The sequence below is a fragment of the Streptomyces sp. NPDC006339 genome, assembly GCF_040612775.1.
Lineage (GTDB): Bacteria > Actinomycetota > Actinomycetes > Streptomycetales > Streptomycetaceae > Streptomyces.
Genome location: NZ_JBEXQW010000002.1, coordinates 55,425 through 111,364 on the forward strand (window position 1 = coordinate 55,425; position 55,940 = coordinate 111,364).

Consider the following 55,940-nt stretch of genomic DNA (forward strand, 5'->3'; position numbering starts at 1 on the left):
ATGAACCACGCGTTCATCCGCCCCGGCGGCCTCGCCCAGGACCTCCCGCCCGGCGCCGTCGACGCCGTGCGCGAGTTCGTGAAGACCATGAAGAAGAACCTGCCGGAGTACGACAAGCTCGCCACCGGCAACCCCATCTTCAAGGCCCGCATGCAGGACGTCGGCTACCTCGACCTCACCGGCTGCATGGCGCTGGGCGCCACCGGCCCCATCCTGCGCTCGGCCGGGCTCCCGCACGACCTGCGCAAGACCGACCCGTACTGCGGCTACGAGACCTACGACTTCGAGGTCCCCACCGCCGACACCTGCGACGCCTACGGCCGCTTCCTCGTCCGCCTGGAGGAGATGCGCCAGTCGCTGCGGATCGTCGAGCAGTGCCTCGACCGCCTGGAGCCCGGCCCGGTCATGGTCGGCGACAAGAAGATCGCCTGGCCCGCCCAGCTCGCCCTCGGCCCCGACGGCCTCGGCAACTCCCTCGACCACATCAAGAAGATCATGGGCACCTCCATGGAGGCCCTGATCCACCACTTCAAGCTGGTCACCGAGGGCTTCCGGGTCCCCGCCGGACAGGCGTACACGGCCGTCGAGTCGCCCAAGGGCGAGCTCGGCGTCCACGTCGTCTCCGACGGCGGCACCCGCCCCTACCGGGTCCACTTCCGCGACCCGTCCTTCACCAACCTCCAGGCCATGGCCGCGATGTGCGAAGGCGGCCAGGTCGCCGACGTCATCGTCGCCGTCGCCTCCATCGACCCCGTGATGGGAGGTGTCGACCGATGACGGACATCCAGCTCGGGATGCCGGAGCTGCCGGCCCCCGACTACCCGGCCGAGGTCCGCGCCCGGCTCGAAGCCGACGCGCGGGCGATCATCGACCGCTACCCGGGGTCCCGCTCCGCGCTCCTGCCGATGCTGCACCTCGTGCAGGCGGAGGAGGGGTACGTCACCCGTACCGGCATGCGGTTCTGCGCCGACATGCTCGGCCTGACCACCGCCGAGGTCACCGCCGTCGCCACCTTCTACAGCATGTACCGCCGCCGGCCCTCCGGTGACTACCAGGTCGGCGTCTGCACCAACACCCTGTGCGCGGTCATGGGCGGCGACGCCATCTTCGAGGAGCTCAAGGAGCACCTCGGCGTCGGCAACAACGAGACCACCCCGGACGGCAAGGTCACCCTGGAGCACATCGAGTGCAACGCGGCCTGCGACTTCGCCCCGGTCGTGATGGTCAACTGGGAGTTCTTCGACAACCAGACGCCCGAGTCGGCCAAGCAGATCGTCGACGACCTGCGGGCCGGCCGTCCCGTGGCACCCACCCGCGGCGCGCCGCTGTGCACCTTCAAGGAGACCGCCCGCATCCTGGCGGGCTTCCCCGACGAGCGCGAGGGGGCCGTCGAGGCCACCGGAGGGGCCGGCCCGGCCTCGCTCGTCGGGCTGCGGCTGGCCAAGGGCGAGACCCCGCACCACAAGATCGTCCACCCGCGCGGCGAATCGGCCAGTGGGGAGGGGGAGTGATGACCTTGGCAGCCGAGATCAACAACAGCAGCCCCGAGAAGCTGCTCGCACCCGTTCTGTCCGCCTTCTGGGACCAGCCGGACTCCTGGACCCTGGAGACCTACCGGCGGCACGAGGGCTACGAGGGCCTGCGCAAGGCCCTCGCGATGTCACCCGACGAACTCATCGCGTACGTCAAGGACTCCGGTCTGCGCGGCCGCGGCGGCGCCGGCTTCCCCACCGGAATGAAGTGGCAGTTCATTCCGCAGGGCGACGGCAAGCCGCACTACCTCGTCGTCAACGCCGACGAGTCCGAGCCCGGCACCTGCAAGGACATCCCGCTCCTCTTCGCCAACCCGCACTCGCTCATCGAGGGCATCGTGATCGCCTGCTACGCGATCCGCTCCAGCCACGCCTTCATCTACCTGCGCGGCGAGGTCGTCCCCGTCCTGCGCCGCCTGCACCACGCGGTGAAGGAGGCGTACGACGCCGGATACCTGGGCCGGAACGTCCTCGGCAGCGGGCTCGACGTCGAACTCACCGTGCACGCCGGCGCCGGCGCGTACATCTGCGGCGAGGAGACCGCCCTGCTCGACTCGCTCGAAGGACGGCGCGGCCAGCCCCGGCTGCGACCCCCCTTCCCCGCGGTCGCCGGTCTGTACGCCTGCCCCACCGTCGTGAACAACGTCGAGTCCATCGCCTCCGTTCCCGCGATCCTCAACAAGGGCAAGGACTGGTTCACGTCCATGGGCAGCGAGAAGTCCCCGGGCTTCACGCTCTACTCGCTCAGCGGCCACGTCGCCTCGCCCGGCCAGTACGAGGCCCCGCTCGGCATCACCCTGCGCCAGCTCCTCGACATGAGCGGCGGGATGCGGCCCGGCCACCGGCTCAAGTTCTGGACCCCCGGCGGCTCCTCCACCCCGATGTTCACCGAGGAGCACCTCGACGTCCCGCTCGACTACGAGGGCGTCGGCGCCGCCGGGTCCATGCTCGGCACCAAGGCGCTGCAGTGCTTCGACGAGACCACCTGCGTGGTCCGGGCCGTCACCCGCTGGACCGAGTTCTACGCCCACGAGTCCTGCGGCAAGTGCACGCCCTGCCGCGAGGGCACCTACTGGCTCGTCCAGTTGCTCCGCGACATCGAGGCCGGCAAGGGCGTGATGTCCGACCTCGACAAGCTGAACGACATCGCCGACAACATCAACGGCAAGTCCTTCTGCGCCCTCGGCGACGGCGCCGCCTCGCCGATCTTCTCCTCGCTGAAGTACTTCCGCGACGAGTACGAGCAGCACATCACGGGCAAGGGCTGCCCCTTCGACCCCGCCAAGTCGACGGCCTGGGCGGACAAGCACCGGGAGGTGAACGCATGACCGTCACCACGTCGACCCCCGCCGGCGGCGGCAGCCCGGCGGTTCCGCCGGAGGACCTCGTCACCCTGACGATCGACGGCATCGAGGTCTCCGTCCCCAAGGGGACCCTGGTGATCCGCGCCGCCGAACAGCTCGGCATCGAGATCCCCCGCTTCTGCGACCACCCGCTGCTCGACCCCGCCGGCGCCTGCCGCCAGTGCATCGTCGAGGTCGAGGGCCAGCGCAAGCCGATGGCCTCCTGCACCATCACCTGCACCGACGGCATGGTGGTGAAGTCGCAGCTCACCAGCCCCGTGGCCGAGAAGGCCCAGCACGGCGTGATGGAGCTGCTGCTCATCAACCACCCGCTGGACTGCCCGGTCTGCGACAAGGGCGGCGAGTGCCCGCTGCAGAACCAGGCGATGTCCCACGGGCAGGCCGAGTCCCGCTTCGAGGGCGTGAAGCGGACGTACGAGAAGCCGGTCGCCATCTCCACCCAGGTGCTGCTCGACCGCGAGCGGTGCGTGCTGTGCGCGCGCTGCACCCGCTTCTCCAACCAGGTCGCCGGCGACCCGATGATCGAGCTGATCGAGCGCGGCGCGCTCCAGCAGGTCGGCACCGGCGAGGGCGACCCCTTCGAGTCGTACTTCTCCGGCAACACCATCCAGATCTGCCCGGTCGGCGCGCTCACCTCGGCCGCCTACCGCTTCCGCTCCCGGCCCTTCGACCTGGTGTCCTCGCCGAGCGTCTGCGAGCACTGCGCGGGCGGCTGCGCGACCCGCACCGACCACCGGCGCGGCAAGGTCATGCGGCGGCTCGCCGCCGAGGACCCCGAGGTCAACGAGGAGTGGATCTGCGACAAGGGGCGGTTCGCGTTCCGGTACGCGCAGCAGCGTGACCGGCTCACGACCCCGCTCGTCCGCAACGAGCTCGGCGTGCTCGAACCGGCCTCGTGGCCCGAGGCCCTGGAGGCCGCGGCCCGCGGCCTGGTCCGCGGGCGCACCGGCGTCCTGGCCGGCGGCCGGCTGACCGTCGAGGACTCCTACGCGTACGCCAAGTTCGCGCGGGTCGCCCTCGACACCAACGACGTCGACTTCCGGGCCCGCGTCCACTCCGGCGAGGAGGCCGACTTCCTGGCCTCCGTCGTCGCCGGGCGGGGACGCGACCTGGACGGGGCCGGGGTCACGTACACGGCACTGGAGGCGGCCCCCGCCGTGCTCCTCGTCGGCCTGGAGGCCGAGGAGGAGGCGCCCGGCGTCTTCCTGCGGCTGCGCAAGGCGTGGCGCAAGAAGGGCCAGAAGACCTTCGCCGTCGCCGCCTACGCCACCCGCGGCCTGGAGAAGGCCGGCGGCACCCTGCTCGCCGCCGCTCCCGGCACCGAGACCGAGTGGCTGGACGCCCTCACCTCCCGAGTCGGCCTCTCCGAGGACGGTCTCGCCGCCGCCGAGGCGCTGCGCCAGGAGGGCGCGGTGATCGTCGTCGGCGAGCGGCTCGCCGGGGTGCCGGGCGCGCTGACCGCCGCCGTGCGGGCCGCGACCGCCACCGGCGCGCGACTGGTGTGGATCCCGCGCCGGGCCGGTGAGCGCGGCGCCGTCGAGGCGGGCGCCATCCCGTCGCTGCTGCCCGGCGGGCGGCCCGCGACCGACCCGCGGGCCCGCGAGGAGGTCGCCGCCGTCTGGGGCGTGCGCGAACTCCCGCACGGTTACGGCCGCGACACCGGCCAGATCGTCGAGGCGGCCGCCATCGGCGAGCTGGCCGCGCTGCTCGTCGGCGGCGTCGACGTCGACGACCTGCCGGACCCGGCACGCGCGCGTGAGGCACTCGACCGGGCCTTCGTCGTCTCCCTGGAGCTGCGCCCCGGCGCGGTCACGGAGCGGGCCGACGTGGTCCTGCCGGTCGCCGCCGTCGCGGAGAAGCCCGGCACCTTCCTCAACTGGGAGGGCAGGGCCCGGATGTTCGAGGCCGCGCTGAAGCCGGAGCAGATGACCCGGCCGCTCGCCCCGACCGACGCCCGCGTCCTGCACATGCTGGCCGACGCCCTCGACGCCCATCTCGCGCTGCCCGACCTGCGGTCCGTGCGGCGCGAGCTGGACCGGCTCGGCGGCTGGACCGGCGAGCGGGCCGGCGAGCCGGCCGAACCCGGCCAGCCCGCGCCCCGCGCGGCCGACGGCGAGGCCGTCCTCGCCGGACACCGGCTGCTGCTCGACCTGGGCCGCCTCCAGGAGGGCGACGAGGCCCTGGCCGGCACCCGGCACGCCGCCGTCGCCCGGCTGTCGGCCGCCACCGCCGCCGCCACCGGCGTCAAGGACGGCGACCTCCTCGCCGTCACCGGCCCGTCCGGCAGCACCGAACTCCCCCTGGCGATCACCGAGATGCCCGACCGCGTGGTCTGGCTCCCGCTGAACTCCACGGGCCACGGCGTCCTCACCGACACCGGCGCCCACCCCGGCGACCTGGTCCGCATCGGCCCGGCCACCTCGAAGGAGGTGGCGACATGACCGGCATCGCGCCCCGCCGCGCCTCCCTGCCGGCGGAGGGCCGCATGGCGTGCGGGCCTCTGGCCGCGCAGCCCGTCGGCTCCGGCGTCCGCCTGCTCGCCGCGGTTTCGCCGCGCGTGGCCGGCGGTCCCCGGCCGGGTGCCGCCCCGGCCGTCGCGCACCGCGCGACGGGCTCGCGCGGCTCCGGCGCCCACGTCGTCCGGCCGGCCGCAGGTCCGGCCCTCCCCGTACCGGAGGTGCGTGCATGACCGCCCTCGCTGCACTCGACGCCGCACAGCGCAGCGTCCTCGCCGCCGAGGACCTGTCGATGTTCGGCACGGACCCCTGGTGGCTCGTCGCGATCAAGGCGGTCTTCTGCTTCGCCTTCCTGATGGTGACCGTGCTCTTCTCCATCGTGTGGGAGCGCAAGGTCGTCGCCTGGATGCAGCTCCGCGTCGGACCCAACCGGCACGGCCCCTGGGGCATGCTCCAGTCGCTCGCCGACGGCATCAAGCTGATGCTGAAGGAGGACGTCATCGTCCGCCGGGCCGACAAGGTCGTCTACGTGCTGGCCCCGATCGTTGCCGCCATCCCCGCCTTCATGGCGATCGCGGTGATCCCGTTCGGCCCGGCCGGCAACGAGGTGTCGATCTTCGGGCACCGCACGGCGATGCAGCTCACCGACCTGCCGATCGCGATGCTGTACGTCCTCGCGGTCGCCTCCGTCGGCATCTACGGCATCGTCCTCGCCGGCTGGTCCTCCGGATCGACGTACCCGCTGCTCGGCGGACTGCGCTCCTGCGCGCAGATGATCTCCTACGAGATCGCGATGGGCGCCGCCTTCGCCTCGGTCTTCCTCTACTCCGGGTCGATGTCGACCTCGGCGATCGTGGAGGCGCAGGCCGACCGCTGGTACATCGTGCTGCTGCCGGTCTCCTTCATCATCTACGTCGTCACCATGGTGGGCGAGACCAACCGCGCCCCCTTCGACATGCCGGAGTCCGAGGGCGACCTCGTCGGCGGCTTCAACACCGAGTACTCGTCCATCAAGTTCGCGATGTTCATGCTCGCCGAGTACGTGAACATGGTGACCGTCTCGGCCGTGTCCGTGACCCTCTTCCTGGGCGGCTGGCGGGCCCCGTACCCGATCTCCACCTTCTGGGAGGGCGCGAACCACGGCTGGTGGCCGATGCTCTGGTTCGTCCTCAAGGTCCAACTGCTGCTGTTCTTCTTCATCTGGCTGCGCGGCACCCTGCCCCGGGTCCGCTACGACCAGCTCATGAAGCTCGGCTGGAAGGTCCTCATCCCGGTCTCCGTGGTCTGGCTGATGCTGGTCGCCACCGTCCGGGCGCTGCGCAACGAGAACTACGACTTCCAGACGATCGTGCTGTACGTCGCCGGCGCGGTCCTCGCGATCCTGCTGCTCTCCTTCGTCGCCGACGTCTTCCGCGACCGGAAGGCGAAGGGGGCGGAGGCCGAGGCCGAGTCCGAGACCTCGTTCGACCCGATGGCCGGCGGCTTCCCCGTACCGCCCAAGCCCGGACAGTCCCTGCCGCCCGTACCGCGGCGTCGGCCCCGCCACGAGCGGGAGCTGATTGTCAGTGGTGGCCCCGATACTGCTACTGCGAGTGATGGAAAGGAGACGGACGGTGTCTGATTTCCAGAATCCGGTGGCCGGCTTCGGCGTGACCTTCAAGGCCATGTTCAAGAAGCGGCTGACCGAGCAGTACCCGGAGCAGCAGAAGACCACGGCGCCCCGCTTCCACGGCCGGCACCAGCTCAACCGTCACCCCGACGGCCTGGAGAAGTGCGTCGGCTGCGAACTGTGCGCCTGGGCCTGCCCCGCCGACGCCATCTACGTGGAGGGCGCCGACAACACCGACGAGGAGCGCTACTCCCCGGGCGAGCGGTACGGCCGCGTCTACCAGATCAACTACGCCCGCTGCATCCTGTGCGGGCTGTGCATCGAGGCGTGCCCCACGCGCGCGCTGACGATGACCAACGAGTTCGAGCTGGCCGACTCCTCCCGCGAGAACCTGATCTACACCAAGGAGCAGTTGCTCGCGGGCCTGGAGGAGGGCATGGTCGACACCCCGCACGCCCTCTACCCGGGCACCGACGAGCAGGACTACTACCGGGGCGTGGTCACCGGGGCGGCGCCCGACACCGTCCGTCAGGTCGCCGTCTCCAAGGGCGAGGTGGTGCAGGAGGGCGACTCCACCTTCGGCGAGACCGAACCGGCGTCGGGGAAGGTGATCGGCCGATGAGCGCGCTCGCCGCCTCCCTCACCTCCACCGGCGAGGCCGTCCAGTTCTGGATCCTCGGCACGGTGGCCGTCGTCGGCGCGCTGTGCACGATCCTCATGAGGAAGGCCGTCCACTCGGCGCTCTGCCTCGCCGGCACCATGATCGTCCTGGCGGTCTTCTACCTCGCCAACGGCGCGTACTTCCTCGGCATCGTCCAGATCGTCGTCTACACCGGCGCGATCATGATGCTGTTCCTCTTCGTGGTCATGCTGGTCGGCGTCACCGCCGCCGACTCGCTCAAGGAGACCCTCAAGGGACAGCGCTGGTGGGCGGCGGCCTGCGGGCTCGGCTTCGGCGTCCTGCTGATCGCCGGCATCGGCCAGGCCGCGCTGACCGAGTTCAACGGCCTCGGGGCGGCCAACACCGCCCACGGCGGGAACGTCGAGGGCATCGCCGCCCTCGTCTTCACCACATACGTCTTCGCCTTCGAGATCACCGGCGCCCTCCTGATCACGGCGGCCGTCGGCGCCATGGTCCTCACCCACCGCGAGCGCACCGAACGCGCCCGCACCCAGCGCGAGCTGTCCGAGCAGCGCGTCCGCGAAGGCAAGCACCTGCCGCCGCTCCCCGCGCCCGGCGTCTACGCCCGGCACAACGCGGTGGACATCGCCGGTCTGCTGCCCGACGGCACCCCGTCCGAGCTCACCGTCATCTCCACCCTGCGCAAGCGCGGCCAGATCCGCGACGTCTCCACGGAGGCGCTCGCCGACCTCAAGGCCCTGGAGCAGCGCGCCGAGGAGCGCCTCGGCCGCGAGCGGGAGGACGTCCGCGACCTCCGGGACCAGGTCCGGGACCGCGGCCGGGACACGGCCCGGGACGAGGCTCGGGACGAAGAGGAGGCCACCCGGTGAATCCCGTCAACTACCTGTATCTCGCCGCCCTGCTGTTCACCATCGGCGCGGCCGGGGTGCTGATCCGGCGGAACGCGATCGTCGTCTTCATGTGCGTCGAGCTGATGCTCAACGCCTGCAACCTCGCGTTCGTCGCCTTCTCCCGCATGCACGGCAACCTCGACGGCCAGATCATCGCCTTCTTCACGATGGTCGTGGCCGCCGCGGAGGTCGTCGTCGGACTCGCGATCATCGTGTCCGTCTTCCGTGCCCGTCACTCGGCCTCGGTCGACGACGCCAGCCTGATGAAGCTGTGAGGGGCTGACCGTGGACAACCTCATTGCGCTGCTCGTCGCGGCGCCCCTGCTCGGAGCCGCCGTCCTGCTGTGCGGCGGGCGGCGGCTCGACAAGGCCGGGCACTGGCTCGGCACCCTGCTCGCCGCCGTCTCCTTCGGCATCGGCCTGGTCCTGTTCGCCGACATGCTCTCCAGGAGCGCCGACGAGCGGGCCCTGCACCAGCGGCTGTTCAGTTGGATCCCCGTCGAGGGCTTCCAGGCCGACATCGCCTTCCAGCTCGACCAGCTCTCGATGACCTTCGTGCTGCTGATCACCGGTGTCGGCACGCTCATCCACGTGTACTCGATCGGGTACATGGCGCACGACGAGCGCCGCCGCCGCTTCTTCGGCTATCTCAACCTGTTCGTCGCGGCGATGCTGCTGCTCGTCCTCGCCGACAACTACCTGCTGCTGTACTTCGGCTGGGAGGGCGTCGGCCTCGCCTCCTACCTCCTGATCGGCTTCTGGCAGCACAAGCCCACCGCCGCCACCGCCGCCAAGAAGGCGTTCCTGGTCAACCGGGTCGGCGACATGGGCCTGTCCATCGCGATCATGCTGATGTTCACCACCTTCGGGACCTTCGCCTTCGGGCCGGTCCTGGAGTCGGCGGGGGAGACCTCCGAGGGCATGCTGACCGCGATCGGACTGATGCTGCTCCTCGCGGCCTGCGGCAAGTCCGCGCAGGTCCCGCTGCAGTCCTGGCTCGGCGACGCGATGGAGGGCCCGACCCCGGTCTCCGCCCTCATCCACGCCGCCACGATGGTGACCGCCGGTGTCTATCTGATCGTCCGCTCCGCCGACATCTTCAACGCGGCGCCGAACGCCCAGCTCGTCGTCACCGTCGTCGGCGCCGTCACGCTCCTCTTCGGTGCGATCGTCGGTTGCGCCAAGGACGACATCAAGAAGGCGCTGGCCGGCTCGACGATGTCGCAGATCGGCTACATGGTCCTCGCGGCCGGCCTCGGCCCCATCGGCTACGCCTTCGCGATCATGCACCTGGTGACCCACGGCTTCTTCAAGGCCGGGCTCTTCCTCGGTGCCGGCTCCGTCATGCACGGCATGAACGACGAGGTCGACATGCGCAAGTACGGCGGCCTGCGGAAGTACATGCCGGTCACCTTCGCGACCTTCGGCCTCGGCTACCTCGCGATCATCGGCTTCCCCGGCCTGTCCGGCTTCTTCTCCAAGGACAAGATCATCGAGGCGGCCTTCGCCAAGGGCGGCACCGAGGGCTGGATCCTCGGCGGCTGCGCCCTCCTCGGCGCCGCCATCACCGCGTACTACATGACCCGCGTGATGATCCTGACCTTCTTCGGCGAGAAGCGCTGGCAGCCCGCCCCGGACGCCGACAAGGTGCCCGGCGCCGAACCGGCCGCCGAGCACGCGGCCGGGGCGATGCCCCACCCGCACGAGTCCCCGAAGTCCATGACGATCCCGATGATCCTGCTGGCCTTCGGCTCCGTCTTCGCCGGCGGATTCTTCGGCATCGGCGACCGCTTCGTGACCTGGCTGGAGCCGGTCACCGGCTTCGAGCACGGCCACCCGCCGATCGGCGCCGGGGCGATCACCGCCTCCACCGTCGCCGTCATGCTCCTCGGCGTCGGCATCGCGTACCTCCAGTACGGGCGCCGCCCGGTGCCGGTGGTCGCCCCGCGCGGCTCGCTGCTCACCCGGGCCGCCCGCCGCGACCTGCTCCAGGACGACTTCAACCACGTCGTCTTCGTCCGCGGCGGCACCCACCTGACCCGCTCCCTCGTCTACGTCGACCACAGCCTCGTCGACGGGGTGGTCAACGGAACCGCGGCCTCGGTCGGCGGACTCTCCGGCCGGCTGCGCCTGTTCCAGAACGGCTACGCCCGGTCGTACGCGGTCTCCATGTTCGGAGGTACGGCGGTGCTCATCGCCGCGACCCTGCTGATGAGGGCGGTGTAACGCTCATGTCCTTCCCGCTCCTTACGGTGACGGCAGCGGTGCCGGCGGTCGGTGCGATCCTGACCGCCGCCGTGCCCGCCGCCCGCCGCACCGCCGCCAAGTGGCTCGCGCTGCTCGTCTCGCTCGCCACCCTCGCGCTCGCCGCCGTCGTCTTCGTCCGGTTCGAGCCCGGCGGCGAGCGCTACCAGCTCACCGAATCGCACGCCTGGATCAAGGACTTCGGGGTCCGCTACGAGCTGGGCGTGGACGGCATCGGCGTGGCGCTGATCGCGCTCACGGCGCTGCTCATCCCGTTCATCATCCTGGCCGGCTGGCACGACGCCGACCCCCTGGAGACCTCCTCCAAGCGGTGGCGGCCGACCCAGGGCTTCTTCGCCCTGATCCTGATGGTCGAGGCGATGGTGATCCTCTCCTTCGAGGCCACCGACGTCTTCCTCTTCTACATCCTGTTCGAAGCCATGCTCATCCCGATGTACTTCCTCATCGGCGGCTTCGGCGACCGCGCGCACGCGGGCTCCGACGAGAACGCGGCGGCCCAGCGCTCGTACGCGGCGGTCAAGTTCCTGCTGTACAACCTGGTCGGCGGCCTGATCATGCTGGCCGCGGTCATCGGTCTCTACGTCGTCGCCGGCAACTTCTCGCTCACCGAGATCGCCGAGGCACGGGCCAACGGCTCGCTGGAGATGGCGACCAGCACCGAGCGGTGGCTGTTCCTCGGCTTCTTCTTCGCCTTCGCGGTGAAGGCGCCGCTGTGGCCGCTGCACACCTGGCTGCCCAACGCGATGGGGGAGGCCACCGCCCCGGTCGCCGTCCTCATCACCGCCGTCGTCGACAAGGTCGGCACCTTCGCGATGCTCCGCTTCTGCCTCGGGCTCTTCCCCGAGGCGTCGCAGTGGGCCACCCCGGTCGTCATCGCCCTCGCGCTGATCAGCATCGTCTACGGGGCGCTGCTGGCCGTCGGCCAGCGCGACATCAAGCGCCTGGTGGCCTACGCGTCGATCTCCCACTTCGGCTTCATCATCATGGGCATCTTCGCGATGACCAGCCAGGGCCAGTCCGGCGCCACGCTCTACATGGTCAACCACGGCATCTCGACGGCCGCGCTGATGCTGGTCGCCGGCTTCCTGATCTCCCGGCGCGGCTCGCGGCTCATCGCCGACTACGGCGGTGTGCAGAAGGTCGCCCCGGTGCTCGCCGGCACCTTCCTGATCGGCGGCCTGGCCACCCTGTCGCTGCCCGGACTCGCCCCGTTCGTCAGCGAGTTCCTGGTCCTCGTCGGCACCTTCGCCCGCTACCCGGTGGCCGGGATCATCGCCACCACTGGCATCGTCCTCGCCGCGCTCTACGTCCTCGTCCTCTACCAGCGGACGATGACCGGCCCGGTGAAGGAGGAGAACCGGTCCATGCCGGACCTGCGGGCCCGGGAGCTCGCGGTGGTCGCCCCGCTGATCGCGGTGCTGATCTTCCTCGGGGTCTTCCCGAAGCCGCTGACGGACGTCGTCAACCCGGCGGTGCGGCACACCATGTCCGATGTCCAGCAGAAGGACCCGACCCCCGAAGTGGAGGCGGCCAAGTGAGCGCATCCGCCGTCGCGCCCGCTGTCCACACCCTGTGGACGACGGCCGCCGAGCCGATCCAGAAGATCCCGGCGCCCCACATCGAGTACGTCCAGCTCTCGCCCGTGCTCATCGTGGTCGGCGCGGCCGTCCTCAGCGTCCTCGCCGAGGCGTTCGTGCCGCGCAAGGGACGCCACTACACCCAGGTGTTCCTCAGCGTCCTGGCCCTCGCCGCCGCCTTCGCGGCGGTCGTCGGCCTCGCCGCCGGCGGCTACGGCTCCACCAAGGCCCACATCGCGGCCATGGGCGCCATCGCCGTCGACGGGCCCGCGCTGTTCCTCCAGGGCACCATCCTGCTCGCCTCGATCGTCGCGATCCTCACCTTCGCCGAGCGCAGGCTCGACCCGGCCCACCACGGCCACAAGGTCGACTCCTTCGCCGCCGAGGCCGCCGCCGTCCCCGGCAGCGACCACGAGAAGGCGGCCGTCAAGGCGGGCTTCACCACCACCGAGGTCTTCCCGCTGGCCCTGTTCGCGGTCGCCGGCATGCTGGTCTTTCCGGCCGCCAACGACCTGCTGACCCTCTTCATCGCCCTGGAAGTCTTCTCGCTCCCGCTCTACCTGCTGTGCGCCGTCGCCCGCCGCAAGCGGCTCATGTCGCAGGAGGCCGCGGTCAAGTACTTCCTGCTCGGCGCCTTCTCCTCGGCGTTCCTGCTCTTCGGCATCGCCCTGCTCTACGGCTACGCGGGCTCCGTCTCGTACGCCGCCATCGCCGACGTCGTCAGCGGCGACGTCACCGCGACCGACCCGGCGCTCGCCGACACCATGGGCAACGACGTGCTGCTGCTCATCGGCTTCGCCATGGTGCTGATGGGCCTGCTGTTCAAGGTCGGCGCCGTCCCGTTCCACATGTGGACCCCGGACGTCTACCAGGGCGCCCCGACCCCCGTCACCGGCTTCATGGCCGCCGCGACGAAGGTCGCCGCCTTCGGCGCGATGCTGCGTCTGCTGTACGTGGTGCTGCCGGGCCTCACCTGGGACTGGCGGCCCGTCATGTGGGCCGTCGCCATCGTCACCATGCTGGGCGGCGCGATCGTCGCGATCACCCAGACCGACATCAAGCGGCTGCTCGCCTACTCGTCGATCGCGCACGCCGGGTTCATCCTGGCCGGTGTCATCGCGGCCACACCGAGCGGCGTCTCGTCGGTGCTGTTCTACCTGGGCGCCTACTCCTTCGTGACGATCGGCGCCTTCGCCGTGGTCACGCTGGTGCGGGACGCGGGCGGCGAGGCCACCCACCTGTCCAAGTGGGCCGGTCTCGGGCGCCGTTCGCCGCTCGTCGCGGCGGTCTTCGCGGTGTTCCTGCTCGCCTTCGCCGGCATTCCGCTGACCTCCGGCTTCTCCGGGAAGTTCGCGGTCTTCAAGGCGGCCGCGGACGGCGGCGCGGGCGCGCTCGTCGTCGTCGGTGTCATCTCCTCGGCGATCGCCGCGTTCTTCTACATCCGGGTGATCGTGCTCATGTTCTTCAGCGAGCCGAAGGCGGACGGCCCCACGGTCGCCGTGCCCTCGGGCCTCACCTCGGTCGCCATCACCGCCGGTGTGGTGGTCACCTTGGTGCTCGGCTTCGCGCCGCAGTACTTCCTGGACCTGGCGAACCACGCGAGCGTGTTCGTGCGCTAGCCGGCACGAGTGAGGGCCCGGTCTCCGCGTGCGGGGGCCGGGCCCTTCGTCGTACGCCTACGGGTGCGGGTGGTCCTCAGGGCACGGGGTGCAGTGCACGCGCGGGTTGAAGGGCGCGAAGACGCCCCTCGGGTTCTTCTTGAAGATCCAGGCGTGCAGCGAGTAGTGCGGCCCCACGGGCTCGAAGTCGAACGGGCCGTCGAAGGGCCGGTCGAAGAGATACGGGCGGGGCTGGCCCGTGTTGGGGACGACCCACTCGACCGCGACGAGCTCGCGCTTGCCGGTCTTGTGGTCCTCCTCGTACAGGATCGCGGCGGGCTTCGTCGGGTCCGTCGAGCCGACGTGCGCGGGCTTCACGTAGTGGTAGCCCATGCCACCGAGCTCCGGGTCCTCCACGCACTCGTCGGTGCGCAGGTAGCCGTCGGCGATGGCCGCCTGCTCGGACCGGTACTTCACCGTGGCGTCGTAGGTCCTCTTCAGGTCCGGATGCGGGAAGCCGTCGCCCTTCTCGGCCGTGGTGGCCGGGGCGGCGGGCACGGCCGTGGCGGCCGGCGCGGCCCCCAGGGCCAGCGAGGTGGCGGCGGCCAGCGCCAGGGCGGCTATGAACGGGCGGGGTCGTGCGGACATGTGTGTCTGCTCCTTGGGAGGGTGCGCGCCCTCGGTGCGGGGCGCCTGTCGTCGGCGGGCTCTCCCCGTGCCCGCCACCTCCAGCAGCGTCACCCTGCGTGCGATCCCGCGCACGCCGAGTGACCCATTGGGGGGGTGTCCCGGCGGCCCGGCCCATGCCATGGTGAAGGGCAATGGTCTGTACCAGTAGAGGAGAAGGGAGCGGCGCGATGCGCGGCACCACCGTCTTACCGGGGACCCCGTGCGTCACCCCCAGGAAGGGCCAACCACCCCTGCACCGCCTGGAGGTCCGGCTGCCGGACGACGTGCCGTTCGCCGTCGGGACCTTCGACACCATCGGCCCTTTGTCCCGGGCCGACTTCCCGCACCGGCACACCTTCTACGAGATCGTCCACGTCACCCGGGGCAGCGGCACCCATGTCGTCGACCTGTCCCGCTGGGAACTCCGCCCGCCGCACCTCGGTCTGATCCTGCCCGGTCAGCTCCACCACTGGGAGGACGTCCGGGAACTCGACGGCTCCGTGGTGCTGTTCACCCCCGAGTTCCTCGTCGACCACCCCGGCGACCAGGAGTTGCTGCGCCGTATCGCCGGACAGCCCTGGCTCCGGCTCGACGCGGCCGCGCACGCCCGCACCGCACGGCTGATCGCCGAGCTCTCCGAGGAGTACGGCCACGGGGACCCCGGGTTCGCCACGGTGCTCCGCTCGCTGCTGCACGTCCTCCTCGTCCGTACGGCACGGCTCGGCGACGCGCCGGAGGTCCCGGCAGCGGGGCAGGGGGCCAAGCCCGGGCGGTACGCGGCCGTCGCGGACGCCTTCGCCCGGCTGCTCGCCCGTACGGCGGCGGACGGCGAGGCCACGGGGCCCCGGTCCGTACGGGAGTGCGCCGAGCGGATCGGGGTCACCCCCGGCTATCTCACCGAGGCGGTACGGGCCGCCCTCGGCCGCACCCCCGGCAGCCTGCTCCGCGAGGCCCGCACACGGGAGGCCCAACGACTCCTCGCCGCAACGTACTTGTCCGTCCGGCAGGTGGCGGTGCGGACCGGCTTCGACGACCCCGCGTACTTCTGCCGGTTCTTCCGCCGCGAGACCGGGATGAGCCCCGGGCACTTCCGAGAACACCACGGGAAACACCACGGGAAGCACCACGACCGCCGTGTCGCGTCCATCGAAGGGGACGCCGGACCGGCCTAGGTTGCTGCTCGCACCCGTCCCCCCCCCCCACACGAGGAGCAGGCATGGACAGCGAGACCGGCACGAGCACGAGCAGCGGCGGCACCGGCACCGGCAGCGGCGCAGGCGCAAGCACCGGCACCGGGCACGTGACCCGCAAGGCGGTCCTGCGCGCCGCGCTCGCGGCCGGCATGGCCGCACCGGCCGTACTCATGGGCGTCCCCGCGCTCGCCCGTACCCTCACCGACGGCACCGGCGCGCCCGCGCTCACCCCCGCGTGCGACGACGGCGACGACCCGACGCCGCCGCAGATGGAGGGCCCGTACTTCAAGCCCCACTCGCCGCGCCGGACCAGCCTGGTGGAGCCGGGCACGCCCGGGACGCGGCTCTCGGTCAGCGGCTGGGTCTTCGGCCGGGCCTGCCGGCCGATCGCCGGGGTGCTGCTCGACTTCTGGCAGGCCGACGTGAACGGCGCGTACGACAACACCGGCTTCCGCTTCCGGGGCCACCAGTTCACCGGCGCGGACGGCGCCTTCCGCCTGGACACGATCGTGCCGGGCCTCTATCCGGGGCGTACCCGGCACCTCCACGTCAAGGTGCAGGCACCGGGCCGGCCGGTCCTCACCACCCAGCTCTACTTCCCGGGCGAGCCCCGGAACAACACCGACCCGATCTTCGACGCGCGGCTGCTGATGAGCGTGCGGGACGCGGGCGGGGCGAAGGAGGCGGCCTTCGACTTCGTCCTCGACGTGCCCCAGGACCCGGGACCGACTCCGACCCCTACCCCTACCCCGACCTCGACCCCGACCTCGACGGCGCCCGGCGGCACGTGGGCCGCCGGTACCGCGTACCGGGCGGGGGACGCGGTCACCTACGCCGGGCGGGGCTATGTGTGCCTCCAGGCGCACACGGCCCAGCCCGGTTGGACGCCGCCGTCGGTGCCCGCGCTGTGGCGGGCGGTCTGACCCTCAGCCCTCGTTGGGCGCGATCCGGCCGGTGACCTCGCCGAGGGCGACCCGGGTGCCGTCCGGGCCCGGGGCCCAGGCGGTCAGGGTGACCTCGTCGCCGTCCTCCAGGAACGTCCGCTTGCCGTCGGCCAGCTCCAGCGCGTCACGGCCGTTCCAGGTGAGCTCGAGCAGCGAGCCGCGCTGGCCGACCTCGGGCCCGGAGACCGTGCCGGAGCCGTACAGGTCGCCGGTGCGCAGGGAGGCGCCGTTGACGGTCATGTGGGCGAGCTGCTGGGCGGCCGTCCAGTACATGGTGGAGAACGGCGGCTCGGCCACCACCTCGCCGTTGAGGGTGACGGTGATCCGCAGGTCGAAGCCGCCGGGCTCCTCCTCGCCGGAGTCGTCCAGGTACGGCAGCAGTGGGAAGTCACGGGCGGGCGGCGCGACCCGGGCCGCGTCCAGGGCCTCCAGCGGGGTCACCCAGGCCGACACCGAGGTCTGGAAGGACTTGCCGAGGAACGGGCCGAGCGGCACGTACTCCCATGCCTGGATGTCCCGCGCCGACCAGTCGTTGAGCAGGGTCAGTCCGAAGACGTGCTCGCGGAAGTCGGCGAGCGGGACCGGCCGGCCGAGCTCGGACGGGGTGCCGACCAGGAAGCCGACCTCGGCCTCGATGTCCAGCTTGACCGAGGGCCCGAAGACCGGCGCCGGGTCGGTGGGCGCCTTGCGCTGACCGGCCGGGCGGACGACGTCGGTGCCGGAGACCACGACGGTGCCGGAGCGGCCGTGGTAGCCGATCGGCAGGTGCTTCCAGTTCGGGGTGAGCGGCTCCCCGTCCGGACGGAACATGCGGCCCACGTTGGTGGCGTGGTGCTCGCTCGCGTAGAAGTCGACGTAGTCCGCGACCTCGTACGGCAGGTGCAGGGTGACCGCGTCCAGCGGGTGCAGCAGCGGCTCCACGACCGGCCGGTGCGCGGGGACCGTGACCCAGGCCGTCAGCGCCCGCCGGACGTCGCGCCAGGCGGTGCGGCCGGCCGCGAGCAGCGGGTTGAGGCTGGGCTGCGCGAGCAGCGCCGCGTACGGCGATCCGAGCGCGTGCGCCGCGGCCCCCGCGTCGAGCACGTGCCCGCCGATCCGGACGCCGAGCCGGCGCCGGCCGGGCTCGTCGGCGGTGGAGAAGACGCCGTACGGAAGGTTGTGCGGGCCGAAGGGGTCGCCCTCGGGCAGGTCGAGCGGGCTGCTCTGCTCGGGCATCGGTGCTTGCCTCGCTTTCCAGGTGTGTGGGGGACACGTTACGGGGCGCCCGCCGAGGCGCGGATGACATGTGTCACACAGAAAGTGCGGCCTCCGTGGGCAACTGTCCGGGTTCACGGGTTTTGCGACGGCTGTGAAGGCGTTGTGGGGACGGATACGGGCGGTGGACTCGTCAAAGCCGCTATTCCGGGCCCTTATTCCGGTCATACGATCGCGTGGACGCCGCGCCGCGTGAGGTATCCGCAGGCGTGGCCCCCACAACTGTCTTTCCGTTTTCATCTTCGTTCCGACCAGAAAAGGTCCACCTTGAAGATCCGTCGTATTCTCGCGACCGCCGTGGCCGCCGCCGTGACCACGCCGGTCGTCCTCCTTTCCGCCGCGCCGGCGTTCGCCGACACGAAGCCGGCCGCGCCCGCGCAGACGCAGGACCAGAACCAGTCCATCGAGGACCTGCGCCGCGCGCTCACCAAGGCGCAGGCGGCGTACGACGCGGCCGTCGTCGCCGAGGCGAAGGCCGTGGAGGCCGTCGAGGCGCTCGACAAGGCCGACCACCCGCTGAAGAAGGCCGCCGCCGACGCCAAGAAGGCGTCCGAGGACGCCGCCGCGGCGAAGGTCGCCGCCGACACGAAGCTGGCCGACGCGCAGAAGGCCCTGGCGGAGCTGCCCGCCGACGCCGCGCCGGAGAAGAAGGCCGAGGCCGAGAAGGCCGTCGCCGACGCCCAGACCGCCGCCGACACCGCGAAGGCCACCGCCGAGACGAAGGCCACCGAGGCGCAGACGGCGCAGAAGGCGTACGACGACGCCTCCGTCGCCGCCTTCACCGCGCTCGCCACCGCCCAGAAGACCAAGAAGGAAGCCGCCGCGGCCGTCGACGCCGCGAAGAAGGCCCTCGACGAGGCCCTGGAGGAGCAGCCGGGCGAGGACGAGTGCAAGGTCGACGAGAGCCTCGTCACCTCCGTCACCGGCCCGAAGAAGATCACCGCCGGTACCAGCGGTGTCTTCACCTTCAAGGTGACCAACAAGGGCACGAAGGAGTTCGGCAACGTCGTCGGCTGGGCCGACGCGTTCGACCTCAGCGAGGACTCCGGCAAGCACATCAAGCTGTCCTGGTCCTCCGTGACCAGCCCGAAGTGGCAGGCGCTCGGCGAGGACGACTACTTCTCCAGCCTCTCCGCCGTCAAGCCGGGCAAGTCCTTCGACTTCAAGCTGAAGGTCACCGTCGACGCCAAGACCCCCGCGGGTGACGGCTTCGTGTTCGGCGGCGCCGCCTACGTCAACAAGGACGGCTCCTGCAGCGAGCCGAACGGCTCCGACGCGGAGTTCGGCATCGTCAAGGCCGCCAAGCCCGGCAAGCCCGGCACCGGCTCCACCGGTGGCAACGGCAACACCTCCCAGCAGGGCGGCCAGTCCACCACCCCGGTGAACGGTGGCACCACCGGCTCGACCACCGGCGGCAACCTGGCCAACACCGGTGCGGGCTCCGCCACGACGTCGATCGCCCTCGCGGCCGGCGCGGCCGTGGTCCTGGGCGCCGGTGCGATGGTCGTCGTGCGTCGCCGTAAGGCCGGCGCGGACGCCTGATAACGCAGCGCACTAAAGGGCCCGCATTCCGTCACGGAATGCGGGCCCGTTCGCTTTGCGTCCACCCGCCCGACCAGGGGGAATTCACCCCTCCGTGCGCGGGATGTGTTTCTCCCAGGTCCGGTGGAAAACGATCTCCTCACCCTCCGTGCAGATCACCTCGTCCGACAGGTGGAACGCCTCCGCGTCGCACGAGATCTCCGATCTCGTGTCGATCTTCACGTCCCAGGCCGATTCCGGCCGGTGCAGCCGGATCGCCCATTCCGTACGCGTACGGGCGGACAGCGGGCCCGACTCGTCGATCACGTACGTCTCCAGGGCGTCCTCGGTGTACTCCAGGCCGTCGGGGAACACGCGCGTGCCACCGGGGCACGGGTCCACCTCCAGGCGCCACTCGCCCTTCGCCACGTCCCGCACCACCAGCCGCTCCGGGCGCGGCTCCTCCAGGGTGCGCGGAATGCCGACGACGAGCGGCTCGGACTGCTCGGGTTCCTCGAAGGCGACGGCTGCCGCGTCGTCGGTGGCGGCCCGGACCGGGAGGGTGAGGGAGGAGCCGGCCGGGTCGAGGGTGAAGCCGGCGCCGTCCGGGGTGGGCCAGATCCAGGGCCAGTACGCGGAGGAGACGGCGAGCCGGACGCGGTGGCCGGGCGGGAAGGCGTGGCCGATGCCGCTCAGCTCGACGTCGTACGCCTCGGTCCGACCGGTCCGCGCCCCGACGGCGGCCCGGGAGAGGTCGAGCACGCCCCGGGTGACGAGGGTGGAGGCGCCGTCCGGCGCGATGTCGCAGAGGCGGGCGATCACCTGGCCGCTCGGGGCGTGCGGCGTCAGGCGGAGGCGGACGGAGGGGCGGCCCAGGATCTCGATCGCCGGGCCGTCCTCCGGGACGGTGAAGTCGAAGCAGGCCGCGTGGGCGTCCTCGGCCCGCTGATCCGGGGGCAGGTCGGCGTCGTTCCCGCGCGGGACGGGGGCGCCCGCGTCCAGGCCGGTCCGCTGGGGCGAGGCGACGACCACCGCGCCGCCCCCGAGGCCGTACGTGACGGGGGTGACGTGCGGGGACGGCCAGGACGGGTCGGCCACCCAGCGGCCCGGCAGCTCCTCGTACACCGTGGCCGGCGGGTGCGACGCGCTGATCCAGGAGCGCAGCAGCGGTTCGGCCATGACGTCGTTCTCGATGCCCTTCAGGTGGTGGTCCCACCAGCGCAGGGTCTCCTGGAGGAAGCCGATCGCCGGGCCGGGCGGCAGGTCGCGGTCCGGGTACTGGTGCGCCCAGGGGCCGATGACGCCCCGCACCCGGTCCCGGGGGAGGTGCTCGACGAGCCGGAGCACGGTGTCCCGGTACGGGTCGTGCCAGCCGCCCACGGCGAGCACGGCGGCCTGGAGTCCGGCGGCCTGGAGCTCGGCGGGGTCGAGGGAAGCGGGGTCGATGGCGGTGGGATGTTCGTGGGCGCTGTCGCCGGCCTGGTGTGTGAGCCAGGTGGGGAGGAACGGCTCCACGGCCTCCAGGCGCTCCAGCCACATCTCGCGCCACGCCTCGCCCGCGTACCGGGGGTCCGGCGGCCGGCACACGGAGGCGAGGGGCGGCCGGTCGGCGGCCGCGCAGACGGTGACGACCGCCTTCAGCGGCTCGGGCGCGAGGGCGGCGATCCGGAGCGCGTGCGCGCCGCCCCGGCCGATGCCGACCATGCCGACCCGGCCCGTGCACCAGGGCTGCTCGGCCAGCCAGTGCACGACGGCATCACCGTCGGCGAGCTCGGTCGCGTCGTGCGCGTCGCCCGGCAGGCCCTCGCTGTTGCCGTGGCCGCGCACGTCGACCCGTACGGAGGCGTAGCCGTGGCCCGCGTACCAGGGGTGGCGCTGCGCGTCGCGGGCCGCGGTCGCGTCGGTGAGGCGGTGGGGGTCGTACTCCAGGAGGGCGGGCACGGGCTCGTCGGTCAGCGGCCGCCACGCGCGCGCGTAGAGCAGGATTCCGTCGGGCATGGGGATACGGAGGTCCTCGTGGCGGGTCTCGTACGGGAAGTCGGTACGGATCCTCGGCATCGGGGTCACCTCGCTGGCCGCCACGTCGATCACTGTTCGGGCAAAAACGCCCGCAACCGGTCATATGAGCTGATCACGAACATACCGGGGGTGACGGGAAGGCGCCCACGGTGATCGAAACGTGACCGGATACGCTGGCTTGAGTGAATGGACCGACACATCGACAATCCGAGTGATCGGCGGCGTGCGGTCCGGATCACGACAGGCAGCGTCAGACAGCGACAGGCAGCGTCAGCAGGCGTCAGCAGACAGGAGATCCCCTCGTGACCGTCGTCGGGCCGTTCGGTCTTAGCGTGCGGGACCAGGCTCTCGAAGCCGATGTCCAGACCGGTTTGGCCGCCGTGGAGGCCGGCCTCCTCGACGCCACCAAGAGCGACGTGCCGTTCATCACCGAGGCCGCCCAGCACCTGGTGCTCGCCGGCGGCAAGCGGTTCCGGCCGCTGCTCGTGATGCTCGCCGCCCAGTTCGGCGACCCCTACGCGCCGGGCGTCGTGCCCTCGGCCGTGGTCGTCGAGCTCACCCACCTGGCCACGCTCTACCACGACGACGTCATGGACGAGGCGACCGTACGGCGCGGGGTGCCCAGCGCCAACACCCGCTGGGGCAACTCGCTCGCCGTCCTCACGGGTGACTTCCTCTTCGCCCGCGCCTCGCACACGCTCGCGGACCTCGGACCGGAGGCCGTACGCATCCAGTCGGAGGCGTTCGAACGGCTCGTGACCGGCCAGATCCTGGAGACCGCCGGCCCGCAGGAGGGCCGCGACCCGGTCGCGCACTACCTCGACGTCCTCGCCGGCAAGACCGGCTCGCTCGTCGCCGTCTCCTGCCGCTTCGGCGCGATGATGGCCGGCGCCGACGAGAGCGTCGTCGACATCCTCACGCAGTACGGCGAGCGGCTCGGCGTCGCCTTCCAGCTCGCCGACGACGTCCTCGACATCGCCTCCGACTCCCACGAGTCCGGCAAGACCCCGGGCACCGACCTCCGCGAGGGCGTCCCCACCCTGCCCGTGCTCTACCTGCGGGCCGCCGCGGCCGCCCACGGCCGCCCCGAGGACCTGGAGCTCCTCGCCCTGATCGACGGCGACCTCACCGACGACGACCGCCACGCCGAGGCCCTCCGCCGCCTGCGCGCCCACCCGGCCCTGGACCAGGCCCGCCGCGACACCCTCCGCTACGCGGAGGAGGCCCGCGCCATGCTGGCCCCCCTGCCCGAGGGCTACGCGAAGGCGGCCCTGGAGGAGCTGTGCGACGCGGTGGTCCACCGCGCGGGCTGATCCCCGGCTTCGCCGTGCGGCTACGCGCCCTAGGGGCGGGTCATCCCGTAGGCGTACGACAGGTTGATCCCGGGGACTGACGATTCCGCGGCGCCGCCTTGGTGAGATGGGGACATCGACCACGGAGGTAGCGCAGACCATGGCAACGAACGAAACCCGTCGCAAGGCGAGCCGTTACGTCGTCCCCGTCGCGGTGGCGGGTGTCGCCGCGGCCACCATCGGCCTCGTGCCGGCGCTGGCGGCGTCCGGTGACCCGGACCTGCCGGAGATCACCGCGCAGCAGCTCATCGAGAAGATCGCCGCCTCGGAGACGCAGACGCTGTCCGGCACGTTCAAGATCAGCACCGACCTCGGCCTGCCGTCCTTCGCGGGCCTGATCCCGTCGGGCTCCCCGTCCGCTTCCGCCGACCCCTCGGCCAAGCTGGCCGAGCTCGCCTCGGGCACGCACACGCTGCGGGTGGCGGCCGACGGACCGGACCGGCAGAAGCTGACGCTGCTCGACGGCTCGGACGAGTACAGCCTGATCCACAACGGCGCCGACGTCTGGGCGTACGACAGCAAGTCGAACGAGGTCTTCCACGAGAAGGCGGACGGCCCGGACGGTACGCCCGAGAAGGAGCTTCCCGGCACCCCGAAGGAGCTCGCGGACGAGGTCCTGAAGGCGGCGGGCGACACCACCTCGATCACCGTCGGCAGTACGGCGAAGGTGGCCGGCCGGGACGCGTACCAGCTCGTCATCAAGCCGAAGCAGTCCGGCTCGACGGTCGAGTCGGTCACGATCGCGGTGGACGCGGCGAACGGCACCCCGCTGAAGTTCACCCTCGACTCGACCAGCGGCGGCAAGCCGGTCGTCGACGCGGGCTTCACCAAGGTGGACTTCGCCAAGCCGGACGCCTCGACCTTCGCCTTCAAGGCGCCCAAGGGCGCGAAGGTGACGGAGGGCGCGGCGGAGAAGGCGGCCGGCGAGGCGGAGGCCGGGAAGCACGACGAGCTGCCCGAGGGCCTGGAGGGCCTGTTCGGCGGCATGGGTGCCGAGGGCGGCAAGGGCGGCCAGGGCCTGAACGTCATCGGTGAGGGCTGGACGGCCGTCGCCAAGCTGGACACCGGCGCCCCGGCCCCGAAGACGGACGAGGCGCCGAAGGAGGTCCAGGGCTTCCTGGACTCCTTCGGCGACAAGGTCAGCGGGAAGTTCGGCACCGGCACCGTCTTCAAGACGAAGCTGGTCAACGCGCTGATGACGGACGACGGCAAGGTCTACGTCGGCGCGGTGACGCCGGACGCGCTCGTGAAGGCCGCCGACTCCGGCAAGTGACCTTCCGCTGAGGCACGTTGGGACCCCGGGCGGGTCGGGGCGATCGTCACCGACCCGCCCGGGAGTTCTTACGGGAGTTGCTGACGGGCTTACGGCCTACGGGAAGGTCAGCTTGAAGCCGTTGATGTAGCCGACGTCGGCCGAGGCCCGGTCCTGGGCGCGGAGCTGCCAGGTGCCGTTGGCGACCTCGCTGGAGGCGTTGACGGTGAAGGTCTGGACGATGTTGTCCGCGCTGCCGCCGGAGCGGTTGTGCAGGTTGTAGACCGAGCCGTCGGGGGCGATCAGGTCGACGATCAGGTCACCCTTGTAGGGGTGGACGATGTCCACGCCGACGGAGAGGCTGCTCGGGGCGTTGCCGGCGATGCCGGAGACGGTGACAGAGGACGAGACCGCGGCGCCGTTGTCCGGGATCGCGACGTCCGCGGTGTTCTCGAAGACCTTGCCGGGCGGCGGGGTCGTCGTACCGGCCGACAGGCTCCAGATCGCGTGGGCGATGGCGTCGCTGTTGCGGTCGAGGGCGGTGTCGTTGATGTTCGAGGTGGTGTCGCAGGAGGAGTGGTAGCAGCGGTCGAAGGCCGTGGTGGTGCCGCCCCACTTCTGCACCTGCGCGGAGGTCTTCGTCCGGCTGGCGCCGGTGAACAGACCGCCGACCGGGATGCCCACGTTCTTGAACGAGGCGTGGTCCGAGCGGCCGTCGCCCTCGGTCTCGATCTCGGTCGGCACGCCGAGACCGGCGAAGTAGTCCTTGAAGGTCTTCTCGATCACCGGGTCGTCGTCGTAGACGAAGTAGCCCGGGTTGGGCGAGCCGATCATGTCGAAGTTCAGATAGCCCTTGAGCTTCGAACGCTCGGTGGTCGGCAGGTTGTTGACGTAGTACTTCGAGCCGACGAGACCGAGCTCCTCCGCGCCCCACCAGCCGAAGCGCAGGTGCTTGGTGGGCTGGTACCCGGCGCGGGAGACGGCGAGGGCCGTCTCGAGGATCCCGGCGGAGCCGGAGCCGTTGTCGTTGATGCCGGGGCCCGAGCTGACGGAGTCGAGGTGCGCGCCGGCCATGATCACCTGGTTCGGGTCGCCGCCCGGCCAGTCGGCGATCAGGTTGTAGCCCGTGGTGCCGTTGTACGTGAACTGCTGGACCGTGGTGGTGTATCCGGCGGCGTCCAGCTTGGCCTTCACGAAGTCGATGGACGCCTTGTAGCCGGGCCGGCCGTGGGCGCGGTTGCCGCCGTTGTTCGTGGCGATCGACTGGAAGTCGGTCAGGTGCTGCTTGACGTTGGCCAGGGCGATGTCGGGCGCGGCGGTGGCCGTGGCCGGCGTGGCGGTGGCGGTGGCCGGTGCGGCGGTGGCCGGTGTGGCGCCGGCGAAGGCGCCGAGCACGAGGGCCGAGGCGCCCGCCAGGGCGGACAGTCTCGCGGAGAGTTTCATGTGGGGGCTCCGGATTCCGAACTGGGGATGGGACGGAACGTGCGAGCGCCTCGCGTCGTGGGTGGCGCGAGGCGTTGGAGCTGTGCGAACGCGGCCGAATGGCTGCGCTTTGTGTGACGAATGTTCAATGAGAGTTTGACTCGACGTCAAGAGCAGAATTCGGTCAGGAATGTTCGCTCAGCGAACGTTCCTGACCGAAGCCGCGGTCGGGATCAGTCGTCGATCGCCTGGTAGACCGTGGTCCAGAAGTCGTGGAAGAGGCGCGCCGGATCCGGGACGGACGTCCCGACCTGGGTGAGCAGGATGCCGGTGAGACCGTTCTCGGGGTCGGCGTAGGTCGAGGTGCCGCTGCCGCCGTCCCAGCCGAACTGGCCGAGCGGCGCGTAGTCGCCGAGGTGGGTGCGCACCGCCATCCCGAAGCCCCAACCGCCGTGCTGTCCCTGCCCGAAGGAGATGTGGACGTTGTCGACGGCCATGGCGTGCCGGGCCGCCTGCTGGGCGGGGGAGAGGCGGTTGGTGGTCATCAGCCGGACGGCGGGCCGGGACAGGATGCGCTCGGTGCCGTGCACGCCCTCGTTCAGGAGCATCCGGAAGTAGGCGTGGTAGTCGTCGGCGGTGGAGACCAGCCCGCCGCCCCCGCCCTGGAACGCCGGCGGCGCGCTGTGGCGGCCGCCCTTCGCCTCGTCCCAGACGTGGAACTCGCCTGTGGCCGGGTCGGGCGCGTAGAGCGGGGGCAACCGGTCGATCTTGTCCTCCGGCACGTGGAAGCCGGTGTCCTTCATGCCCAGGGGCTCGAAGAGACGCTCGCGCAGGAAGGACTCGTACGACTGCCCGGAGACCCGGGCGACGAGCACGCCGAGCAGGTCACTGGCGATGTGGTACTGCCAGCGCTCGCCGGGCTGGTGCATCAGCGGCAGCGTGCCGAGGCGGCGCATCCACTCGTCCGGCTCGGGCATCGGCTCGGGCAGGTTGGGCGTGAGGCCCTGCTCGAAGACCGCGTTCATGATCGGGGTGCCGAGCGAGGTCAGGTCCATGCCGAGCCCGAACGTGGAGGTCAGCGCGTCCCGTACGGTGATGGGCCGCCGCGCCGGCACGGTGTCGTCCAGCGGTCCGTCGATCCGCTTCAGGACCCGCCGGTCGGCGAGTTCGGGCAGCCACGGGTCCACCGGGTCGTCGAGGCGCAGCCGGCACTCGTCGAGCAGCACCATCGCCGCCGCGACGCCGACCGGCTTGGACGTCGAGGCCATCCGGAAGATCGTGTCCCGCCGCATCGGCGGTCCGCCGTCGTGGCGCATCGTCCCGATCGCCTCGACGTGCGTCGCGTCCCCCCGGCCGATCAGGGCGACGACGCCCGGGATCTTCCCGGACTCGACGTGCCGCGTGAGCACGTCGCGGATCCTGCGCAGTCCGGCCGCGGAGAAGCCGTCGGTGCGGTTGTTCATGAGGGTCTCCCTGGGTGATGAGCGGTGTGTGTGTTGGGGGGCGGGTCTGTGGGGCGCGCGAGGGTGACGGTCGGTCAGATGGTGCGGGCCGTGACGTCGCCGTACGCCGTGGTGGCCTGGACGGTCAGGGCGGCGGCGGTGCCGTCGGTGTTCCGCAGGGCGTTGTGGATCCGGCCGTAGGCGGTGCCGGCGTCGAGGGCGGCGGAGGTCCCGCGGGCGGCGCCGACCGTGATGTCGCCGTGCTCGGTGCGCAGGACGACGGTGCCGCGCGTGGCCTCGGCGACGGTCAGGTCTCCCTTGCGGGTGGTGATCCGGGCCGGTCCGCCGAGGCGGCCGAGGGTGATGTCGCCTTCCTGGAGGGCGAGTCGGGCGCTGCCGGTCTCCTCCAGTTCGACGGTGGCCCGGGCGGCCTCGAAGACGACGTCACCGAGGCGGCCGGTGCCCCGGAGGTCGGCGGCGGCCGCCCTGCCCTCGACGGTCGACCCGGCGGGCAGGTGGACGACGACCTCGACGGAGCCCGAGTCGCCGAAGAGCCGGTTCCCGGCCTCCGGGGCCTCGACCCGCAGCACGCCGTCGCCGTAGCCGACCTGGATCCGCTCGGCCGCGGCGATGTCGCGGCGCTCGGCGGCGTTCGCGGGAAGGACCTTGACGGAGGTGGTGTCGGTGCGGTCGCCGGCGACGAGGCGGATACGGCCGGCGGGGATGTCGAGGTGGGCGGCGATGGGGGCGGTGGTGACGAACGTCCGCATGACTGTCTCCTGAGCACTCGTTGTCGTTTCGCGTGATGGAAACGCTACGTTGCATTCGCGGGCCTGGCAACGTACTGGATGGATCAAATCCGCGTTAGCACAGGTCAGATCGGCTATTTCATTGCAACGACCTGCGCGGCAATGCAACGCCCGTGTACCGGTGCGTAGCAATGGACTGGAGGTGAACGCTCTGCCGGCCGCGCGCCCGTGACCGAGGCTCTCGCTTCGGGGCCGCTCGCTTCGGGGCCGTCCTCAGGAGCCCGGCTGCCGCCCGGCTGCCGCCCGCCCGGCCGCCGCCCGACGCCCCGTCCGAGCAGCGCCGGTGATCGCCGGCCCCCTCATCTACGCTGCTCCGCGTGGAAATAGACCTCGGCAACGGCATCGTCGGCGCGATCCTGGGAGTGGTGTTCGCGACCCTGTTCCAGCAGTGGACCCAGGACGTCTGGTTCCGCATCCGGCGCCGTTCGGCCGGGGTGGTGCGCAGCATCACCTACCGGCGTGACCAGGGCGCCGGGCCGGTCGCCTGGTCGACCTTCTCGCTCGGGCCGCTGCACACCACCGCGCTGATCGTCGAGGGCGACGGCGACCGGGCCATCGCCCCCGACTCCGTGCACGTCCAGGTGCTGGAGGACGAGGTGCGGCTGCCCGAGGACATGGCGCCCTGGCGCGCCGAGATCGAGGCGGAGGAGAGCCGCGCCGCCGCGTCCGGCGAGCGGGCGCCCGTGTGGAACGGGCCGCGCTACGCCGTCGAGTCCGTGGAGGTCTCCCGCACCGCCCTCGACGAGCGGCCCGAGGTGCACCTGCGGCTGCGCCCCACCGACTACTTCACCTTCCTCGCCGCCCAGCAGCTCGACCGCCGCTTCCCCGACGGCTCCACACCCCGCAGCCGCTACCTCGACCCGGCCGACCCGCTGGCCGCCCCCGCCTTCCTCCAGTGCAGCTTCGGCGCCAACGTCGCCGTCGTCACCGCCGACCACCTCCTGGTCGTCACCCGCCGCAGCGACCGGGTGCGGACCGGCTCCGGCGTCTGGAACTCCTCCGTGAACGAGGGCCTGTCCCGGCACATCGACTCGGCCGGCCGCAACGCCCCCGACCTGCATGCCGTCGCCCGGCGCGGCATGCGCGAGGAACTGTCGCTCGAACCCCACGAGTACACCCTGGAGTTGCTCGCCTTCGCGCTGGACGTCGAACGGCGCCAGTGGTGCGCCCACTTCTACGCCCGGCTGAAGGAGCTGACCGGCGACGGCCTGCGCGAGCGGATGAGCCGGGGCGTCGCGGACCGCTGGGAGCACCAGCAGATCGCGTACGTGCCCTTCCGCACCGCCGACGTCACCCGCTTCCTCCTCGACCCCGAGCGCCTGCACCACTGGGCCCCGGTCGCTCCCTCCCTCTTCCACCTGGCCCTCGTCCACGTGCACGGCCGTGCCTCGGTGGAGCGGGCGGAGGCGCAGGTCGTCCGCAGGCTGTGAGGGGCGCCTGCGGGGAGGGCGCGGGAACGCGGTGTCCGAATGGCGCCAGCGCGCGCCCCGCGCACGCGTGAGGCTGGCCCCATGACCACCACCTACACCGCACGCCCCATCCCGCCCGCCGCCCTCGCCGAGCTGCGCCGGACCGACGACGCCGGGCGGCCCTGCGTCCCGTACACCGCGACGGAGGAGGACGGCGCCGGCAACCCCCTGCGCTGCTGCCTGCGGCTCGTCGAGGCGGGCGAGCGGATCGCGCTCGTCTCGTACGCGCCGCTGCGGCGCTGGGCGGCACAGACGGGGGCCGAGCCCGGCGCGTACGACGAGCAGGGCCCGGTCTTCATCCACGCCGACGCGTGCGAGGGCCCGGAGACCACCCCCGGCCCCCACCCGTACCCCTTCGCCCGACCGGGCGCCCTGCGCACCCTCCGCCGCTACGACGCGCAGGGCCGCATCGTCGGCGGCCGCCTCCTGGAGATCCCCGACCCGCCGACCGAGGGCTTCGACCGGGCGTTCGCCGCGGCCTTCGCCGACCCGGCGGTCGCCCTGGTGCACGTACGGGCCGTGGAGTACGGCTGCTTCCACTACGAGGTCCACCGCCCCGGGTGAGGGCGCCGTACGCGAGCCGGGCAAGATCCGAAAGACACGGCCTAGTCGCGCAGCAGGGTGACCGCCTCGCGCACGTCCGGGTCCGGGTCGGACGCCAACCGGTCGAGCAGGGCCGCGGTTTCGGGTGTGTCGCGGTGGACGAGGCCCTCGACGACGGCCTCGCGGACGGCCGGGGCGGGGTCGGCGGCCAGGTCGGTCAGGAGGGCGGTCGCCTCGGGGGTCGGGCGGTAGGCGAGGTGTTCGGCCACGGAGCGGCGTACGTCGGGCTCGGAGGCGGCCGCCAACTCCCGTAGCAGGCCGTCCACTCCGGGCGTCGACCACCGCGCCACCGCCGCCGCGAGCGCGGCCCGGACGGCGGGGTCGGGGTGGCCGGCCAGGGCGGCGAGGCGGGGGAGCGGGCCGCGACGGCGCAAGGCGTACCAGGACAGGGTCTCGCGCAGGGCGGCCGTGTCGTCGCGCGCCGCCGCACGCTCCAGTCGGTCGAGCAGGACACGCGGCGCGGGCGGCGGGCCGTCCAGGGGATGCGGCCTGCGCTCCCGCAGCCGGCGCGAGCCGTACTCGCCGCGCACCCGGCAGCCCGCACAGGTGCAGGGCACGACCCCGTGCGCGCCGGGGAAGTACCGCCAGCCGCTGACCTGACGGACCGCCCTGACCTGCCGCACCTCGGCCCGCGCGACCGCCCGCGGCAGGAACACCTCCCAGCCGCGCGGGTCCTCGAGCGCCCCGATCCGCCGGACCGCCTCGGCGGCCGTCGTCCGGGCCGGTTCCCGCTCGCTGTAGCGCCCGACGGTCACGGGCTCGTCGTCCGGCAGCCGGACGTGCACGGCGACCAGGCCGCGCGGCCCGGGCCGCCGCGCGAGCTCACGCAGCCACTGGTGGGTGAGCGTGTACGAGGGGAGCACCGGGAACAGGTACACGCCGCGCCCGGCCCGGCCACCGCCGGCCCGCACGCCACCACGGCGTATCCGGGCGGCGTGGGCGGCGGGGGTGAGGTGCACGAAGGTGGCCATGCGGCCCGATGCTACGGCCCCTCCCGCTCCCGCTCGCGCACCCGCACCCGGGTCCGTGCGCGGCCATGCGGCCCGAGGCCACGGCCGCCCCCGCCCCCGCCCGCGGGCCCGTGCGCGGCCATGCGGCCCGAGGCCACGGCCGCTCCCCCCGCCCCGGCCCCCGCCCGCGGGCCCGTGCGCCTCTACGCCTCATGCGCTCATTGCACGCAGAACTCGTTCCCCTCCGGGTCCGCCATCACCGTCCACGACCCGCCCTGCTCCGCGACCTCGCGCAGGACCCTCGCGCCCAGCCCCTCCAGGCGGGCGACCTCGGCGTCCCGGGTGCCGGGGGCCGCGTGGACGTCGAGGTGGACGCGGTTCTTGACGGTCTTCGGCTCGGGGACGCGCTGGAAGAGGATGCGGTGGCCGAGGCCGGCGTCGCTGTGCGGGTCGTGCGGCTCGTCCGGGTGCCGGACGGCGGCCAGGTCGCGCCAGGCGAGCCGGCCGTCGACGGTGAGGGTCGCCTCGGGCGGGGCGGCGCCCGCGTCGAGGAGGCGGCCGATGAAGGCGCTGTGGTCCTCCTGCCGGTAGCCGAGGGCGGCGGCCCAGAAGGCGGCCTGGGCGTGCGGGTCGGCGGCGTCGATGACGAGCTTCCAGTGCAGTGGAGTCATGTAACTCTTTATACTGGTTACGTGACCGGTAAGCCCATGACCCTGCGTCATCTCGACGGCCATGTCTTCTCGTTCGACGCCGGCGCCCTGTGCCTCGAGCTGCTGCTGACCGGCGGGCCGGGGCCCGTCGCCGCGCGGTACGAGGTGCTCGACCGGGTCGAGGGCCTGCTCGACTGGGTGCGGGACTGCCGGCTCGCCCCGGCCGGCCTGGCGCGCGAGCTGGCCGTCACGCCGGACGAGCTCGCGGCCGTACGGGAGACCCGTGACGCGCTGTGGCGGCTCGGGCTCGCACGGGCCGCGGGCGGGGCGCTCGCGCCCGAGGACCTCGCCGTCGTCAACGCGGCCGCCGCGCTGCCCCCGTTGGTGACCCGGATCGCCCCGGACGGCACCCGCGCGTGGGCGCCGGGCGCCACCGGGACCGGGCTGCTCGGGACGGTCGCCCGGGACGCCGTGGAGCTGTTCACCGGCCCGTACGCCGGCCGGATCCGCGTCTGCGGCGCGGAGAACTGCGCCCTGCTCTTCGCCGACACCTCACGCCCCGGCCGCCGCCGCTGGTGCTCCATGGAGCGGTGCGGCAACCGCCACAAGGTGCGGGCGCACCGGGCCCGTACGACACGGCCGCCGGAGCCCGGCGCCTGAGAGGCCGTCAGTCCCCGGCGGGTGCCGCGGGCTTCGTGTGGAGGACCTCGCGGGCCTGTTCGGCGGCGCGGGCGGAGCTCTCGGAGACGAAGTCGAGGAAGCGGGCGATGTTCTCCATGCGGACGGCGGCCGGGGTGCCGGCGGAGAGGACGGCGACGCCCTGGCGGGCGGTCTCCGCGATGTGGGCGGTGGCCCGGGCGCTGGCCATCATCGACTGGTACCAGATGTCGTCGTCGACGCTGTAGCGCTCGCGGCGGCGCTCGTCGCGCTCCCGGCGGATCATTCCCTGGCCGTCGAGGAAGGCGACCGCCTTGGAGACGGATGCCGGGCTGACCTGGAGGCGCCGGACGAGTTCGGCCGCGGTCAGGCTGCCCGAGTCGGTGAGGATGAGGCAGGTCATCACGCGGGCCATCATCTTCGGCATGCCGGACGCCATCATGACGGTGGTGAACGACTCCTCGTACTCGCGCACCGCTTCGGGGTCGCGCCCGTGGACCTGCGGCGGGGCCTCCGCCCCCCGGGGCGCGGCCTGCCTGCGCCGCTGGGCGCGGCGTTCGGTGGCGCGGTGGGCGAGGTCGGCGCGGTAGGCGGTCGGGCCTCCGTTGCGCATCACCTCGCGCGTGACGGTCGAGGTGGGGCGGTCGAGACGGCGGGCGATCTCCGCGTAGGCGAGGCCGTCGGCCAGTCCCAGCGCGATCTGCTGGCGCTCGGCCTGGGTGAGTCTGCCTCCCGGCATCGCGGTCTCCTTCGCCCTCGTCGTTCCTCCGGTGCGTCCGCAGCATAGCGTTCACCCTCAGTTCATTGCAATTCGATCGGCCCAGGCTGTTGCGTTATCTCCATGAGCATTGCAACGATTTCCTGGCGTTGAGCTGCGGAGATGCCGTTTCTCTGCAACGAAGTCGTTGCCTCACCCTTGAATGCAACGTAGCGTTTCCATTGTTCGAAACGACACGCATTCGACTCGCAGGAGAGCAGCGTCATGCAGACCTTCCAGACCCTCGCCCCGATCGCCGCCGTCGTCGCCGTCCCCGCGGGACGCGTCCGGTTCATCGCCGCCGACCGGGTCGACACCACGGTCGAGATCCTTCCCGCCGACGCCTCGAAGGGCCGCGACGTGAAGGCGGCCGAGCAGGCCGAGGTCGGCTACGCCGACGGCGTCCTGCGGATCGCCGTCCCGGAGCCGAAGAACCGCCTCGTCGGCAACTCCGGCGCCGTCGAGGTCACCGTCCTCCTGCCCGCCGGGTCGAGCGTCGAGGGCCGGGCGGCCGCCGCCGAGCTCCGCTGCGTCGGACGGCTCGGTGACGTCGACTTCGACGGCGCCTACCACCGGATCAAGATCGACGAGGCCGCGAGCCTCCGTCTGACCGCCCTCGACGGCGACGTCGTGATCGGCCGCCTGGGCGGCCCGGGCGAGATCACCACCGCGCGCGGCGACATCCGCGTCGCCGAGGCCGTGCGCGGCGCCGTCTCCCTGCGCACCGCCCAGGGCGACATCACCGTCGGCGCCGCCGCCGGCGTCTCCGCCGCCCTGGACGCCGGCACCGACCACGGCCGCGTCAGCAACGCCCTGAAGAACGACGGCGCCGCCGGCCTGGAGCTCCGTGCGACCACCTCGTACGGCGACATCACCGCCCGCAGCCTCTGAGTACGGCCCCGCCCACTCCACCGGACGCGACCGCGTCACCCACCGACGTCAAGGAGCACCCCTCATGTCCCGCACCGTCGCCCAGCACGACCGTCCGGACCGTTCAGACCGTCAGGACCGTCCGGACCGTGCGGACCGGCAGGACCGTCCGGGGCTGCGGAAGGCTCTTCAGGAGATCGTCGATTCCGGTTTCACCGGAGTGACGCTGCGCGTGCACGACCGGCACGGCGCGTGGGCCGGCAGCGCCGGAGTCGGCGCGCTCGGCGCGAGCGCCCCGCCACCGATCGACGGACGGCACCGCATCGGCAGCAACACCAAGACCTTCATCGCCGCGCTGGTGCTGCGGCTGGTGGCCGACGGCGCGCTCGGCAGCCTCGACGACCCGGTGGCCGGCCACCTGCCCGCGTTCGGCCTGGACCGGCGGATCACCGTGCGGATGCTGCTCCAGCACACCAGCGGGATCTTCAACTTCACGGGGGAGTACCACGAGGACGGGACGATCACCCCGGGCATCCCCTGGCAGGGCCGCGCCTGGGTGGAGAACCGGTTCGCCACCCACCGGCCCGAGGAGCTTGTCCGCCTCGCGCTCTCCGAGCCGCCGCGGTTCGCGCCGGGCGCGGACTGGAGCTACTCCAACACCAACTACGTCCTGGCCCGGCTGCTGGTCGAGCAGATCACCGGCCGCCCGTTCGCCGAGGAGATGCACCGGCTGGTCCTCCGGCCGCTCGGCCTGTCCGGCACGGTCGTGCCGGAGACCTCGCCGGAGATCCCGGAGCCGCACGCCCGCGCGTACTACCGGTACGAGGAGGACGGCCGGGAGAAGACGGTCGACGTCACCCGCCAGAACCCCTCCTGGATCTCGGGCGGCGGCGACATGATCTCGACCACCCGTGACCTCCATACCTTCCTCTCCGCCCTCCTGGGCGGACGGCTCCTGCCGGCCCCGCTGCTGGCCGAGATGTGCACGCCGCATCCCCAGGCGGGTTACGGACTCGGCCTGTTCGTCCAGGAGACGGAGGGCGGGGCGACCGTCCTCACCCACAACGGCGGCATCGCCGGTCACGCCGCGCTGATGTACGGCACGCCCGGCGGCGGCACGACCCTCACCGCGACGCTGAACTACGTGGACGACGCCGGGATGTCCCTGGCCGGGCCGTTCCAGACGGCGACGCGCACCCTCGTCGAGGAGGTCTTCGGACGCCCGTGACGGCCGGGCCCCCGGCGGGCCAGGAGAAGGAGGGAGGGGCCGCCCTCGCGGGCTCCTGATCTGCGACCAAGGTCACGGCCTGAACGGCGCCCCCCGCGCCTAATGTGGAGGGATGAACGATTCGCCCGACTGCCCCCTGGTCGGTGTCACCGCCACGTACATGCCCCGGCTCTCGGAGTTCGCCTTCGAGCCGGGGCTTGTGGCCGCCGTCGACCAGCACGCGGCGGCCGTGTGCGACGCGCTCATCCCCGCCCAGCGCGGCCCGCACGACCGGATGCCCCGGCCCCGGACCGTACGCCGCGAGGAACTCGCCGACTATGTGCTCGGCTTCACCGACTGGCTCGCCGAGGTGGACTGGGTCGAGCCCGTCGGACACGACTTCGCGACCCTGCGGCTGACCGCCGTCTGCTGGCTGATCCGGGAGTACGACCTGCTGGCGGCGTGAGCCGCGCAGCCTGGTCGGCATGGGGCCGCGCGGCGGCTCTCCGCCGCGGGCCCGGGTCCCTCAGGCCGGGCCGGTCGCTCGCCGGGCCGTTCCTCAGGCCGGACCGGCCCCTCAGCCGGGCCGGTTCTCAGGCCGGACCGCTCACATCGGGTCCATCGGGGGCTCCTGGCCCGGGGCCTGCTGGCCGGGGCGGCGCTCCATCCGCTCCTGCGGTGCCGGCATCCCGCTCTTGGCGTCCTGGCGGCCGCGCTGGTAGGCCGAGATCTGGTCCTTGGCGCGGCCGGTCTCCGACTCGGCGGCCGAGAGCCAGCGCTCCCAGCGGGACCGCATCGGCATGACCAGTCCGCCGCCGACGCCGACGATCACGACACCGGCGAGGGTGGCGAGGACGGCTGTCAGGACCGGTCCGGTGATCGCGGTGGCGATGCCCGCCTGGCTGAGCGCGGCGATCACACCGAGGGCGACGATGAAGGCCCAGGCCGCCGTCGCGACGACCTTGCCGTACGACATCTGACCGAGCGCGCCCGTGACGATGTCCCGGACGGCACGGGCGATGGCCATGGCCACGACGACGATGACGACGGCGACGATCGCCCGGGGCAGCCACGCGACGATGCCGTTGATCATGACGCTGACCGGGTTGGGGCCGAAGACCCCGAAGGCCAGTTGGAGCGCGATCAGCAGGATCGCGTAGTAGAGGATCTTGGCGATGATGCCGGTGGCGTCGTACTTCGAGCCCTTCAGGGCCTTCGCGGCACCACTGCGTTCGGCCATCCGCTCGAAGCCGACCCGCCGCAGCAGACGGTCGGCGACGCGGGCGATGAGCTTCGCCACGAACCAGCCGATGAGCAGGATCGCGAGGAAGCCGATGAATTTCGGTACGAACTCGGCGACCGCGGACCAGGCGTCCGTGAAGCCCTTGCCGAAGTCGACCGAGAGGGCGAGGGGCTGCGTCATGGCGCGTTCACTCATCTCGGGAGGAGGGGCGGGCCCGCACGGGGAGCGAGCCCCTGGACTCCCTGCGTAACACCGCCCCCGTCGCGTCGCGCGCGGTCAGCGTCCGGGATGGGCCGACGGAGTGGAAAGCGGGGCCGGCCCGGCCTCCGCGGCGTCGACCGGCGCTCCGGCCTCGGCCGCCCCGATCACCTTCCCGACCTCCGCAGTCGCCTCCGCCGTGGTCGCCGCCTCCGCCTTCGCCGCGGCCAGTGCGGACCGGCTGCGGCGGGCGGTCCGCAGGGCGTCCCAGGTGAGGATCGACAGGGCCAGCCACACGAGCGAGAAGCCCGCCCAGCGCTCCGGCGGCATCGCCTCGTGGAAGTAGAGGACACCGAGCAGGAACTGGAAGACCGGGGCCAGGTACTGCAGCAGTCCGATGGTCGACAGCGGGACCCGGATCGCCGCGGCGCCGAAGCAGACCAGCGGCAGCGCGGTCACCAGGCCGGTCCCCACGAGCAGCGCGGTGTGCCCGGCGCCCTCGGTGGTGAAGGTGGACTCGCCCTGGGCGCCGAGCCAGACCAGGTAGCCGAACGCGGGCAGGAACTGGACGGCGGTCTCGGCGGCCAGCGACTCCAGGCCGCCGATGTTGACCTTCTTCTTCACCAGGCCGTACGTGCCGAAGGTGCAGGCGAGCACCAGCGAGATCCACGGCAGCCGCCCGTAGCCGACCGCGAGCACGACCACCGCGGCGACCGCGATCCCGACCGCCGCCCACTGGGCGGGCCGGAGCCGCTCCTTCAGGACGAGCACGCCGAGGGCGATGCTGACGAGCGGGTTGATGAAGTAGCCGAGCGACGCCTCGACGACGTGGCCGGCGTTGACGGCCCAGATGTAGACGCCCCAGTTGACCGTGATCAGCCCCGCCGCGAGCGTGATCAGTCCGAGCCGTCGCGGGTCGCCGAGCAGCTCGCGCACCCAGCCCCAGCGGCGCAGCCCGAGCAGCGCGAGGCCGACCACGGCGAGCGACCAGACCATGCGGTGGGCGAGGATCTCGACGGCCCCGGCCGGTTCGAGGAGCGGCCAGTAGAGGGGGAAGAGGCCCCAGATGCCGTACGCGGCTATCCCGTAGATCAGCCCTGCTCGTGCCTCGTGCTCCGTCTTCACCGGACCTCCTGCCCTGCCGGCCCTGCGCCGCGCGTCCAGTTCGAAGGTAGCGCCGGACCGGGCCGGATGTCATGCCCGTATCGCTATACGGTCCTGACGGCGGGCTGACGGCGGGCTGACGGCGGGCTGGGGCGGGGGCCGGGGTGCGGTCCGGCGGCGGCCTGGGCGCGGACCGGCGGCCGGGCGCTGGCGGATCCGGGACGGTGCGCCCCGCTTCCTCGGGGAATACGCGAAGGCCGCCCTCCCGAAGGAGAGCGGCCGTCCGTAGGCGTGGACCGGGCGCGGGCCGGGCTCGGGCCGGGCCCGGGACCCCGTAGGGGTCAGCCCACCACCGTCCAGGTGTCCTTGCCCGCCAGAAGCTGGGCCAGGTCTCCCTTGCCCTGCTGCTCCACCGCCTTCTCCAGTTGTTCGGCCATCAGCGTGTCGTACACCGGGCGCTCGACCGACCGGAAGACGCCGATGGGGGTCTGGTGGAGCGTGTCGGGGTCGGCGAGGCGGGAGAGGGCGAAGGCCGTGGTGGGGGAGTCGGCGTGGGCGTCGTGGACGAGGACGCGGTCCTCGTTCTCCGCCGTCACCGGGACGACCTTCAGGTCGCCGGTGGCCGGGTCGCGGACGACGCCCTTGTCGAGGTCGGCGCCGAAGCGGATCGGCTGCCCGTGCTCCAGGCGGATGACCGCCTCCTTGGCCTGGTCCTTGTCCTTGAGGACCTCGAAGGCGCCGTCGTTGAAGATGTTGCAGTTCTGGTAGATCTCCACCAGGGCCGTGCCGTTGTGCTCGGCGGCCTGGCGCAGCACCTCGGTGAGGTGCTTGCGGTCGGAGTCCACGGTCCTGGCCACGAAGGACGCCTCCGCGCCGAGCGCCAGGGACACCGGGTTGAAGGGGGCGTCGAGCGAGCCCATCGGGGTCGACTTGGTGATCTTGCCGAGTTCCGACGTGGGGCTGTACTGGCCCTTGGTGAGCCCGTAGATCCGGTTGTTGAACAGCAGGATCTTCAGGTTGACGTTGCGGCGCAGCGCGTGGATGAGGTGGTTGCCGCCGATGGACAGCGCGTCGCCGTCACCGGTGACGACCCACACCGACAGGTCGCGGCGGGAGGTCGCGAGGCCGGTGGCGATGGCGGGCGCGCGGCCGTGGATGGAGTGCATCCCGTAGGTGTTCAGGTAGTACGGGAAGCGGGAGGAGCAGCCGATGCCGGAGACGAAGACGATGTTCTCCTTCGCCAGGCCCAGCTCGGGCAGGAAGCCCTGGACGGCGGCGAGCACGGCGTAGTCGCCGCAGCCGGGGCACCAGCGGACCTCCTGGTCGGACTTGAAGTCCTTCATCGACTGGGCGGCCTCGGCCTTGGGCACCAGGTGCAGAAGCGACTCACTCATCGATGGCCTCCTTGAGCGCGGCCGCGAGCTGTTCGGCCTTGAACGGCATGCCGTTGACCTGGTTGTGGCTGCGGGCGTCCACGAGGTACTTCGCCCGGACGAGGGTGGCGAGCTGGCCCAGGTTCATCTCGGGCACGATCACCTTCTCGTAGCGCTTCAGCACGTCGCCGAGGTTCTTCGGGAACGGGTTGAGGTGGCGCAGGTGGGCCTGCGCGATGGGGCGGCCGGTCGCCCGCAGCCGGCGTACGGCGGCGGTGATCGGCCCGTAGGTGGAGCCCCAGCCGAGGACCAGGGTCGTCGCGCCGTCCGGGTCGTCGACCTCGACGTCGGGCACCTCGATGCCGTCGATCTTGGCCTGCCGGGTGCGGACCATGAAGTCGTGGTTGGCCGGGTCGTAGCTGATGTTGCCGGTGCCGTCCTGCTTCTCGATGCCGCCGATGCGGTGTTCGAGACCGGGGGTGCCGGGCAGGGCCCAGGGCCGGGCGAGGGTCTCCGGGTCGCGTTTGTACGGCCAGAAGACCTCGGTGCCGTCGGCGAGGGTGTGGTTCGGTCCGGTGGCGAACGTCGTGGTGAGATCCGGCAGTTCGTCGACCTCCGGGATCCGCCAGGGCTCGGAGCCGTTGGCGAGGTAGCCGTCGGAGAGCAGGAAGACGGGCGTGCGGTAGGTGAGCGCGATCCGGGCCGCGTCGAGCGCCGCGTCGAAGCAGTCGGCGGGCGTGCGCGGGGCGACGACGGGCACCGGGGCCTCGCCGTTGCGCCCGTACATGGCCTGGAGGAGGTCGGCCTGCTCGGTCTTGGTGGGCAGTCCGGTGGACGGGCCGCCGCGCTGGATGTCGACGATGAGCAGCGGCAGTTCGAGCGAGACGGCGAGGCCGATCGTCTCGGACTTGAGCGCCACGCCGGGGCCGCTGGTGGTCGTGACGGCGAGCGAGCCGCCGAAGGCGGCGCCGAGCGCCGCGCCGATGCCGGCGATCTCGTCCTCGGCCTGGAAGGTGCGCACGCCGAAGTTCTTGTGCCGGCTCAGCTCGTGCAGGATGTCCGAGGCCGGCGTGATCGGGTACGAGCCGAGGTAGAGCGGCAGGTCCGCCTGGCGTGCGGCGGCGATCAGACCGTAGGAGAGGGCCAGGTTCCCGGAGATGTTGCGGTACGTGCCGGTGGGGAAGGCCCGGGTCGCCGGGGCCACCTCGTAGGAGACGGCGAAGTCCTCGGTCGTCTCGCCGAAGTTCCAGCCGGCCCGGAAGGCGGCCACGTTCGCCTCGGCGATCTCGGGCTTCTTCGCGAACTTCTGGCGCAGGAAGGTCTCGGTGCCCTCGGTGGGCCGGTGGTACATCCAGGAGAGCAGCCCGAGCGCGAACATGTTCTTGGAGCGCTCGGCCTCCTTGCGGGAGAGCCCGAAGTCCTTCAGGGCCTCGACCGTCAGGGTGGTCAGCGGCACCGGGTGGACCTGGTAGCCGTCCAGCGAGCCGTCCTCCAGGGGGGAGGTCTCGTAGCCGACCTTGGCCATGGCGCGCTTGGTGAACTCGTCGGTGTTGACGATGATCTCGCCGCCGCGCGGCACGTCGCCGATGTTGGCCTTCAGCGCGGCCGGGTTCATCGCGACCAGGACGTTCGGCGCGTCGCCCGGGGTCAGGATGTCGTGGTCGGCGAAGTGGAGCTGGAAGGAGGACACGCCCGGCAGGGTGCCCGCGGGCGCCCGGATCTCGGCCGGGAAGTTCGGCAGCGTGGAGAGGTCGTTCCCGAAGGACGCCGTCTCCGAGGTGAAGCGGTCTCCCGTGAGCTGCATGCCGTCACCGGAGTCGCCCGCGAAGCGGATGATCACGCGGTCGAGCCGGCGGACTTCCTTCGCGGGGCCGCCGTCGCCCTTCGCCGGGGCCGTGCGCTGCTCCCCGACCAGGGCCTCACCGGCCTCGCTGCTGACCTGGCTGGTCACTGAACTGGACCTCCCTCGCGGAAAGGGTTCTCTCCGTCGAGACGTCACCCGCGGAGAAGGCTCGGGAGACGACCGGTGACCGGCCGTCCCGTGGCCCACCCTACGTCCGTCAGGTGGTCCCTCCCGGGACTTCTCGCATCGTGGACCTCGTTTTGAGACGCCCGACACGCCCTTTTGTCGTCAATTGTCGCTCTCCGTGAGCCCCGGAGTCCACCGGAAGCTCGCGCTCCGCTCATTCTTGGTCACGGAACGGGTTCGCGCGCCGAGCCTCGCCCTCGTGTCCGGAGTCCGCGTCCGGAACTCCGTGGCCGATATCTTGCGCCTTACATCTGACAGGGTGTCAGTTCTTCAGGAGTTCAGATAGGTCAACACCGCGAGTACCCGGCGGTGATCCCCGTCACTCGGCGACAGCCCCAGCTTCAGGAAGATGTTGCCGATGTGCTTCTCCACCGCCCCGTCGCTCACCACGAGCTGCTTGGCGATGGCCGAATTCGTACGCCCCTCCGCCATCAGGCCCAGGACCTCCCGCTCCCGCGGGGTCAGCGCCGCCAGCACGTCCTGCTTCCGGCTCCGGCCCAGCAACTGCGCCACCACCTCCGGATCCAGCGCCGTACCGCCCCGGGCCACCCGCACCACCGCGTCCACGAACTCGCGCACCTCGGCGACCCGGTCCTTCAGGAGATAGCCCACGCCCGTGCTGGACCCGGCGAGCAGCTCCGTGGCGTACTGCTCCTCCACGTACTGCGAAAGCACCAGCACCCCGAGCCCCGGATGCTCCTTCCGCAGTCGCACCGCCGCCCGGACCCCCTCGTCCGTGTGCGTCGGCGGCATCCGCACATCGGCGACGACCACGTCCGGCAGCGCGCCCTCGTCCGCGAGCTCGGACACGGTCTTCACCAGCGCCTCACCGTCCCCGACCCCGGCGACCACCTCGTGCCCCAGGTCGGTGAGCAGCCGGGTCAGCCCCTCGCGCAGCAGCACCGAGTCCTCGGCGATGACCACGCGCACGCCCCTGTCCGGCCCCAAGTCCGTCACGGCCCCTGCCTTTCTGATCGTGCTGAGGATCCCCAGCATCGCAGCAGAAGGGACGCGGTGGGCCGCAAAGTGGTTCAAGGAGAGCCGGGAGCCGGGGGCTCAGGTCCGCCAGGGCAGCTCGGCCGTCACCGTCGTCGGGCCGCCCGCGGGGGAGTCGACCGCCAGGACGCCGTCGACCGCGTCGAGCCGGTCCGCCAGCCCGGCGAGGCCGTGGCCGGCCGCCGGGTCGGCGCCGCCCACGCCGTCGTCCCGCACCTGGAGCATCAGCCGGCCGTCGGTCCGCCACACGTCCACCCAGGCCCGCCGGGCCCGGGCGTGCTTGGAGACGTTCTGGAGGAGCTCGGAGACGGTGAAGTAGGCGATGCCCTCGATCGCGGCGGCCGGCCTGCCGGGCAGGTCCACCTCCACCGACACGGGGACGGTGCAGCGGGCGGCGACGGCCGAGAGGGCGGCGTCGAGGCCGCGGTCGGTGAGGACGGCCGGGTGGATGCCGCGGGCCAGGTCGCGCAGCTCCTGGAGGGCGAGCTTCACCTCGCCGTGCGCCTCGTCGACCATCACCGCGGCCGCCGCCGGATCCTGCGCCAGCTTCTCCTTCGCCAGCCCCAGGTCCATGGCGAGGGCGACCAGCCGGGCCTGGGCCCCGTCGTGCAGGTCGCGCTCGATGCGGCGCAGGTCGGCGGCGGCGGTGTCCACGACCACGCCCCGGTCCGACTCCAGCTCCGTGACCCGGGTGGCCAGCCGGGACGGGCCGAGCAGCCCCGCCACCATCAGCCGGTCGACCGCCACCAGACCCCGCGTGGCCCACGGCCACAGGAGCACGAAGACCAGGCCCACGAGCGAGGTGACGGCCAGCTCGAAGGGCGAGTCGAGGTAGAGGGCGTGCGTCTCGTCCCCGTACACCTGGAGCCCGGCCTGACCGGCGTACAGGGGGAGCACCCACTGCCACAGCGGATACGTGAACAGGCTCCAGCCCCACGCCCACAGCGCCACCGTCACGGAGAAGGTGAAGACCGCCCAGGGGAAGTGCAGGATCGCGTAGAGCAGGTGCCGCCAGGAGGCCCCGCTCCTCAGCGTGGCGCCCATCCACGCCAGCGGCCCGCCGACCCGCCCCCGGGCCGGCTCCGGCGCCCGCACGTCGAGCCCGAGCAGTCCCCGCGCCCGCGCCCGCTCGACCGCCCCGAACCCCCGGCACACGGTGAGCGCGGCGGCCAGGACCGGAACGCCGAGGAAGGTCACCAGCAGCCCGGCACCGGCCGACACGAGGGCGACGGCGAGACAGAAGGACAGAACGCTCAGCGGCAGCCCGGTCAGGACATAGCCGAACTCTCGCCAGACGCGCCCTTCGAAGGGCGCGCGTACGGCGGCGGGGGGACGGAGCGAGGCCATCGGGGAGTCCGTTTCTTCATCTTCTTCATCCGGGTTCATCCGGGATCGGTCACTCCCCACCCTCCCGGCCGGGAGGGCCCCGGCACCATGAGGGAGGTGGGCGTCCGCGGCGGGGGGTTTTCCCTACCGGCGTGCCCCGGCGGGGGCCCTACCGGCGCGCCCCGGCGGGCGGCGGGGTGCGGTCGCGCCAGGGAAGTTCCGCCCGGACGACCGTCGGGCCGCCCTCGGGGGAGTCGACGACGAAGACGCCGTCGACCGCGCCCAGCCGCTCCGCGAGCCCCGCCATCCCCGTACCGCCGCCGCCACCCGCGCCGGCGCCGCCGCCGTCGAGGCGTGCGCCGCCCACGCCGTCGTCGCGGACCTGGAGCATCAGCCGGTCCTCCGCCCGCCACACCTCCACGGAGGCGGCACGGGCGCGGGCGTGCTTGGAGACGTTCTGGAGCAGCTCGGAGACGGTGAAGTACGCGATGCCCTCGATCGCCTCCGCGGGCCGCTCGGCCAGGTCGACCGAGACCTTCACCGGGACGGTGCAGCGGGCGGCGACCGACGAGAGGGCGGCGTCGAGGCCGCGGTCGGTGAGAACGGCCGGGTGGATGCCGCGGGCCAGGTCGCGCAGCTCCTGGAGGGCGAGCTTCACCTCGCCGTGCGCCTCGTCGACCATCGCCGCGGCCGCCTCGGGATCGTCGAGCAGCTTCTCCTTCGCCAGCCCGAGCCCCATCGCGAGCGCGACCAGCCGCGCCTGGGCGCCGTCGTGCAGGTCGCGCTCGATGCGGCGCAGGTCGGCGGCGGCGGTGTCCACGACCACGCCCCGGTCCGACTCCAGCTCCGCGATCCGCCGCTCCAGCTCGTCCGAGGGCGACAGCAGCCCGCGCACCATGGCCCGGTCGACGTTGGCGAGCCCACGCGCCACGAAGGGCAGCACCGGCCACAGCACGAACAGCGACACCAGCGTCACCGTGAAGGCCACCACGCCCCACGGCAGACGGATGAACCCGTACAGCTGGCTGCGCCACCCCACCGGGTCCTTCAGCCGCGACCACACCCAGGCGAAGAGGCCGTCACCGCGCGGCAGCCGGCTCGGCGCGTCCACATGGACGCCGAGCAGTCCGCGCGCCCGTGCGCGCTCCGACCGTGCCATGCCGCGCGCCCCGGAGAGCCCGAGCGCGAGCAGCGGCAGGCCGATCACCGTGACGGCCAGGCCCGCACCGAGCGCCACGGTCACGACGGCGTACAGGAAACCGGCGAGCGCGCACGGGAGGTCGGCGAGGAGGTGCGCGACCTCCTTCCAGGTGTGCCGGCCGCAGGCGAGCCGCGCGGGCGGCGGCGGAGTGTCGGTGGGGTGGTCGCTCATGACCGCAAGACTGCCGGGAGCGGCGGCCGACACGCCATGGGGGAGGTGGCCGGGAACGGAGGGGGGATAACCCCACCGCGACTGCTTACGCTCCCTTTAGCAGGGCCTAGACTCGCGTCCGTAGAGGAAATGAGACACCGAGACCGAGGGGCGGACGTGCGGGAACCGACCGTTGTCGCGGCGGACCACGCGACGGGTGACGCGGTGGGCCACGCGGCGGACTACTTCCAGACGTACTCCGTCGTCGGACTGCTCGCCGTCCTCGGCGTGCTGTTCGTCGCGGTCGCCTTCGGCGCCGGGCGGCTGCTGCGCCCCGTCGTGCCGACCCCGGAGAAGCTCCTCACCTACGAGTGCGGCGTCGACCCGGTGGGGGAGGGCTGGGCGCACACCCAGGTCCGCTACTACGTCTACGCCTTCCTCTATGTGATCTTCGCCGTCGACTCGATCTTCCTCTTCCCCTGGGCGACGGTCTTCGCCGCGCCCGGGTACGGGGCGACGACGCTCGTCGAGATGTTCGTCTTCCTCGGCTTCCTGGCCGTGGGACTGCTCTACGCGTACAAGAAGGGCGTCCTGACATGGACGTGACCCCGCTCCCCGCCCCGGCCCCGGGCCCGGCCCCGAGCCAGGGACCGCTCCCGCTCCCGGCTCCGAAGCTCGGCGCGCTCGCCCGACTGGCTCCCGAGCCGATGAAGGTGGTCCTGAACTGGGGCCGCCGCTACAGCCTCTGGGTCTTCAACTTCGGCCTCGCCTGCTGCGCGATCGAGTTCATCGCCGCGTCGATGGCCCGCCACGACTTCATCCGGCTCGGCGTGATCCCGTTCGCGCCGGGCCCGCGCCAGGCCGACCTGATGATCGTCTCCGGCACGGTGACGGACAAGATGGCGCCGGCGGTGAAGCGGCTGTACGAGCAGATGCCCGAGCCGAAGTACGTCATCTCCTTCGGCGCCTGCTCGAACTGCGGCGGCCCCTACTGGGACTCGTACTCGGTCACCAAGGGCGTCGACCAGATCATTCCCGTCGACGTGTACGTGCCGGGCTGCCCGCCGCGGCCGGAGGCGCTGCTCCAGGGCATCCTCAAGCTCCAGGAGAAGATCGCGCGGGAGAGCCTGGGCGAGCGGTACGGAGCGGGGGCCGGGGCGCCGTCGGTGTCCCAGCTCACCAGCGGCCTGGTGGCCCCGCCGAAGCCGGGAGGTGACGACCGGTGAACCTGTACGACACCCTCCCCGAGGGCGTGACGGAGGTCTTCGGCGAGGAGGCGACGGCGGAGCGGGCGTACGACCTGCTGACGGTCGACGTCCCGACCGGCTCGTGGATCGCGGCGCTGGAGATCGCGCGGGACAAGCTGGGCTGCACGTACTTCGACTGGCTGAGCGCGGTCGACGAGCCGGGCACGGGCTTCCGCGTGTGCGCGCACGTGGCGTCGCTGGAGGCGGGGCACGTCCGCCGGCTGCTGCTCCGCACGACGGTCCCGCACGGGGCTCCCGCCCTGCCGTCCGCGGTGTCCGTGTACGCCGGAGCGGCGTGGCACGAGCGCGAGACGTACGAGATGTTCGGCGTGACCTTCACGGACCACCCGCACCTGGTCCACCTCCTCCTCCCGGAGAACTTCGAGGGCCACCCGCTGCGCAAGGACTTCGTCCTGGCCGCGCGCGTGGCCAAGGCGTGGCCGGGCGCGAAGGAACCGGGCGAGTCCCACGACCCCAACGCGCCCAAGCGGCGCCAGATGCTGCCCCCGGGCGTCCCGGACCCCAACGAATGGGGCCCCCTCAAGGGCCAGCTCCCCCCGGCCCCCACCCGCCCCACCCGCACCGCCCCCGCCGACCGCCCCACCCGCCGCACCCGCACCGCGACCGAGGGCTCGGCCACCCAGACCCCCGACACGGCGCGCCGCGCGCGCAGCGTGAGCGCGGGCTCGGCGACCCAGCGCGCGGAGGCACCCGAGGCCGATGCGGCCGCCCCCGAGCCTGCGGCGGACCAGTCTCCCGGTGCGGCCCCTGCGGGTCCGCGTCGCGCCCGCAGCGCGAGCGCGGGTTCGGCGAGCCAGCGGGCGGAGTCGCCTGCGGCGGATCAGTCCGCCGAGGCGCCTGCGGCGGACCAGTCCGCTGGTACGGCCCCTGGCGGCCCGCGCCGCGCCCGCAGCGCGAGCGCCGGTTCGGCGAGCCAGCGCGCGGAGGCGCCGAAGCGACCGGCGCCCGCGCCCCGTACGCGGAGCTCGGACGCCCCGTGGCACCACGCCCGTCCGGCGTTCGAAGAGGAGCCGACGGCTCCCGAGACCCCGGCCGCCCCCGGCCCGGAGGATCCGGCCGACGGCCGCAAGGCCGCCGCTGCTTCGGCCGAGCCCGCAGCTCCCGCCCCCCAGGCGGAGCCGGGCCCTGCCCCCGCCCCCGAGTCCGCCGCCCCCGCCAGGAGCGAAGAGGCCCCGGACTCCCGGCCCGCGCGGGGCTCCGCCGACGCGCCGCCCGCCGAGGGCGCAGGCCCGGGCGCCGCCGAAGGCCCCGCCCCCGAGGCGGACGCCTCCGACGCCCCGCCCGCCCCCGGCGCCGCCGAAGGCCCCGTCCCCGAGGCGGACGCCTCCGACGCGCCGCCCGCCGAGGGCGCAGACCCGGACGCCCAGCCCGCCCCCGAGGCGGACGCCTCCGACGCCCCGCCCGCCGAGGGCGCAGGCCCGGACTCCCCGCCCGCCCCGGGCGCTGGCACCGGCCCGGCGGCCGACGGCGTCGAAAGCTCGCCCGCCCCGGGCGACGGCACCCGCAGCCGCCGCACCACCCCACCCACCACCGACCCCGCCGGAGGCGATCCCGCGTGAACGACGTACTCGACGTCGCCCTCCGGCTGCTCGTCGTCTTCGCCGTCTTTCTCGTGCTGCCGCTCGTCGTCGGGCAGACCGAGCACAAGGTCATGGCCCACATGCAGGGCCGGCTCGGGCCCATGTACGCCGGTGGGTTCCACGGGTGGGCGCAGCTCGTCGCCGACGGGGTGAAGTTCGCGCAGAAGGAGGACGTCGTCCCGGCCAACGCCGACCGGCGGATCTTCCAGCTCGCGCCGGCCGTCGCCCTGCTCCCGTACCTCCTCGTGCTCGTCGCGATCCCCATCGGCCCCGGCGAGGGCGCCGTCGGGCAGGTCGTCGACGCCGGCGTCTTCTTCGTGCTGGCCGTGATGGGCGTCGGGGTGCTCGGGAGCCTCATGGCCGGCTGGGCGTCGGCCAACAAGTTCTCGCTGCTCGGCGCACTCCGTACCGCCGCGCAGTTGCTGGCGTACGAGCTGCCGATGCTGCTCGCCGCCGCGTCCGTCGCGATGGCCGCCGGCACCGTGTCCCTGACCGGGATCCTGGACGGCTTCGCGTGGTGGTGGGTGCCCTGGCAGATCGTCGGCGCGCTCGTGTTCTTCACCGCCGGGCTCGCCGAGCTCCAGCGGCCCCCGTTCGACATGCCCGTCGCCGACTCGGAGATCATCTTCGGCGCGTACACCGAGTACACCGGTCTCCGCTTCGCGCTGTTCCTGCTCGCCGAGTACGCCGGCATCGTCGTCCTGTGCGGCCTCACCACCGTCCTCTTCCTCGGCGGCTGGCACGGCCCCTTCGGCGCGGACAGCCTCGGCTGGGGCCTGTTCTGGACCCTGCTCAAGACGGCCGTCCTGGCCTTCGTCGTGATCTGGCTCCGGGTGTCCTACCCCCGGCTCCGCGAGGACCAGCTCCAGAAGCTGGCCTGGACGACCCTCGTCCCGCTCGCCCTCGCGCAGATCGCGCTCACCGGCATCGTGAAGGTGGCGATCCAGTAATGCCCATTCCCGGCTCCGGCCTCGCCAAGGGCCTCGCCGTCACCCTCCGCACGATGACGCGCAAGTCCGTCACCGCGCAGTACCCGGACACCCAGCCCGAGCTGCCGCCCCGCACCCGCGGGGTCATCGGGCTGTTCGAGGAGAACTGCACGGTGTGCATGCTGTGCGCCCGCGAGTGCCCCGACTGGTGCATCTACATCGACTCCCACAAGGAGACGGTCCCGCCGGCCGCCCCCGGCGGCCGCGAGCGCAGCCGCAACGTCCTCGACCGCTTCGCGATCGACTTCTCGCTCTGCATGTACTGCGGCATCTGCATCGAGGTGTGCCCCTTCGACGCGCTGTTCTGGTCGCCCGAGTTCGAGTACGCGGAGACCGACATCCACGAGCTGACCCACGAGCGCGACAAGCTCCGCGAGTGGATGTGGACCGTGCCGGAGCCGCCCGCGCTCGACCCGCGCGCGGAGGAGCCGAAGGAGATCGCCGCGGCCCGCAAGGCGGCCGAGAAGGCCGCCGCGGCCCAGGCCGCCGAAGCCGCCGCCCAGGCCGAAGCCCAGGCCGAAGACCGGGCCCGGCAGCAGGAGGGCCCGCAGTGACGCTCGCCGCCCAGACCCTCGCCGCCCAGACCCACGGCTTCCTCTCGCCCACCGGCGTCGAGATCGCCTTCCTCCTCGTCGGCCTCGTCACCCTCGGCGCGGCCCTCGTCACCGTCACCACCAAGCAGCTCGTCCACGCCGCCCTGTGGCTGGTCGTGGCGCTCGGCGGCCTCGCCGTCGAGTACCTGCTGCTGACCGCCGAGTTCATCGCCTGGGTCCAGGTGCTGATCTACGTCGGTTCCGTCGTCGTCCTCCTCCTCTTCGGTCTCATGCTCACCAAGGCCCCCATCGGCCGCTCCCCGGACTCCGACTCCGGCAACCGTCCGGTCGCCCTCGCCGTCGCGCTGGCCGCCGCGGCCGCCCTGGTGTGGGTGGTCGTCGACGCCTTCCGCATCACCTGGATCGACCTCGACGGGCCCGCCCAGGGCTCCACCCGCGTCTCCGGCGAGATCCTCTTCCGGCACTGGGTGCTGCCCTTCGAGGCGCTGTCCGTGCTGCTGCTCGCCGCCCTCGTCGGCGCCATCGTCCTGTCCCGGAAGAAGAACGGAGAGGAAGGCTGATGCACCTCGCCTACCCGGCCGTCCTCGCCGCCCTGCTCTTCTCCGTCGGCCTGTACGGCGTCCTCGCCCGCCGCAACGCGATCCTGGTCCTGATGTCCGTCGAGCTCATGCTCAACGCCGTCAACCTCAACCTGGTCGCCTTCGACGTGTGGCTCCGCGACACCCTGCACGCGGGCCAGGCCCTCACCCTCTTCACCATCGCCATCGCCGCCGCCGAGATCGGCATCGGTCTCGCGATCGTCCTGATGGTCCACCGCAACCGCGGCACCGCCGACGTCGACCGCCTCCGCGACACCGCGGAGCCCCGCGGCACCGAGGAAACGCCGTCCGCCGACGAGAAGGCCGAGGCCACCGCGTGACCACCACGACCCTCGCCGTCCTCGTCCCCCTCCTCCCCTTCCTCGGCTCCGCCGCCGGCCTGCTCCTCGTCCCGCCCGCCGCCCACCACCACCCTTCCAAGGGGCTTCGCGCTCTTTCCTATTCCCCCGGCTTCGTACGCCCGCTCGCCGTGCTCCCGACGCTCGCCGCGGCCGTCCTCGCCGTGCTCGTCGCGATCCGGCAGGGCGGCGGGAAGGCCCTCGACGCCGCCACCCAGCTCACCCCCACCGGCTCGGTCCCCATCGACCTGGCCCTGCACATCGACGGCTTCGCCGCCGTCGTCGCCGTCCTGGTCGGCGTGGTCGCCACCTGCGTGCAGATCTACTCGACCGGCTATCTGCGCGACGACCCGCGCTACCCCTCGTACGCGGCGCTGGTCTCCCTCTTCACCTCCGCGATGCTGCTCGTCGTCTACTCCGGCGACCTGATGGTGCTCCTGGTCGGCTGGGAGATCATGGGCATCTGCTCGTACTTCCTCGTCGGGCACTACTGGGAGACCCCCGAGGCCCGCTCGGCCTCCCTCAAGGCGTTCCTCGTCACCAAGCTCGGTGACGTGCCCTTCCTGATCGGCCTGTTCGCACTGGCCGTCGACGCGGGCACCTTCCGTATCACCGGCGTCCTCGGCGCCGTCGCAAGCGGCGGCCTGGACCACCCCACCCTGATCGCGCTGCTGCTCCTCGCCGGCGTGGCGGGCAAGTCCGCCCAGTTCCCGCTGCACACCTGGCTCCCCGACGCCATGGCCGGCCCCACCCCCGTCTCCGCGCTGATCCACGCGGCGACGATGGTCGCCGCCGGCGTCTACTTCGTGGCCCGCCTGCTGCCGGTCTTCGCCGCCTCCGGCGCCGCGCTGACCGTGCTCGCCGTGATGGCCGCGGTCACCATGGCCGGCTCGGCGCTCGCCGCGCTCGCCCAGGACGACATCAAGCGGGTCCTCGCCTACTCGACGATCGGCCAGCTCGGCTACATGGCGGGCGCCCTCGCCGTCGCCGACCGCGGGGCCGCCGTCTTCCACCTCCTGTCGCACGGCGCCTTCAAGGCGCTGCTGTTCCTCGCCGCGGGCGCGGTCATCCACGCCGCCGGCACCAACTCGCTCACCGCCATGTCCCGGATGAGCGGACTGACCAAGCGCGCCCCGGACGCCTTCTGGACGATGACCGTCGGTCTGCTCGCGCTCGCCGCGATCCCGCCCTTCGCCGGCTTCTTCTCCAAGGAAGCCGTCCTCGTCGCCGCCGAGCACACCGCCGTCGGCGACCGGACCGTCGCCCCCGCCGGAGCCGGCTGGATCGTCCTCGTCGCCGGTCTGCTGACGGCCCTGCTCACCGCCGCGTACGCGGCCCGGCTGTGGCTGCTGGCCTTCCGCGGCCGCGGCGCCGAGGCCCCCGACCACGGCCGCCAGCCCGTCACGATGACGACCGTCCTGTGGGTGCTCGCCGTCCCCTCCCTCGGCTTCGGGCTGACCGCCGGTTCCCTCGACGACTGGTTCGACGGGCACCCGCTGACCCCGACCGTCACCACGGCCGTCCTCGGCACCGGCCTCGCCGTCGTCGGCGCAGCCGTCACCTACGCGGTCTGGCAGCGCACCCGCGCCCTCGCGGCCCGCACCCCGCTCGGCGCCGTCGCCGCCCACCCCGAGGGCGACGCCGGTCGCGTCGAGGCCGAGGCCATCGCGAGCCACACCCCCGCCTACGGCGACATCGCGGCGACCCCGGACCCGGCCGACCCCGGCCGCGCCCTGCTCGGCCCGCTGTACCGCCCGGCGGCCGCCGGCTTCCACCTGGACGCGGTCTACCGGACCCTGTTCGTCCGCCCCGTCCTCGCCGCCGCCTCCCTGGTCCGCTTCCTGGACCGCGAGGTCGTCGACACCTACGTACGCGGCGCGGGCGACAGCGCCAAGGGCCTCGGCCGGCTCGTCCGCCGCGCCCAGACCGGCAACGTGCAGACCTACCTCAGCGCCCTGCTCGCCGGCTCCGTCGTCCTGGCGATCGTCGCCGTCGTCCTCGCCAACGTCGCCGCCGGAGCGTGAGCCGTGATCGATATCAGCGAATCCGTGATGCAGTTCCTTCTCGCGTTGATCGTCGGCGGCCCGCTCGTCGGCGCCGTGGCCGCCCTCCTGCCCGCCCCGCCCGGGCTGAAGGGCAGCTCACCCGACCAGGCCGTGCTCCGCCACGGCGTGGTCGTCACCGGGGTGATCCTGCTCGCCGCGATCCTCCTCGCGCTCGGCTTCGACCACGACCACCCCTCGACGATGCAGGCCACGACCGACATCACGTGGATCAGGGCACTCGACGTGCGCATCCACCTCGGTGTCGACGGCATCTCCCTCCCCCTCCTGCTCCTGACCGCGCTGCTGACCTTCCTCTGCGCGCTCTACAGCTACTTCAAGATGCCCACGGGCCCCTCCCCGAAGGCTTTCGTCGCCCTGCTCCTCGTCCTCGAGTCCGGCACCCTGGCGACCTTCGCCGTCCTCGACCTCGTCCTGTTCTTCCTGGCCTTCGAGATGGTCCTCATCCCGATGTACTTCCTCATCGCCCGCTGGGGCGGCGAGGGCAGGCAGGCCGCCGCCTGGAAGTTCGTCCTCTACACGCTGCTCGGCTCCGTCGTCATGCTGCTCGGCCTCCTCCTCGTCGGCGTGAAGGCGGGCACGTTCGACATGGTGGCACTCGCCACTGACAACGGCCGGGGACTGACCGCGTCCGTGCAGGTCATCGCCGTTCTCGCGATCGGCATCGGCCTCGCGGTGAAGACCCCGATGTGGCCGCTGCACAGTTGGCTGCCGGACGCCCACACCGCCGCCCCGACCGTCGGCTCCGTCCTCCTCGCCGGCGTGCTCCTGAAGATGGGCACGTACGGGTTCGTACGGATCGTGCTGCCGATCGCCCCCGACGGCATGCGGACCTTCGCCCCGTACCTCGCCGCCTTCGCCGTCGCCGGGATCATCTACGGATCGCTCGCCTGCCTCGCCCTCGCACGCCCCGGCAACAAGGGCGACCTCAAGCGGCTGATCGCGTACTCGTCCGTCGGCCACATGGGCTTCGTGCTGCTCGGCATCGCGACCATGACCCCCACCGGCGTCAACGGCGCCCTCTTCGCCAACATCGCCCACGGCCTGATCACCGGCCTGCTCTTCTTCCTCGCCGGCGCCGTCAAGGACCGCTACGGCACCGCCGACCTCGACACCCTCGCCGGGGCCACCGGCGCCGCCCTCTACGGCCGCGCCCCCCGCCTCGGCGCCCTCCTCGCCTTCGCCGCCGTCGCCTCCCTCGGCCTGCCCGGCCTGGCCGGCTTCTGGGGCGAGATGCTGGCCCTGTTCGGCGCCTTCGACCCGGCCGAGGGCCTCAGCCGGCCCGCCTTCCTCACCTTCACGGCGATCGGCGCCTTCGGCACCCTCCTCACCGCCGCCTACCTCCTCGTCGTCGTCCGCCGCGTCTGCATGGGCGGCCCCCGCCCGGCCGGTGAGGCCGCGATCGCCGACGTCCAGGGCTACGAGCTCGCCGCCTGGACCCCGCTCGTCGCCCTCACCGTCCTCGCCGGACTCTGGCCCGCGGTCCTCCTCGGCCTCACCGACCCGGCCGTCCAGCAGCTCCTCGCCGGAGGCACCCAGTGAGCCCAGTGACCGCCCCCACCACCGCCGCCACGGACCTGGCCCGGTCCGCCGACCCGGCCCGGTCCGCCGATCTCGTCCAGTCCGTCGACTGGCTCGCGATCGCGCCGCCCACCCTCGTCGCGGTGGTCGCCCTCGCCGTCCTCGTCGCCGACCTCTTCGTCCCCGCCGGACGCAAGCAGCTCCTCGGCTGGACCTCGATCGCCGGCCTGGCCGCCGCGCTCGTCCTGCTCGTCCCGCTGCGCGCCGGCGACCGCTCGACCTTCTGCCTCACCGCCGACACCCAGCTCCGGGCGTGCAGCTACACCGCCGACCACTTCACCCTGGTCATCCAGTTCCTGGTGCTCGCCGGCGCGCTGCTCACCGGGCTCCTCTCGTTCGCCGACACCCGCGCGAAGCTGCCGGCCGGCGAGTTCTGGTTCCTGCTGCTGGCCTCCGCGGCCGGCGCCGCCCTGCTGCCCGCCTCCCGCGACCTGGCGACCCTCGTCGTCGCCCTCGAAGTGGCCTCGCTGCCCGCGTTCGCCCTGGTCGGCCTCAAGCGCGGCGACCGCATGTCCGGCGAGTCCGCGCTGAAGTTCTTCCTCTCCTCCGTGACCGCCACCGCCGTCACCCTCCTCGGCGTCAGCTTCGTCTACGCGGCCACCGGCACCCTCCACCTCACCGAGGTCGCCCAGCGCCTCGGCGACGTCCCCGCCCCACTGCAGAACCTCGCCCAGGCGGGCGTGGCGCTCACCCTCGTCGGCTTCGCCTTCAAGACGGCCGCCGTCCCCTTCCACTTCTGGGTGCCCGACACCTATGTGGGCGCCCCGCTGCCCGTCGCCGCCTACCTCTCCGTGGTCGGCAAGGCCGTCGGCTTCACCGGCCTCATCCTGGTGACCGTCGTCGCCTTCCCGAGCTACGCCGACGTGTGGGGCCCCGCCCTCGCCTTCCTCGCCGCGCTCACCATGACCGTCGGCAACGTGGCCGCCCTGCGGCAGGTCTCCACGCGCGCGTGGAGCGCGGTACGACTGCTCGCCTGGTCCTCCGTCGCCCAGGCCGGGTACCTCCTGGTGCCGATCGCCGCCGCCGCGTACTCCGCCGACGACCAGATCGGCGCGACCGTCGCGTACGCCCTGATGTACGCGGTGGTGAACCTCGGCGCCTTCGCGGTCGTCGCCCTCGTCGCCCAGGCGAACCCGGAGAACCGGATCTCCGACTACCGCGGCCTGTACGCGGCGAGCCCGGCCGCCGCCCTGGCGCTGGGCTTCTTCCTGCTGAACCTGGCCGGGCTGCCCCCGGGCATCATCGGCCTCTTCGCGAAGGTGACCGTCTTCTCGGCGGCCGTCGACGCGGGTCTCGGCTGGCTCGCCGTGATCATGGGCCTCAACGTCGTGATCGCCCTCTACTACTACCTGCGGTGGACGGCGCTGCTCTTCCGCGCGCCGGAGGGGGCGTCCGTGCCGCACCGGCCCACGGCGCCGGTCACCGCGGCGATCGCGCTGGCCGCGTTCGCGGGCGTCGTGCTGTCGGGCTATCCGCAGCTCGCCCTCCGCTTCGCGGCGAACAGCCTCTTCTGATCACCCGCACGGCCCACACCGCCCTCCGGCACGGCCGGGGAACCCGTACCTCCCGCGTGGCGTTGACCAGGAAGGGAGGGTCCACTGGACAGAAGGGTTCCCCTGCCGCACCACTTGGAGGGCGTACCGTGCACCGCCGGCACAACGGCCTGAGGACCGCCGTACTCCTCGGAGGGCTCTCCGCCCTCATCATCGTCATCGGCAGCTTCTTCGGACGTACGGGTCTGATCGTCGCGCTCCTCGTGGCGCTCGGCACCAACGCGTACGCCTACTGGAACAGCGACAAGCTGGCGCTGCGCGCCATGCGGGCCCGGCCCGTGAGCGAGTTCGAGGCCCCGGCGCTGTACCGGATGGTCCGCGAGCTCTCCACCCAGGCCCGCCAGCCCATGCCCCGGCTCTACATCTCGCCCACCCAGGCGCCCAATGCCTTCGCGACCGGACGCAATCCGCGCAACGCGGCCGTGTGCTGCACGGAGGGCATCCTCGCGCTCCTCGACGAGCGCGAGCTGCGCGGGGTCGTCGGGCACGAGCTGAGCCACGTCTACAACCGGGACATCCTGATCTCCTCGGTCGCCGGAGCCCTCGCCTCCGTGATCATGTTCCTGGTGAACTTCGCCTGGCTGATCCCGGTCGGCCGCTCCAGCGACGACGACGGCCCCGGCATCCTCGGCTTCCTGCTGATCCTGATCCTGGGACCGGTCGCCGCCTCGATCATCCAACTGGCCATCTCCCGCTCCCGCGAGTACGAGGCGGACGCCTCCGGCGCCCAGCTCACCGGCGACCCGCTCGCCCTCGCCAGCGCCCTGCGCAAGCTGGAGGCGGGCACCCGGCAGCTCCCGCTGCCCCCGGAGCCCAAGATC

The 55,940-nt window shown here is 72.4% G+C and carries 51 protein-coding genes (2 of these 51 cut by a window edge); 34 read left to right on the forward strand and 17 right to left on the reverse strand.

The features are described 5' to 3' along the window. The 12 genes in view from ABZ135_RS01735 to nuoN are tightly spaced (at most 10 nt apart) and all read left to right on the forward strand, a layout consistent with a single transcriptional unit that may run on beyond the window. Positions 1–777 carry the 3' portion of an NADH-quinone oxidoreductase subunit D gene (locus tag ABZ135_RS01735; RefSeq protein ID WP_356690736.1) on the forward strand. The gene continues 546 nt to the left of window position 1, outside the view, so 777 of the gene's 1,323 nt are visible here — the last part of the coding sequence; the start codon falls outside the window, past its left edge; its stop codon occupies positions 775–777. Beyond that, complete coding sequence (nuoE, locus tag ABZ135_RS01740) at positions 774–1,511, forward strand: NADH-quinone oxidoreductase subunit NuoE (RefSeq protein ID WP_356690738.1); 738 nt, start codon at positions 774–776, stop codon at positions 1,509–1,511. Before ABZ135_RS01735 ends, nuoE begins: the two co-directional genes overlap by 4 nt. After that, positions 1,511–2,860 (forward strand): NADH-quinone oxidoreductase subunit NuoF, encoded by a 1,350-nt coding sequence (nuoF, locus tag ABZ135_RS01745; protein ID WP_356690740.1) that lies wholly within the window; start codon positions 1,511–1,513, stop codon positions 2,858–2,860. The genes nuoE and nuoF overlap by 1 nt, the downstream gene beginning before the upstream one ends. Then, positions 2,857–5,337, forward strand: coding sequence for an NADH-quinone oxidoreductase subunit G (locus ABZ135_RS01750; protein ID WP_356690742.1), 2,481 nt, complete (start codon positions 2,857–2,859; stop codon positions 5,335–5,337). Before nuoF ends, ABZ135_RS01750 begins: the two co-directional genes overlap by 4 nt. After that, positions 5,334–5,585, forward strand: a complete 252-nt coding sequence (locus tag ABZ135_RS01755) for a hypothetical protein (protein WP_356690744.1) — start codon at positions 5,334–5,336, stop codon at positions 5,583–5,585. The genes ABZ135_RS01750 and ABZ135_RS01755 overlap by 4 nt, the downstream gene beginning before the upstream one ends. Further along, positions 5,582–6,973: an NADH-quinone oxidoreductase subunit NuoH gene (nuoH, locus tag ABZ135_RS01760; protein WP_356690746.1), complete on the forward strand. Its 1,392-nt coding sequence runs from the start codon at positions 5,582–5,584 to the stop codon at positions 6,971–6,973. Before ABZ135_RS01755 ends, nuoH begins: the two co-directional genes overlap by 4 nt. Continuing rightward, entirely contained in the window at positions 6,966–7,583 is a 618-nt protein-coding gene (gene nuoI / locus ABZ135_RS01765) for an NADH-quinone oxidoreductase subunit NuoI (RefSeq protein WP_356690748.1), read from the forward strand. The genes nuoH and nuoI overlap by 8 nt, the downstream gene beginning before the upstream one ends. Then, positions 7,580–8,473, forward strand: a complete 894-nt coding sequence (locus tag ABZ135_RS01770; RefSeq protein ID WP_356690750.1) for an NADH-quinone oxidoreductase subunit J — start codon at positions 7,580–7,582, stop codon at positions 8,471–8,473. Before nuoI ends, ABZ135_RS01770 begins: the two co-directional genes overlap by 4 nt. After that, on the forward strand, positions 8,470–8,769 hold the full coding sequence (nuoK, locus tag ABZ135_RS01775; protein ID WP_030214504.1) for an NADH-quinone oxidoreductase subunit NuoK: 300 nt from the start codon (positions 8,470–8,472) through the stop codon (positions 8,767–8,769). Before ABZ135_RS01770 ends, nuoK (ABZ135_RS01775) begins: the two co-directional genes overlap by 4 nt. A gap of 10 nt (positions 8,770–8,779) precedes the next feature. Next, positions 8,780–10,720 carry an NADH-quinone oxidoreductase subunit L gene (gene nuoL, locus ABZ135_RS01780; protein ID WP_356690752.1) on the forward strand — a complete coding sequence of 647 codons (1,941 nt, stop codon included), beginning with the start codon at positions 8,780–8,782 and terminating at the stop codon, positions 10,718–10,720. A gap of 5 nt (positions 10,721–10,725) precedes the next feature. Beyond that, positions 10,726–12,297: an NADH-quinone oxidoreductase subunit M gene (locus ABZ135_RS01785; RefSeq protein ID WP_356690754.1), complete on the forward strand. Its 1,572-nt coding sequence runs from the start codon at positions 10,726–10,728 to the stop codon at positions 12,295–12,297. Further along, the gene (gene nuoN, locus ABZ135_RS01790) at positions 12,294–13,955 is read left to right on the forward strand and encodes an NADH-quinone oxidoreductase subunit NuoN (protein WP_356690756.1); all 1,662 of its coding nucleotides are present in this window, start codon (positions 12,294–12,296) and stop codon (positions 13,953–13,955) included. The genes ABZ135_RS01785 and nuoN overlap by 4 nt, the downstream gene beginning before the upstream one ends. Positions 13,956–14,012: 57 nt before the next feature. On the opposite strand, the gene ABZ135_RS01795 is transcribed toward nuoN, so the two are convergent. Beyond that, on the reverse strand, positions 14,013–14,582 hold the full coding sequence (locus tag ABZ135_RS01795) for a hypothetical protein (RefSeq protein ID WP_356690758.1): 570 nt from the start codon (positions 14,580–14,582) through the stop codon (positions 14,013–14,015). A 209-nt stretch (positions 14,583–14,791) separates the two neighbouring features. On the opposite strand from ABZ135_RS01795, the gene ABZ135_RS01800 reads away from it, so the two are divergent. Continuing rightward, positions 14,792–15,775: an AraC family transcriptional regulator gene (locus ABZ135_RS01800; protein WP_356690760.1), complete on the forward strand. Its 984-nt coding sequence runs from the start codon at positions 14,792–14,794 to the stop codon at positions 15,773–15,775. Between the two features lie 44 nt (positions 15,776–15,819). After that, positions 15,820–16,719 carry a carbohydrate-binding protein gene (locus ABZ135_RS01805; RefSeq protein WP_356690762.1) on the forward strand — a complete coding sequence of 300 codons (900 nt, stop codon included), beginning with the start codon at positions 15,820–15,822 and terminating at the stop codon, positions 16,717–16,719. 3 nt (positions 16,720–16,722) lie between these two features. On the opposite strand, the gene fahA is transcribed toward ABZ135_RS01805, so the two are convergent. Beyond that, entirely contained in the window at positions 16,723–17,955 is a 1,233-nt protein-coding gene (fahA, locus tag ABZ135_RS01810; RefSeq protein WP_356690764.1) for a fumarylacetoacetase, read from the reverse strand. Between the two features lie 306 nt (positions 17,956–18,261). On the opposite strand from fahA, the gene ABZ135_RS01815 reads away from it, so the two are divergent. Then, entirely contained in the window at positions 18,262–19,536 is a 1,275-nt protein-coding gene (locus tag ABZ135_RS01815; RefSeq protein ID WP_356690766.1) for an LPXTG cell wall anchor domain-containing protein, read from the forward strand. Positions 19,537–19,620: 84 nt separating this feature from the next. Here ABZ135_RS01815 and ABZ135_RS01820 read toward each other — a convergent pair whose 3' ends face one another. Continuing rightward, positions 19,621–21,573, reverse strand: a complete 1,953-nt coding sequence (locus ABZ135_RS01820; protein ID WP_356691082.1) for a CocE/NonD family hydrolase — start codon at positions 21,571–21,573, stop codon at positions 19,621–19,623. Positions 21,574–21,836: 263 nt separating this feature from the next. Here ABZ135_RS01820 and ABZ135_RS01825 point away from each other — a divergent pair, with 263 nt between their 5' ends. After that, positions 21,837–22,847, forward strand: a complete 1,011-nt coding sequence (locus ABZ135_RS01825) for a polyprenyl synthetase family protein (RefSeq protein ID WP_356690768.1) — start codon at positions 21,837–21,839, stop codon at positions 22,845–22,847. A gap of 139 nt (positions 22,848–22,986) precedes the next feature. Then, positions 22,987–24,159, forward strand: coding sequence for a DUF2092 domain-containing protein (locus ABZ135_RS01830; RefSeq protein ID WP_356690770.1), 1,173 nt, complete (start codon positions 22,987–22,989; stop codon positions 24,157–24,159). A gap of 96 nt (positions 24,160–24,255) precedes the next feature. Here the strand turns inward: ABZ135_RS01830 and ABZ135_RS01835 are convergent, their stop codons facing one another. From ABZ135_RS01835 to ABZ135_RS01845, 3 genes are all read right to left on the reverse strand, one after another. Further along, entirely contained in the window at positions 24,256–25,581 is a 1,326-nt protein-coding gene (locus ABZ135_RS01835) for a M28 family metallopeptidase (RefSeq protein ID WP_356690772.1), read from the reverse strand. Between the two features lie 212 nt (positions 25,582–25,793). Beyond that, positions 25,794–27,023 carry a serine hydrolase domain-containing protein gene (locus ABZ135_RS01840; RefSeq protein ID WP_356690774.1) on the reverse strand — a complete coding sequence of 410 codons (1,230 nt, stop codon included), beginning with the start codon at positions 27,021–27,023 and terminating at the stop codon, positions 25,794–25,796. A 74-nt stretch (positions 27,024–27,097) separates the two neighbouring features. Continuing rightward, positions 27,098–27,772, reverse strand: coding sequence for a DUF4097 family beta strand repeat-containing protein (locus ABZ135_RS01845; RefSeq protein ID WP_356690776.1), 675 nt, complete (start codon positions 27,770–27,772; stop codon positions 27,098–27,100). Positions 27,773–28,128: 356 nt separating this feature from the next. Between ABZ135_RS01845 and ABZ135_RS01850 the strand changes: the two genes are divergently transcribed. Together ABZ135_RS01850 and ABZ135_RS01855 are read left to right on the forward strand one after the other, a co-directional pair. Then, positions 28,129–29,241, forward strand: coding sequence for a hypothetical protein (locus ABZ135_RS01850; protein WP_356690778.1), 1,113 nt, complete (start codon positions 28,129–28,131; stop codon positions 29,239–29,241). 81 nt (positions 29,242–29,322) lie between these two features. Next, positions 29,323–29,844: a DUF1203 domain-containing protein gene (locus ABZ135_RS01855; RefSeq protein WP_356690780.1), complete on the forward strand. Its 522-nt coding sequence runs from the start codon at positions 29,323–29,325 to the stop codon at positions 29,842–29,844. A 41-nt stretch (positions 29,845–29,885) separates the two neighbouring features. Here the strand turns inward: ABZ135_RS01855 and ABZ135_RS01860 are convergent, their stop codons facing one another. Continuing rightward, complete coding sequence (locus tag ABZ135_RS01860; RefSeq protein WP_356690782.1) at positions 29,886–30,854, reverse strand: HEAT repeat domain-containing protein; 969 nt, start codon at positions 30,852–30,854, stop codon at positions 29,886–29,888. Positions 30,855–31,051: 197 nt separating this feature from the next. Next, on the reverse strand, positions 31,052–31,504 hold the full coding sequence (locus ABZ135_RS01865; protein WP_356690784.1) for a VOC family protein: 453 nt from the start codon (positions 31,502–31,504) through the stop codon (positions 31,052–31,054). A gap of 36 nt (positions 31,505–31,540) precedes the next feature. Between ABZ135_RS01865 and ABZ135_RS01870 the strand changes: the two genes are divergently transcribed. Then, positions 31,541–32,143, forward strand: coding sequence for a CGNR zinc finger domain-containing protein (locus ABZ135_RS01870; RefSeq protein WP_356691084.1), 603 nt, complete (start codon positions 31,541–31,543; stop codon positions 32,141–32,143). A 7-nt stretch (positions 32,144–32,150) separates the two neighbouring features. Here the strand turns inward: ABZ135_RS01870 and ABZ135_RS01875 are convergent, their stop codons facing one another. Beyond that, on the reverse strand, positions 32,151–32,879 hold the full coding sequence (locus tag ABZ135_RS01875; protein WP_356690786.1) for a helix-turn-helix domain-containing protein: 729 nt from the start codon (positions 32,877–32,879) through the stop codon (positions 32,151–32,153). Between the two features lie 62 nt (positions 32,880–32,941). Next, positions 32,942–33,124: a hypothetical protein gene (locus ABZ135_RS01880; protein ID WP_356690788.1), complete on the reverse strand. Its 183-nt coding sequence runs from the start codon at positions 33,122–33,124 to the stop codon at positions 32,942–32,944. On the opposite strand from ABZ135_RS01880, the gene ABZ135_RS01885 reads away from it, so the two are divergent. The 3 genes from ABZ135_RS01885 to ABZ135_RS01895 all read left to right on the forward strand — a co-directional run bounded on the left by ABZ135_RS01885 (position 33,123) and on the right by ABZ135_RS01895 (position 35,440). After that, positions 33,123–33,788: a DUF4097 family beta strand repeat-containing protein gene (locus ABZ135_RS01885; RefSeq protein ID WP_356690790.1), complete on the forward strand. Its 666-nt coding sequence runs from the start codon at positions 33,123–33,125 to the stop codon at positions 33,786–33,788. The two genes, ABZ135_RS01880 and ABZ135_RS01885, sit on opposite strands and share 2 nt — an antisense overlap. 64 nt (positions 33,789–33,852) lie before the next feature. Next, on the forward strand, positions 33,853–34,995 hold the full coding sequence (locus tag ABZ135_RS01890) for a serine hydrolase domain-containing protein (protein ID WP_356690792.1): 1,143 nt from the start codon (positions 33,853–33,855) through the stop codon (positions 34,993–34,995). A gap of 112 nt (positions 34,996–35,107) precedes the next feature. Further along, positions 35,108–35,440, forward strand: coding sequence for a DUF6401 family natural product biosynthesis protein (locus ABZ135_RS01895; RefSeq protein WP_356690794.1), 333 nt, complete (start codon positions 35,108–35,110; stop codon positions 35,438–35,440). A gap of 141 nt (positions 35,441–35,581) precedes the next feature. Here the strand turns inward: ABZ135_RS01895 and ABZ135_RS01900 are convergent, their stop codons facing one another. The 7 genes from ABZ135_RS01900 to ABZ135_RS01930 all read right to left on the reverse strand — a co-directional run bounded on the left by ABZ135_RS01900 (position 35,582) and on the right by ABZ135_RS01930 (position 44,615). Further along, positions 35,582–36,397, reverse strand: a complete 816-nt coding sequence (locus ABZ135_RS01900; protein WP_356690796.1) for a hypothetical protein — start codon at positions 36,395–36,397, stop codon at positions 35,582–35,584. Between the two features lie 96 nt (positions 36,398–36,493). Next, entirely contained in the window at positions 36,494–37,540 is a 1,047-nt protein-coding gene (rarD, locus tag ABZ135_RS01905) for an EamA family transporter RarD (RefSeq protein WP_356690798.1), read from the reverse strand. Between the two features lie 320 nt (positions 37,541–37,860). Next, entirely contained in the window at positions 37,861–38,913 is a 1,053-nt protein-coding gene (locus ABZ135_RS01910; RefSeq protein ID WP_356690800.1) for a 2-oxoacid:ferredoxin oxidoreductase subunit beta, read from the reverse strand. Next, positions 38,906–40,843, reverse strand: a complete 1,938-nt coding sequence (locus ABZ135_RS01915) for a 2-oxoacid:acceptor oxidoreductase subunit alpha (protein WP_356690802.1) — start codon at positions 40,841–40,843, stop codon at positions 38,906–38,908. The genes ABZ135_RS01910 and ABZ135_RS01915 overlap by 8 nt, the downstream gene beginning before the upstream one ends. Positions 40,844–41,191: 348 nt before the next feature. Further along, on the reverse strand, positions 41,192–41,851 hold the full coding sequence (locus tag ABZ135_RS01920) for a response regulator transcription factor (RefSeq protein WP_356691086.1): 660 nt from the start codon (positions 41,849–41,851) through the stop codon (positions 41,192–41,194). Positions 41,852–41,977: 126 nt separating this feature from the next. Next, on the reverse strand, positions 41,978–43,264 hold the full coding sequence (locus ABZ135_RS01925; RefSeq protein WP_356690804.1) for a sensor domain-containing protein: 1,287 nt from the start codon (positions 43,262–43,264) through the stop codon (positions 41,978–41,980). A 148-nt stretch (positions 43,265–43,412) separates the two neighbouring features. Next, positions 43,413–44,615: a sensor domain-containing protein gene (locus ABZ135_RS01930; protein ID WP_356690806.1), complete on the reverse strand. Its 1,203-nt coding sequence runs from the start codon at positions 44,613–44,615 to the stop codon at positions 43,413–43,415. 129 nt (positions 44,616–44,744) lie between these two features. Here ABZ135_RS01930 and ABZ135_RS01935 point away from each other — a divergent pair, with 129 nt between their 5' ends. The 11 genes from ABZ135_RS01935 to htpX form a co-directional block, all read left to right on the forward strand. Continuing rightward, positions 44,745–45,200 (forward strand): NADH-quinone oxidoreductase subunit A, encoded by a 456-nt coding sequence (locus tag ABZ135_RS01935; protein ID WP_356690808.1) that lies wholly within the window; start codon positions 44,745–44,747, stop codon positions 45,198–45,200. Beyond that, positions 45,191–45,820 carry an NADH-quinone oxidoreductase subunit B family protein gene (locus ABZ135_RS01940; RefSeq protein ID WP_356690810.1) on the forward strand — a complete coding sequence of 210 codons (630 nt, stop codon included), beginning with the start codon at positions 45,191–45,193 and terminating at the stop codon, positions 45,818–45,820. Before ABZ135_RS01935 ends, ABZ135_RS01940 begins: the two co-directional genes overlap by 10 nt. Further along, entirely contained in the window at positions 45,817–47,421 is a 1,605-nt protein-coding gene (locus ABZ135_RS01945; RefSeq protein ID WP_356690812.1) for an NADH-quinone oxidoreductase subunit C, read from the forward strand. The genes ABZ135_RS01940 and ABZ135_RS01945 overlap by 4 nt, the downstream gene beginning before the upstream one ends. Continuing rightward, positions 47,418–48,392, forward strand: coding sequence for a complex I subunit 1 family protein (locus ABZ135_RS01950; RefSeq protein ID WP_356690814.1), 975 nt, complete (start codon positions 47,418–47,420; stop codon positions 48,390–48,392). The genes ABZ135_RS01945 and ABZ135_RS01950 overlap by 4 nt, the downstream gene beginning before the upstream one ends. Then, on the forward strand, positions 48,392–48,985 hold the full coding sequence (locus ABZ135_RS01955; protein WP_356690816.1) for an NADH-quinone oxidoreductase subunit I: 594 nt from the start codon (positions 48,392–48,394) through the stop codon (positions 48,983–48,985). Before ABZ135_RS01950 ends, ABZ135_RS01955 begins: the two co-directional genes overlap by 1 nt. After that, a complete protein-coding gene (locus ABZ135_RS01960) occupies positions 48,982–49,545 on the forward strand; it encodes an NADH-quinone oxidoreductase subunit J (protein ID WP_356690818.1) in 564 nt (187 codons plus the stop codon). The genes ABZ135_RS01955 and ABZ135_RS01960 overlap by 4 nt, the downstream gene beginning before the upstream one ends. After that, complete coding sequence (gene nuoK, locus ABZ135_RS01965; RefSeq protein WP_356690820.1) at positions 49,545–49,904, forward strand: NADH-quinone oxidoreductase subunit NuoK; 360 nt, start codon at positions 49,545–49,547, stop codon at positions 49,902–49,904. The genes ABZ135_RS01960 and nuoK (ABZ135_RS01965) overlap by 1 nt, the downstream gene beginning before the upstream one ends. Then, the gene (locus ABZ135_RS01970; RefSeq protein ID WP_356690821.1) at positions 49,901–51,946 is read left to right on the forward strand and encodes an NADH-quinone oxidoreductase subunit L; all 2,046 of its coding nucleotides are present in this window, start codon (positions 49,901–49,903) and stop codon (positions 51,944–51,946) included. Before nuoK (ABZ135_RS01965) ends, ABZ135_RS01970 begins: the two co-directional genes overlap by 4 nt. A 27-nt stretch (positions 51,947–51,973) precedes the next feature. After that, positions 51,974–53,527, forward strand: coding sequence for an NADH-quinone oxidoreductase subunit M (locus ABZ135_RS01975; protein ID WP_356691088.1), 1,554 nt, complete (start codon positions 51,974–51,976; stop codon positions 53,525–53,527). Between the two features lie 35 nt (positions 53,528–53,562). After that, a complete protein-coding gene (locus ABZ135_RS01980; protein WP_356691090.1) occupies positions 53,563–55,080 on the forward strand; it encodes an NADH-quinone oxidoreductase subunit N in 1,518 nt (505 codons plus the stop codon). 128 nt (positions 55,081–55,208) lie between these two features. After that, on the forward strand, positions 55,209–55,940 hold the 5' portion of the coding sequence (htpX, locus tag ABZ135_RS01985; protein ID WP_356690823.1) for a zinc metalloprotease HtpX. It continues 132 nt past the right edge of the window; the window shows 732 of its 864 coding nt (coding positions 1–732); its start codon is at positions 55,209–55,211; its stop codon lies beyond the right edge, outside the window.

What these genes read in the sequence shown, in the direction of transcription:
- nuoE (WP_356690738.1), top strand. Translation starts at nt 774, where the DNA reads ATGACGGACATCCAGCTCGGGATGCCGGAGCTGCCGGCCCCCGACTAC.
- nuoF (WP_356690740.1), top strand. Translation starts at nt 1,511, where the DNA reads ATGACCTTGGCAGCCGAGATCAACAACAGCAGCCCCGAGAAGCTGCTC.
- ABZ135_RS01750 (WP_356690742.1), top strand. Translation starts at nt 2,857, where the DNA reads ATGACCGTCACCACGTCGACCCCCGCCGGCGGCGGCAGCCCGGCGGTT.
- ABZ135_RS01755 (WP_356690744.1), top strand. Translation starts at nt 5,334, where the DNA reads ATGACCGGCATCGCGCCCCGCCGCGCCTCCCTGCCGGCGGAGGGCCGC.
- nuoH (WP_356690746.1), top strand. Translation starts at nt 5,582, where the DNA reads ATGACCGCCCTCGCTGCACTCGACGCCGCACAGCGCAGCGTCCTCGCC.
- ABZ135_RS01770 (WP_356690750.1), top strand. Translation starts at nt 7,580, where the DNA reads ATGAGCGCGCTCGCCGCCTCCCTCACCTCCACCGGCGAGGCCGTCCAG.
- ABZ135_RS01785 (WP_356690754.1), top strand. Translation starts at nt 10,726, where the DNA reads ATGTCCTTCCCGCTCCTTACGGTGACGGCAGCGGTGCCGGCGGTCGGT.
- ABZ135_RS01795 (WP_356690758.1), bottom strand. Translation starts at nt 14,582, where the DNA reads ATGTCCGCACGACCCCGCCCGTTCATAGCCGCCCTGGCGCTGGCCGCC.
- ABZ135_RS01800 (WP_356690760.1), top strand. Translation starts at nt 14,792, where the DNA reads ATGCGCGGCACCACCGTCTTACCGGGGACCCCGTGCGTCACCCCCAGG.
- ABZ135_RS01805 (WP_356690762.1), top strand. Translation starts at nt 15,820, where the DNA reads ATGGACAGCGAGACCGGCACGAGCACGAGCAGCGGCGGCACCGGCACC.
- fahA (WP_356690764.1), bottom strand. Translation starts at nt 17,955, where the DNA reads ATGCCCGAGCAGAGCAGCCCGCTCGACCTGCCCGAGGGCGACCCCTTC.
- ABZ135_RS01820 (WP_356691082.1), bottom strand. Translation starts at nt 21,573, where the DNA reads ATGCCGAGGATCCGTACCGACTTCCCGTACGAGACCCGCCACGAGGAC.
- ABZ135_RS01830 (WP_356690770.1), top strand. Translation starts at nt 22,987, where the DNA reads ATGGCAACGAACGAAACCCGTCGCAAGGCGAGCCGTTACGTCGTCCCC.
- ABZ135_RS01835 (WP_356690772.1), bottom strand. Translation starts at nt 25,581, where the DNA reads ATGAAACTCTCCGCGAGACTGTCCGCCCTGGCGGGCGCCTCGGCCCTC.
- ABZ135_RS01840 (WP_356690774.1), bottom strand. Translation starts at nt 27,023, where the DNA reads ATGAACAACCGCACCGACGGCTTCTCCGCGGCCGGACTGCGCAGGATC.
- ABZ135_RS01845 (WP_356690776.1), bottom strand. Translation starts at nt 27,772, where the DNA reads ATGCGGACGTTCGTCACCACCGCCCCCATCGCCGCCCACCTCGACATC.
- ABZ135_RS01855 (WP_356690780.1), top strand. Translation starts at nt 29,323, where the DNA reads ATGACCACCACCTACACCGCACGCCCCATCCCGCCCGCCGCCCTCGCC.
- ABZ135_RS01860 (WP_356690782.1), bottom strand. Translation starts at nt 30,854, where the DNA reads ATGGCCACCTTCGTGCACCTCACCCCCGCCGCCCACGCCGCCCGGATA.
- ABZ135_RS01865 (WP_356690784.1), bottom strand. Translation starts at nt 31,504, where the DNA reads ATGACTCCACTGCACTGGAAGCTCGTCATCGACGCCGCCGACCCGCAC.
- ABZ135_RS01870 (WP_356691084.1), top strand. Translation starts at nt 31,541, where the DNA reads ATGACCCTGCGTCATCTCGACGGCCATGTCTTCTCGTTCGACGCCGGC.
- ABZ135_RS01875 (WP_356690786.1), bottom strand. Translation starts at nt 32,879, where the DNA reads ATGCCGGGAGGCAGACTCACCCAGGCCGAGCGCCAGCAGATCGCGCTG.
- ABZ135_RS01885 (WP_356690790.1), top strand. Translation starts at nt 33,123, where the DNA reads ATGCAGACCTTCCAGACCCTCGCCCCGATCGCCGCCGTCGTCGCCGTC.
- ABZ135_RS01880 (WP_356690788.1), bottom strand. Translation starts at nt 33,124, where the DNA reads ATGACGCTGCTCTCCTGCGAGTCGAATGCGTGTCGTTTCGAACAATGG.
- ABZ135_RS01890 (WP_356690792.1), top strand. Translation starts at nt 33,853, where the DNA reads ATGTCCCGCACCGTCGCCCAGCACGACCGTCCGGACCGTTCAGACCGT.
- ABZ135_RS01895 (WP_356690794.1), top strand. Translation starts at nt 35,108, where the DNA reads ATGAACGATTCGCCCGACTGCCCCCTGGTCGGTGTCACCGCCACGTAC.
- ABZ135_RS01900 (WP_356690796.1), bottom strand. Translation starts at nt 36,397, where the DNA reads ATGACGCAGCCCCTCGCCCTCTCGGTCGACTTCGGCAAGGGCTTCACG.
- ABZ135_RS01910 (WP_356690800.1), bottom strand. Translation starts at nt 38,913, where the DNA reads ATGAGTGAGTCGCTTCTGCACCTGGTGCCCAAGGCCGAGGCCGCCCAG.
- ABZ135_RS01925 (WP_356690804.1), bottom strand. Translation starts at nt 43,264, where the DNA reads ATGGCCTCGCTCCGTCCCCCCGCCGCCGTACGCGCGCCCTTCGAAGGG.
- ABZ135_RS01930 (WP_356690806.1), bottom strand. Translation starts at nt 44,615, where the DNA reads ATGAGCGACCACCCCACCGACACTCCGCCGCCGCCCGCGCGGCTCGCC.
- ABZ135_RS01935 (WP_356690808.1), top strand. Translation starts at nt 44,745, where the DNA reads ATGAGACACCGAGACCGAGGGGCGGACGTGCGGGAACCGACCGTTGTC.
- ABZ135_RS01940 (WP_356690810.1), top strand. Translation starts at nt 45,191, where the DNA reads ATGGACGTGACCCCGCTCCCCGCCCCGGCCCCGGGCCCGGCCCCGAGC.
- ABZ135_RS01955 (WP_356690816.1), top strand. Translation starts at nt 48,392, where the DNA reads ATGCCCATTCCCGGCTCCGGCCTCGCCAAGGGCCTCGCCGTCACCCTC.
- nuoK (WP_356690820.1), top strand. Translation starts at nt 49,545, where the DNA reads ATGCACCTCGCCTACCCGGCCGTCCTCGCCGCCCTGCTCTTCTCCGTC.
- ABZ135_RS01975 (WP_356691088.1), top strand. Translation starts at nt 51,974, where the DNA reads ATGCAGTTCCTTCTCGCGTTGATCGTCGGCGGCCCGCTCGTCGGCGCC.